This window comes from Streptomyces sp. NPDC050145, from assembly GCF_044460245.1.
GTDB lineage: Bacteria > Actinomycetota > Actinomycetes > Streptomycetales > Streptomycetaceae > Streptomyces.
In genome coordinates this window covers 221,291-278,961 of the sequence record NZ_JBITJS010000005.1, presented here as the reverse complement: position 1 = coordinate 278,961, position 57,671 = coordinate 221,291, and the positions used below count along the sequence as shown (strand labels likewise).

The window sequence follows — 57,671 nt, the reverse complement described above, 5'->3', positions numbered from 1 at the left end:
CGGCCTGCGCGAGACCGGTGCGGGGGCGCACCCCGCAGGCCAGCACGGTGACGTCGGTGTCGAGCATGAAGCCGTCGTGCAGTTCGACGCGGCGGACGTGGCCGTCCTCGACGCGGACGCCGCGGACCCGGCACTCGGTGTGGATCTCGACGCCCAGCTCGGCGAGGTGCCGGCGCACCAGCGCGCTCGAACGCGGGTCGAGCTGGCGCTCCATCAGCCGCTCCGCCTGCTGCGTCAGCACCACCTGGGCGCCGCGCCGGGCCAGCGCGCGGGCCGCCGACACGCCCAGCAGACCGCCGCCGATGACGACCGCGCGGGTGCCCTCGGTGACGGCCCGCGACAGGGCGAGGCAGTCGTCCATCGTGCGGAACGCGTGCACGTCCAGGGGGAGTTCGGCGGCGCCGGGGGCGAACAGGCCGCGCAGCGGGGGCAGCACCGGGTTCGAGCCGGTGGCCAGGACCAGGGTCTCGTACGGGACTTCGGTGCCGTCCTCGCACTGGACCACGCGGCGCTCCCGGTCGATCCGGACCGCGCGGGTGCGCAGGTGCGGGGCGGGGGTGCGGGGGAGGGCGATGACGTCCGGGGCGTACGTGCCGGCCAGGACCTCGGCGAGGAGCACGCGGTTGTACGGGGCGTGCGGTTCCTCGCCGATGAGCACGGCGTCCTCGCCCAGGCGCTGGGCCAGGCGGGTGCCGGCGAGGCCGGTGCCGATGATCACTGGGCGGGGGGTCGGTGCGGGCATGCTGTTCAGCGTGCGGGGTGGGTGTTTCTCGGGGGCGTCCCGTCGGTTTCTCCCGCGGTACGGGGTGCTCCGCGGGTCCTTCCGGCTCTTGTGAGGCGGCGCCGGGGCGCCGCCTTCGCGTCTGCCGGGTTCCTCGTCGTCGGCGGGTGCGGCCCGGTGGGGCTTCTCGCGCAGTTCCCACCGGCGGTCGGCCGACGAGCTACTGGTGGCTGGAGGTCAGGTGGGCGAAGACCACTACGTTGCCCTCGTACCCGGTACCCCGGGAATACGCGCCGCCACACGTGATGACCCGCAGCTCGGGGCGCCGGCTCGCCCCGTACACGGTCCGGTCCGGGAAGGACTTCGCGTCGTAGACCTCGACGGAGTCCACCGTGAAGACGGCCACGGAACCGTCCCGCCGGTCGATCTCGATCGTGCGGCCCCGCGTGAGGGCGCCCAGGTCGTAGAAGACGGCGGGCCCGTCGGCGTTGTCGACGTGCCCGGCGACCACCGCCGTACCCGTCTCACCCGGCTTCGTCCCGGCCTCGTACCAGCCGGCCAGGTTCTTCTTCTGCGGCGGCGGCACGTCGAGGCTGCCGCTCCGGGTCAGCCGCAGCCCCATGAGCGGCGCGTCGACCCGGATGGACGGGATGCGGATGCGGTCGGGCGGGGACGGGGACAGCGGGGCCACGCCGGGCGGGGCGTACCGGTCGGTGCCCGGACGGGCCTGCGCCGCGGACGGCTGCGGGGGCGGATGCCCGCCGGAGTTGGTGGACAGCAGCCAGGCCCCCGTGCCGAGGGAGATCGCGGTGACGGTCGCTATCGCGGAGTTGACGGCCTTGCCCGATCGCACGGGACCTCCTGGGGCGTACGTCTCCCGCCCCTCCGGTCCGCGAGGGGGTGCGGCCGGAGGGGTGGGGACTGGCGGTACCGGTGGGCGGACGGGTCACGGACGGCGGAGGATGTCCGCGACCCGTTCCGTCCGGGTGACTCCTGCGGATCCCTTCAGATCCCCTCGCCTCTCGCCCGGCGATGCAGGAGCCAGGTACCGCCCGCGGCGGCGACGGCCAGAGCCGCCACGCCCGCCGCGGTCTGTACGGGGTCGGGTCCGAGCGCGCCGCCGACCCCCGTCTTCACATGCCCCTTCGGCATCTGCGCGCCCGACGCGTCGGCCTGGGCGAGCGACACGATGAGGTCGCCGGTGACGCGCGTCCCGCCGGCGCACTTCGCGACGATCTCGTAGGTGCCGGGCTGCGCCGACGCGGGCACCGTGAAGCGTCCCGCCGCGTTGTCGCCGTCCGAGGCCGGGGCGAGCGTGAACGCGCCCGCGCCGACCGTGCGGGCGTCACCGGCCGCCGAGCCGCGGGTGCCGCACGCGGTGGTGTCCACGGTGACCGTGGTGCCCGGGGCGGCCGTCGCGGGATAGACCTCGAGCCCGCCCTGCGCGGCGGCGGCCGGGGCGGCGCCGAGCCCGGCGAGGGCGACGGCGAACGCGGCGGCGGTCAGCGGTCGGCCTGTGCGCATGGTGGAGCTCCTTCGCGGGCGTCGGACGCGCCCTGCAAGACCGAGGTAAGTACCAGTCGCCGCCGCACGCCTGCTGATGCCACGTCAGATTTTCGGGTCGGGCAGGGGTTCTGACGGGGTGACGGATGCGTCATCGCAGGTCATCGGCGTGGCGGAAGATACGGGGCGCGGGGTGCGGGGCGGGCGTACGACCGGGTGACCGGACGCTCCGTCAGGCGGCGGTGCGGGGCGCGGAGGTCACAATGGGGGCGTGGAGATCACCGACGAGACCGTGCTGACCGTACTGACGACGACGGACGCCCCGGACCGGGCGGACACCCTGGCCCGCGGCGCCGTCGAGGCCCGGCTCGCCGCGTGCGCGCAGGTGTCCGCGGCGGTGACGTCCGTGTACCGGTGGGAGGGTGCGGTCGAGACGGCCCGGGAGTACCAGGTGCTTCTGAAGACGACCGCGGCGCGGTACCCGGAGCTGGAACGCTGGCTGACGGACCACCACGACTACGACACGCCCGAGATCGTGGCCGTCCCGGTCGTTCGGGGTGCGCCTGGCTACCTCGGCTGGGTGCGGGGCGAGACGGCTTGAACCGTAGCTCCGCCGGTCTCGTCGCCGAGTGCCGCCCGGTGGGGGCTGGTCGCGCAGTTCCCCGCGCCCCTGAAATGCATGCCCTTCGGGCGCATTTCCCCGACGGGCATGCCCGCCTACACCCGTTCGACGCGGACCGCGCACACCTTGAACTCGGGCATGCGTGAGGTCGGGTCCAGCGCGGGATTGGTCAGGGTGTTGGCGCGGCCCGGGCCCGGCCAGTGGAAGGGCATGAAGACCGTGTCGGGGCGGATGCCTGGGGTCAGACGGGCCGGAGCGACCGCGCGGCCGCGCCGTGAGACGACGGCCACGTCCTCGCCCTCGGCCACACCGAGCCGCGCCGCGAGCCGGGGGTGCAGTTCGACGAAGGGGCCCGGGGCCGCCCGGTTCAGCTCGTCGACGCGGCGGGTCTGGGCACCCGACTGGTACTGGGCGACGACCCGGCCCGTCGTCAGATGCACCGGGTACTCCGCGTCGGGCTCCTCGGCGGCCGGACGGTGCGTCACCGGCACGAACCGGGCCCGGCCGTCCTCGTGCGCGAACCGGTCGAGGAAGAGGCGGGGCGTGCCCGGACCGTCCGGGTCGGGGCAGGGCCAGAAGACGCCGTCGCCCTCGGCGAGACGCTCGTAGGAGATGCCCGCGTAGTCGGCGGGTCCGCCGGCCGAGGCGCGGCGCAGCTCGCCGAAGACCTCCTCGGGGTCGGCCGGGAAGCCCTTCTCCAGGTCGGGGGCGAGGCGGGCGGCGAGTTCGCGGAGGACTTCGAGGTCGGAGCGGACGCCGTCCGGCGGGGTGAGGGCGCGGCGGCGCAGCAGCACGCGGCCCTCCAGGTTCGTGACCGTGCCGGTCTCCTCCGCCCACTGCGTCACCGGCAGCACCACGTCCGCGAGTTCGGCGGTCTCGGACAGGACGACGTCGGCCACGGCGAGGAAGTCGAGGGAGCGCAGCCGCTGCTCGACGTGGGCCGCGCGGGGCGCCGAGACGACCGGGTTCGAGCCCATGAGGAGCAGCGCGCGGATGTCACCGCCGAGCGCGTCGAGCAGCTCGTACGCGGAGCGGCCGGGGCCGGGCAGCGACTCCGGGGCCACGCCCCAGACCCCGGCGACATGGGCGCGGGCGGCCGGGTCGGCGAGCTTGCGGTAGCCGGGCAACTGGTCGGCCTTCTGGCCGTGTTCGCGGCCGCCCTGCCCGTTGCCCTGGCCGGTGAGACAGCCGTAGCCGGAGTGCGGGCGGCCCGGGCGGCCCGTGGCGAGGGCCAGATTGATCCATGCGGAGACCGTGTCCGTGCCCTTGGCCTGCTGCTCGGGCCCGCGCGCGGTCAGCACCATGGCCTCACCGGCCCCGGCGAACAGGTCGACCGCCTCGCGCAGCCGCGGCACCGGCACACCGGTGACCCGCTCCACGTACTCCGGCCAGTGCGCCATCGCGGCGGCCCGCGCCCCCTCCCAGCCCGAGGTCCGCTCCCGGATGTACGCCTCGTCGGTGCGGCCCTGCGCCACCACGAGGTGCAGCATGCCGAGGGCGAGCGCGAGATCCGTGCCGGGGCGCGGGGCCAGGTGCAGGTCGGCGAGTTCGGCGGTACGGGTGCGGCGCGGGTCCACGACGATCAACGTGCCGCCGTTGGCCTTCAGTTCGGTCAGATAGCGCAGGGCGGGCGGCATCGTCTCGGCCGGGTTCGAGCCGACGAGCAGGACGCAGCCGGTGCGCGGGATGTCCTCCAGCGGGAACGGCAGCCCCCGGTCGAGCCCGAACGCGAGCTGGCCGGCCGCCGCCGCCGACGACATGCAGAACCGGCCGTTGTAGTCGATCTGCGAGGTCCGCAGCACCGTGCGGGCGAACTTGCCGAGCGCGTACGCCTTCTCGTTCGTGAGGCCGCCGCCGCCGAACACGGCGTTCGCGTCCGGGCCGTGCGCGGTGCGGGCCCGGTCGAGGGCCGCGGCGATCGTGTCCAGGGCCTCGTCCCAGCCGGCCGGTTCGAGGCGGCCTGTCGTGGCGCTGCGCACGAGCGGGCCGGTCAGCCGCACCCGGGACGACAGGACCTCGGCGGCGCTCTGGCCCTTGCCGCACAGGGCGCCCCGGTTCACCGGGAAGTCCTCCCGCCCGCTCACCGTGGCGTCCGGGGCGACCCGCATCCCGCACTGCAGCGCGCAGTACGGGCAGTGCGTGGGGGTGGCGGCGGGCGGCTCGGAGGCGGTGACCGTGTGCATACGGGTCAGCGTGCGGGCCCGTTGTTACGCGGTGAGGGGTGGGGCGGTTACGCACGGGGTACGCGGTCCTCCCCGCGCCCGGGGGTCGGCCGTGAGGTCAGCGGCGCAGGGCGTCCTCGATGCCGCTCTCGCGCGGGCCGAGGAAATGCGGGTCGGGGCGGACGATCGCGTCGAGGGCCGCCTTGCCTGCCGCGAGGACCTCCCGGGCGCCGCCCGCGTACCAGGTCACGTCGTGCGGTTCGTCCACGCCGACGCCGTACGAGGACACGCCGGCGGCCTCGCACAGGGCCACCGCCCGCCGGATGTGGAAGCCCTGGCTGACCAGGACCGCGCGGTGCACCCCGAAGATCCTGCGGGCCCGTGCGCAGGAGTCCCAGGTGTCGAACCCGGCGTAGTCGCTCACGACGGCGCGTCCCGGTACGCCGTGCCGGGTCAGGTAGTCCCGCATGGCGTCGGGCTCGTCGTAGTCCTCGGTGCTGTTGTCGCCGGTGACCAGGACGGCCCGGACGCGGCCCGTACGGTACAGCTCCGCCACGGCGTCGAGCCGGTGGGCCAGATAGGGAGAGGGCTCCCCGTCCCACAGCCCCGCGCCGAACACGACGGCCACGTCGGTACGGGGCACGTCCCCGAGCGCCTTGACCCGGTCACCGGTCGACGCGAACAGCCACGTCGCCGGCAGCAGCGCGAGCACGCACAGCCCCATGAGGGCCTGCACGACGACGCGCCGCCCCCGCGTGGTCCGGGGCAGCCGCAACCTGATTCCGGGCAGCTTCAAAGGTGACTCTCTCCTCGCACGAGCCGGCGGAACTTCCCTGTCACCGACCCAGACGCCACGACCCCGCAGAAGGTTCGCGCCCCGGGGCCATTCCTTTCGGGCCGGCGCTGTATCGACCTGCGGCTCCGCCGCGCAGGCGCGCGGCCGTCGGTGGGCGGCGGACTGCCCAGGACCAGGGATACGGGAGGGCATACCCGTGCCCGGGGTGCTGCCCGAGGCGGGGCGCCGGGCCGACGCCTCCGGAGGTGGCGGATGGGTGGGGGAAGGGCCGCGGCAAGTTGAGGTCGAGGGGCAGGTGCGCCCCGCCAGGGGCGCGGGGAACTGCGCGAGAAGCCCCACCGGGCGGCGGCCCGAGAGGAGAGCGATCACACCACGGCGGCGCCGGGACCACCCGCACACCGGCCCCGCTCACCGAAGATCCCGCCCCGCCGGGGGCACCCGCACAGAGGCGCCGCTCACCCACGAACCCCCCGCCCAGTGATCCCGCGGCAACCACTCGTCACCGGCCCGCAACAACACGGCAACCCCCACCCGGCACGATCACTCCATGACGGACGAGTTCGAAAGCACGGGCACCACCAGCACGGCAGGACTCCTCACCATGATCAGTGACCAGCTCGGCGACCAGCTCAGCCACGTCTCCCTGCGCGGCCGCAGGAAACCACCGGCCCTCGTCCTCGTGGCCCACGGAAGCCGGGACCCCCGCGCCCTCACCACCGTCACCGCCCTCGCCCATCGCATCCAGGAGCTCCGCCCCGCCCTCCCCGTCCACCTGGGGCACATAGAACTCGACGAGCCCCTGCTCACCGACACCCTCACCCGACTCCGCCCCGGCCGAGCCGTCCTCGTCCCCCTCCTCCTCTCGCGCGGCCACCACGTCAAGCACGACATCCCCGGCGCGGCCGACGCAGCCGACCACCTCCGCACCCGCGTCGCCGCCCCCCTCGGCCCCCACCCCCTCCTCGCGGACGCCCTCCACGACCGCCTGACCGAGGCCGGCTGGCCGGCGCAGCAGTCCGAACGGGCCCGCCGCCGCAGCGGCGTGGTGCTCGCCGCCGCCGGCTCCCGCGACCCCGACGCCGCCGTCGACATCCGCCGTACCGCCGACCTGCTGGCCCACCGCCTCGGCGTCCCCGTGATCCCGGCCCACCCGGGCTCGGCCGAGGCCTCCGACGTGCCGGCGGCCGTCCGCGCCCTCGCCGCCCAGGGCAGGCCCCGTACCGCAGTCGCCGCCTACTTCACGGCCCCGGGCCGCTTCGCCACCCAGGCCGCGGCCGCCGCCCCCGGCATCGCGGCGGCCCCCCTCGGCACCCACCCGGCCCTCGCCCGCCTCGTCCTGCACCGCTACGACACCGCGCTGACCGGCGCCCCGCAGACCGCCCCGCACACCGCTCTGCCGGATCTGGCGACCGCCTGACAGTGGTGCCGTCTACTGTCGCCCCATGGAACGCAGCAACACGAACGGCCCGCACGACACAGGCATCGACACCGACACGGGTTACGACACCGACACCGGTTACGACACCGCCGCGGCCGAGCGCTGGGCCCCCGAGCCCGACAAGCGCCCCGGCCGCACCGCGTTCCAGCGCGACCGCGCCCGCGTCCTGCACTCCGCCGCGCTGCGCCGCCTCGCCGGCAAGACCCAGGTCGTCACGCCCGGCACCCGCAGCCGGCACTGGGACGCCAGCCCCCGCACCCGCCTCACCCACTCCCTGGAGTGCGCCCAGGTCGGCCGGGAGCTCGGCGCGGCGCTCGGCTGCGACCCCGACCTCGTCGAGACGGCCTGCCTCTCGCACGACCTCGGCCACCCGCCCTTCGGGCACAACGGCGAACAGGCGCTCAACGAGATCGCCGAGGACTGCGGCGGCTTCGAGGGCAACGCCCAGTCCCTGCGCCTGCTCACCCGCATCGAGCCGAAGCGCTTCGTCCACGCCCCCGGCACCGGCGAACTCGTCAGCGTAGGACTCAACCTGACCCGCGCCGCCCTCGACGCCGCCACCAAGTACCCGTGGCCGCGCGGCGCCCACCCCACCGACCCCGACTCGCCCAAGTTCGGTGTGTACGAGGACGACCGGCCGGTCTTCGACTGGGTGCGGGAGGCCGCGCCCGGCCGGCGCACCTGCTTCGAGGCCCAGGTCATGGACTGGGCCGACGACGTCGCGTACTCGGTGCACGACCTGGAGGACGGCCTGCACGCGGGCCACCTCGACCCGAACGTGCTGCACGCCGAGCCCGAGCGCGCCGACGTCTTCGCGGTCGCCGTCGGGCGCTACGTGCCGGCGGACACCGACCCCGCCGAGCTGGCCGCCGCCCTCGACCGGCTCCTCGACCAGGAGTGGTGGCCGCACGGCTACGACGGCACCGCCGTCGCGCAGGCCCGCCTGAAGGACGCCACCAGCCAGCTCATCGGCCGTTTCTGCCTCGCCGCCGAGGGCGCCACCCGAGCCAGGTACGGCTCGGGCCGCCTCACCCGGTACGGGGCCGAACTGGTTGTCCCGCGCGACGCCCGCCTGGAGTGCGCCGTCCTCAAGGCCGTCGCCGACCGCTACGTGATGCAGCGCCCCCAGCAGGAGGTGCTCCGCGCCGACCAGCGCGTCGTCGTGGCCGAACTGGCCGAGGCCCTCACCGCCCGCGCCCCCGACGGCCTGGACCCCCAGTTCCGCGCCCTGTTCGACGAGGCCCCGGACGACCGGGCCCGCAAGCGCGTGGTGATCGACCAGATCGCCTCCCTGACGGACGCCACGGCCCGCTCCCTGCACGCCTCCCTCACGGCCCCCCGCGCCTGACCCCCGCCGCGCCCCCTCCGAGACGCCCCCCGTCCATGACCGCGTCCCCGAGGGGCGTTCTGCGGTGCAGCACCGTGTTCCCGCGCCGCTCCGACGTGACGAGCCCCGCCTCGCGCAGGACCGTCGCGTGTCGGCTCGCCGTCGAGGCCGTCAGCCGGAGCAGCTCCGCCAACTGGCCGGTCGTGCGCGGATGTTCCAGCGCGTCGAGGACCAGGGCCCGGGTCGGGCCGATCAGTTGGGTGACCGGTGGCGGAGCCGCGCCGTGCGCGCGGGTGCGGGCCAGCCAGCCCGGGGCCGGGCCCAGCGGGTGGACGAGGACCGGGTCGAGCGTGTCGTCGGCCAGCACGACCGGCGCCACCACGCAGAAGAACCCCGGCACGATCGTCAGCGGCCGCCCGCCCAGCGGCAGTCGGCGCGCCACCGGGTACGCGGCGACCAGCGCCCCCGCGTCCAGCGCCACCGAGGGCCCGTAACTCTCCAGGAGCCCGGCCCCGCCCCCGCGCAGCGCCGCCTCCGCCCGCACCGACCGGTCGTCGGCGACCGCGCCCCGCATCGCCGGCAGATACGGCGCGACCGCGATGGAGTGGTACGCCCGCAGCGCCCGCCCGAGCCGCTCCAGCGCCCCCACGTCCCCCTCCGCGAGCCGCCGTACCCCCGGCGGCACCGGCCCGTGCGCGTACACCTCGGACAGCTCCGCCGACAGCCTGCGCAGCGGCGTGCTCAGCACCGCCTCGACCCCCTCCTCCAGGCCGCCGCCGCCCTGGCCGGGCGTGAGGAAGTCCGGGAAGTACGCGGCCCACGGCGACAGCCGGGTCAGCGCCGCCGTCACCTCCGTGAGCCCGCTCCGCGCGAGCGCCGCCCGCACCTCGCGCCGCCACGGGTCGAACACCACGGCCGCCTGACGGTTCTGCAGCAGATGCAGACTCAGCACGATCTCCCACAGCGGATCGGTGTCCGGCGCGACACGGAGCCGCGCCAGATCCTCCCCCGTGACCTCGATACGCAGCATCGCCAGGATCCCCCCGCTCCCTTTGCGTTGTGGACGAATTACCCCACAACTCCCCGCCATTACCGCACGGTTGGGCGCGGGGAAGCACGGGGGACACGGGGATATCGGGGGATGGCCGTGGACGGGGTGGACTGGTGCGCGCTGCTCGCGGTGGCGCTCGCGGCGGGATGGCTGGACGCGGTGGTCGGCGGCGGGGGACTGGTGCAGGTACCGGCCCTGATGGTGCTGCTGCCCACCGCCCCCATGGCGACGCTGCTCGGCACGAACAAGCTGGTGGCGATCACCGGCACCTCGTCCGCGGCCCTGACGTACGCGAGACGCGTGGGCCTGGACGGCGCGGGCACCGTCCGAGCGGCCCTGATCGGCATCCCGACCTCCCTGCTGGGCGCGATGACCGCCTCGTACCTGCCCGAGGGAGTGTTCCTGCCGGCGGTCCTGGTGACCCTGCTGGCCGTCGGCGTCTGGGGCCTGTTCGGCGCGGGCGTCGCGCAGGGGCGCACCCCGGACGGGCCGGGGGAGCGGCCCCGCAGACCCGGCCGCCGGGCCCTGGCTGCCGTCGCCGTCATCGGCTACTACAGCGGCGCCATCGGCTCCGGCACCGGCGTCCTCCTCGTCGCCCTGTTCACCGCCACGCTCGGCACCGGCTTCCTGAAGGGCTCGGCCACCGCCAAGGCGGTCTCCGTCGGCACGGACCTGGGAGCCCTCGTCCTGTTCGCCTCCCTCGGCCACGTCCTGTGGGCGACCGGCGCCGCGATGGCCCTCGCCAACATCACCGGCGGAGCCATCGGCGCCCGTACGGCCATCCGAAGGGGCGCCGGATTCGTGCGCGCCGCCCTGCTCTGCACGGTCGTCGCCCTCGTCACGAAGCTGGCTCTCGACCACTGGGCGTGACGGCCCGTCGGGCTGCGCCGAAATCGCCCCAAAGGAAAAATCGGAGAAAACCGCTGAAAAACGGAGAGAAAGGTGCTGTGATCGGGCCGCGCCCTCTTCCCGCATCACGCTGCGTGCGGGACGCTCGCATATGACGGCACGGCTTGACGGGCTTGACGGCTTGGCAACGAGGAGGAATCACGTGGTCGACGCGGACCAGACGTTCGTCATCGTCGGGGGAGGGCTCGCCGGCGCGAAGGCCGCCGAGACGCTCCGCTCGGAGGGCTTCACCGGCCGGGTCATCCTGATCGGGGACGAACGGGACCACCCGTACGAACGCCCACCCCTGTCCAAGGGCTACCTCCAGGGCAAGGAGGACCGCGACAGCGTCTTCGTCCACGAACCGGCCTGGTACGCGAGCAACGACATCGAGCTCCACCTGGGCCAGACGGTCACCGCCATCGACCGCACCGCCAAGACCGTGCAGCTCGGCGAGGGCACCGCCGTGCGCTACGACAAGCTGCTGCTCGCCACCGGCGCCGAGCCGCGCCGCCTCGACATCCCCGGCACCCACCTCGCCGGCGTCCACCACCTGCGCCGGCTCTCCCACGCCGAGCGCCTCAAGCACGTCCTCGCCTCCCTCGGCCGGGACAACGGGCACCTGGTGATCGCCGGAGCGGGATGGATCGGCCTGGAGGTCGCCGCCGCCGCGCGCCAGTACGGCGCCGAGGTCACCGTCGTCGAGCCGGAGGCCACCCCGCTGCACGCGGTCCTCGGCCCCGAGCTCGGCCAGATCTTCACCGAGCTGCACAGCGACCACGGCGTCCGCTTCCATTTCGGCGCCCGGCTCACCGAGATCAGCGGCCAGGACGGCATGGTCCTCGCCGCCCTCACCGACGACGGCGAGGAGCACCCCGCGCACGACGTGCTCGCCGCCATCGGCGCCGCCCCGCGCACCGCCCTCGCCGAGGCCGCGGGCCTGGAGATGGCACCCCGCGAGCACGGCGGCGGCATCGCCGTCGACATCGCCCTGCGCACCTCCGACCCCGACATCCACGCCGCGGGCGACGTCGCCGCCGTCCAGCACCCCCTGTTCGACACCCGCCTGCGCGTCGAGCACTGGGCCAACGCGCTCAACGGCGGCCCCGCCGCCGCCCGCGCCATGATGGGCAAGGACGTCGTCTACGACCGGGTGCCGTACTTCTTCTCCGACCAGTACGACCTCGGCCTGGAGTACTCGGGCTGGGCGCCCCCGGGCTCGTACGACCAGGTCGTGCTGCGCGGCGACGCGGGCAAGCGCGAGTTCATCGCCTTCTGGCTCAAGGACGGCCGGGTCCTCGCGGGGATGAACGTGAATGTGTGGGACGTCACGGAGCAGATCCAGAAGCTGATCCGCTCCGGCGTCCGGCCCGGCGCCGAGCGCCTGGGCGATCCGTCCGTGCCGCTGGGCACCCTGCTCGAGGAGTGAAGGGAGTTCCCGCCGGTGCCCGTAGAATTCACGCGTGGCAGGCAGGATCAATGACGACGACGTGAAAGCGGTTCGGGACGCGGTCCCGATCGACGCTGTCGTGTCCGAGTACCTGCAACTGCGCAACGCGGGCGGCGGCAACCTGAAGGGCCTGTGCCCCTTCCACGACGAGAAGTCACCGTCCTTCCAGGTCAGTCCGAGCAAGGGGTTCTTCCACTGCTTCGGCTGCCAGGAGGGCGGCGACACCATCACGTTCGTGATGAAGATCGACCACCTCACCTTCTCGGAGGCGGTCGAGCGCCTCGCCGGTCAGGCGGGCATCACGCTGCGCTACGAGGAGGGCGGCTACAACCCCTCCCACCAGCGCGGGGAGCGCATCCGTCTGGTCGAGGCGCACAAGATCGCCGCACAGTTCTACGTGGACCAGCTGGAGTCCCCGGAAGCCGAGATCGGGCGGAAGTTCCTCGCCGAGCGCGGCTTCGACCAGGCCGCGGCCGCCCACTTCGGCGTCGGCTACAGCCCGGCCGGCTGGGACCACCTCACCCGCTTCCTGCGCGGCAAGGGCTTCTCCGACAAGGAGCTCACCCTCTCCGGCCTCTCCCAGGAAGGCCGCCGCGGCCCCATCGACCGCTTCCGCGGGCGCCTCATGTGGCCCATCCGCGACATCGGCGGCGAGGTCGTCGGCTTCGGCGCCCGCCGCCTGCGCGAGGACGACAACGGGCCGAAGTACCTGAACACGCCCGAGACCCCCATCTACAAGAAGTCCCAGGTCCTCTACGGCATCGACCTCGCCAAGAAGGAGATCGCCAAGTCCTCCCGCGCGGTCGTCGTCGAGGGCTACACGGACGTCATGGCCTGCCACCTCGCCGGGGTGCCCATCGCCATCGCCACCTGCGGCACCGCCTTCGGCACCGACCACATCAAGATCCTCCGCCGCCTCCTCATGGACAACGGGTCGGCGCGGGTCATCTTCACCTTCGACGGCGACGCCGCCGGCCAGAAGGCCGCCCTGCGCGCCTTCGAGGACGACCAGAAGTTCGCCGCCGAGACCTACATCGCCATCGCGCCGGACAACATGGACCCGTGCGACCTGCGCCTCGCCAAGGGCGACGAGGCGGTCGCCGACCTGGTGGAACCCCGCACCCCGCTCTTCGAGTTCGCGCTGCGCCAGATCGTGAGCCGCTACGACCTGGAGACCCCGGCCGGGCGTGCCGCCGCGCTCGACGAGGCCGCGCCCGTCGTCGCCCGGATCAAGAACAGCGCCTCCCAGCACGAGGTCGCCGTCCAGCTCGCCGGCATGCTCGGCATCCTCGACACCCAGTTCGTCGTCAAGCGCGTCGCCCAGATCGCCCGCTGGGCCCGCGACCGCGGCGGCAAGGGCCCCGCCCCGGCCCGCGGGGGCAACGCGTCGATGGCCGCGGCCGCGCCCGCCGCCCCCGGCTTCGGAGGCCCCGCCCTCACCCTGCGCAACCCCGTCTACGCCACCGAGCGCGAGCTCCTCAAGCTCGCCCTCCAGCACCCGCACCTCGTCTCCCCGGCCTTCGACGCGTACGGCATCGACGAGTTCACCGCAGCCCCCTACGCGGCCGTACGCCAGGCCGTCCTGGAGGCGGGCGGCGCCGAGTGGGGCGTCCAGGACCCGCAGGCCTATCTCGTCGCCGTCCGGGAGGCCGCGCCCGACGACGCCGTGCGCGCCATGGTCACCGAGCTCGCCGTCGAGGCCATCCACCGCAAGACCGTCGACGAGGCCTACGCGGGCGAGCAGCTCGTCTGGGTCCGCCGCCGCGCCGTCGACCGCCGCATCCGCGACGTCCAGGGCACCCTCACCCGCCTCGGCAACGGCGGCGACCCGGCACAACTGGCCGCGGTGCAGAACGAGTTGTGGGTGCTCCAGCAGTACGGCCAGGCCCTGCGGGAGCGCGGCGCCGAGGCTCTGTAGTCCGGCCGCGCACCGATCCGCCGTTTGGCGGTGGGCCCCTCGGGGAAGGCCGGCCGAACCTACAGCTCGGTAACCGTCCGGTCACGCACCGGACTCAGAAAGTCATCGCAGACCCCTCGTGGCGGGAGTGTGTCGTACCCCACACTGAGTCCGGTGCCTGAGTCCCCGGAGCGCGGCCGGAGCACGGACGCCCCCTCGGCCGCACGCCTCAGCAGCGATCACCTGGAGGTCGCCCCCGTGCAGACCCAGACCCTCACCCCGAGCGACAGCACGGCGCAGGCCGAACCGCCCGCAGCCCCGGCGGACGACGTGCTCCCCGCAGTGCCCTCGCAGAGCCGCTCCGCGCACCACCCCGAAGCGGCCGGGGCCCCGCAGGACGAGCCGGACGAGACCGTGCCGGCCGATCCGCCCGAGCCGCGGCGCGCCGCCCGCGCCGACACCGGTGGACCCTCCTCCGACCTGTTCCGCCAGTACCTGCGCGAGATCGGCCGCATCCCGCTGCTGAGCGCCGCCGAGGAGGTCGATCTCGCCCGCCGCGTCGAGGCCGGCCTGTTCGCCGAGGAACGCCTCACCTCGGGCGCCCCCCTCGACTCCGGGCTCGCCCTGGACCTCGACCGGCTGGTCGTCATGGGCCGCATGGCCAAGCGCCGCCTCATCGAGTCCAACCTGCGCCTGGTCGTCTCCGTCGCCAAGCGCTACGTGGGCCGCGGACTGACCATGCTCGACCTCGTCCAGGAGGGCAACCTGGGCCTCATCCGCGCCGTCGAGAAGTTCGACTACGCGCGGGGCTACAAGTTCTCGACGTACGCCACCTGGTGGATCCGCCAGGCCATGAGCCGCGCCCTCGCCGACCAGGCCCGCACCATCCGCGTCCCGGTCCACGTCGTCGAGCTCATCAACCGCGTGGTCCGCGTCCAGCGCCGGATGCTCCAGGAGCGCGGCTACGAGCCCACGCCCGAAGAGGTCGCCGCCCACCTCGAGCTGCCGCACGAGCGGGTCAGCGAGGTGCTGCGGCTGGCCCAGGAACCCGTCTCCCTGCACGCCCCCGTGGGCGAGGAGGACGACGTGGCGTTCGGTGACCTCATCGAGGACGGCGACGCGGCGAGCCCCGTCGAGTCCGCGGCGTTCCTCCTGCTCCGCGAGCACCTGGAGGCGGTCCTCTCCACCCTCGGCGAACGCGAACGCAAGGTGGTCCAGCTCCGCTACGGCCTGGTCGACGGCCGCCCCCGCACGCTGGAGGAGATAGGCCGCATCTTCGGCGTCACCCGCGAACGCATCCGCCAGATCGAGTCCAAGACCCTCAACAAGCTGAGGGACCACGCCTTCGCGGATCAACTGCGGGGATACCTGGACTGAGCAGAGGCGTGGGGCCGCAGCGAATGCGGCCCCACGCCCCGTCACGGCGCCTAGTCGACCTCGGCGACAGCCTGCGCGAACTGGGCCTCGTACAGCCGCTGATACGCCCCGCCCGCGGAGACGAGGGCCTCGTGGGAGCCCTGCTCCACGATCGCCCCGTTCTCCATGACCAGAATCGTGTCGGCGTCGCGGATCGTCGAGAGACGGTGCGCGATGACGAACGAGGTCCGCCCGGAGGCGAGCCGCGCCATGGCCTTCTGGATGAGGACCTCGGTGCGGGTGTCGACGGAGGAGGTCGCCTCGTCGAGCACGAGGATCACGGGGTCGGACAGGAAGGCCCGGGCGATCGTGATGAGCTGCTTCTCACCCGCGCTGACCCCCGTCCCCTCGTCGTCGATCACCGTGTCGTACCCGTCGGGCAGCGTCCGGATGAACCGGTCCGCGTGCGCCGCCCGCGCCGCCCGCTCCACGTCCTCCCGGGACACATCCTTCGCCGCGCCGTACGCGATGTTGTCCGCGATCGTCCCGCCGAACAGCCACGTGTCCTGGAGCACCATCCCGATCCCGGCCCGCAGCTCGTCCCGCGACATCCTCGCGATGTCGACCCCGTCGAGCGTGATCCGCCCGCCGGTGACGTCGTAGAACCGCAGCAGCAGGTTGACCAGCGTCGTCTTGCCCGCACCCGTCGGCCCCACGATGGCGACCGTGTGCCCGGGCTCCGCCGTCAGCGACAGGTCCTCGATGAGCGGCCGGTCCGGGTCGTAGCGGAAGGCGACGTGCTCGAACTCGACGTGCCCGCGCAGCCGTTCCGGCTTCTCGGGGGTCTCCGGGTCCGCCGACTGCTCCTCGGCGTCGAGCAGTTCGAAGATCCGCTCGGCGGAGGCGACGCCCGACTGCACCAGGTTCGCCATCGACGCGACCTGCGTCAGCGGCATCGAGAACTGGCGCGAGTACTGGATGAACGCCTGCACGTCGCCGATGGACAGCGACCCGGACGCCACCCGCAGACCGCCGACGACGGCCACGAGCACATAGTTCAGGTTCGAGATGAAGAACATCAGCGGCTGCATGATCCCGCTGTTGAACTGCGCCTTGAACGAGGCCTCGTACAGCGCCTCGTTCTGCTCGGCGAACTGCTCCGCCGACTCCTTCTGCCGGCCGAACACCTTCACCAGCGTGTGGCCCGTGTACATCTCCTCGATGTGCGCGTTCAGCACACCCGTGGTCTTCCACTGCTGCACGAACTGCGGCTGCGACCGCTTGCCGACCTTCGCCGCGACGACCACCGAGAGCGGCACCGTCACGAGCGCCACCAGCGCGAGCAGCCACGAGATCCAGAACATCATCACCAGCACGCCGACGATGGTCAGCAGCGAGTTGAGCATCTGCCCCATCGTCTGCTGGAGCGTCTGCCCGATGTTGTCGATGTCGTTGGTCGCCCGGCTCAGCACCTCGCCGCGCTTCTGCTTGTCGTAGTACGACAGCGGCAGCCGCTGCAGCTTCGCCTGCATGTCGCCGCGCAGCTTGGCCACCGCCAGGTTGATCGCGCGGTTGGCGAGCCGGGTGCCGATCATCATCGAGAAGCCGGCCACCGCGAACACGGCGAGCGCGAGCAGCAGCACCTCCCCGATCGCGTCGAAGTCGACGCCCTGACCGGGGGTGAAGTCGACGCCGCCGAGCATGTCGGCCATGCCGCTGTCACCCTTGGCCCGCAGGCCCTCGATGACCTGCTCCTTGGTCGCCCCGGGCTTCATCTGACCGCCGACGATCCCGCCGAACAGCAGGTCGGTGGCGTGCCCGAGGATCTTCGGCCCGACCACCGAGAGCCCCACGCTGATCACCACGACGACCAGCACACCGGCCACCGCCGCCCGGTGCTCGGCGAGCCGCTTGAGGAGCCGCTTCCCGGACCCCTTGAAGTCCATCGACCGCGAACCGGGCCCACCGGCCGCCATCCGCGCCGCCATCGGCCCACTCATCAGGCCGCCTCCGCTTCCGTCAGCTGGGAGAGCACGATCTCCCGGTACGTCTCGTTGTCGGCCATCAGCTCGTGGTGGCGCCCGGCGCCGACGACACGGCCCTCGTCGAGGACGACGATCCGGTCGGCGTCGCGGATCGTGGAGACCCGCTGCGCGACGATCACCACCGTCGACTCGGCCGTCTCGTCGCCCAGCGCACGGCGCAGCGCCGCGTCCGTCGCGTAGTCGAGCGCGGAGAACGAGTCGTCGAACAGGTAGATCTCCGGCCGCTGGACGAGCGTGCGCGCGATCGCGAGCCGCTGCCGCTGGCCACCGGACACGTTCGTGCCGCCCTGGGTGATCGGCGCGTCGAGGCCGCCCTCCAGCGCCGCCACGAACTCCCGGGCCTGCGCCACGCCGAGCGCGTGCCACAGCTCCTCGTCGGTCGCGTCCGGCCGCCCGTAGCGGAGGTTGGACGCCACCGTCCCGGAGAACAGGTACGGCTTCTGCGGTACGAGGCCCACGGTGCGGGCCATCAGCTCGGGGTCGATCCCGCGCACGTCCTCGCCGTCCACGAGCACGGCACCGGAGGTGGTGTCGTACAGGCGGGGCACGAGGCCGAGCAGGGTCGACTTGCCGCTGCCGGTCGAGCCGATGATCGCGGTGGTCTCGCCGGGCCGGGCGACCAGGTCCACGGCGCGCAGCACGGGCTCCTCGGCGCCCGGGTAGCCGAAGTCGGCGCCCCGGATCTCCAGGTGACCGCGCTGCAGCAGCTCCCGCACCGAGGTCTCGGGCGCCGGCGGCACCACGCTGGACTCGGTCCCGAGGACCTCCTCGATGCGCTCGGCGCACACCTCGGCACGCGGCACCTGCATGAACATGAAGGTGGCCATCATGACGCTCATCACGATCTGCATGAGGTACGCGAGGAACGCGGTCAGGTCACCGATCTGCATGCCGCCGCTGTCGATCCGGTGGGCACCGAACCAGACGACGGCGATCGAGGCGACGTTCACGATCGTCATGACGAACGGGAACATCAGCGCCATGATCCGGCCGGTGGCCAGCGAGGTCTGCGTCAGATCCCAGTTGGCCTCGCCGAACCGGGCCTTCTCGAAGTCGTCGCGCACGAAGGCGCGGATGACCCGGTTGCCGGTGATCTGCTCGCGCAGCACCCGGTTCACCGTGTCCAGCTTGACCTGCATGGACCGGAACAGCGGCCGCATCTTCCGGATGATCAGCGTGAGGACGATCGCCATCACGGGCAGCACGGCGAGCAGCACACCGGACAGCGGCACGTCGAGGCCGAGCGCCATGACGACGCCGCCGACGCACATGATCGGCGCCGACACCATCAGCGTGAACGCGAGCAGCGCCAGCATCTGGACCTGCTGCACGTCGTTCGTCGTACGGGTGATCAGCGACGGCGCGCCGAACTGGCCGACCTCGCGGGCGGAGAAGGACTGCACCCGGTCGAAGACGGCGGCCCGCACGTCACGGCCGAGCGCCGCGGCGGTCCGGGCGCCGTAGAACACGGCCCCCGTGTTGCACACGACCTGTACGACGGTGACGCCGAGCATCAGGGCGCCGAAGGTCAGGATGTAGCCGGTGTCGCCCTCGACGACACCGTTGTCGATGATGTCCGCGTTGAGGGTGGGCAGGTACAGCGAGGCGCAGGTCTGCAGGAACTGCAGCAGCACCAGCAGCCCGATGGGTTTCCGGTACGGGCGGAGGTGGGTCCGCAGAAGTCTTATGAGCACGCTCGGTCTCTCGGTGTCGGCGGTCTGGAGGTTCGGCGTTGTGGAGTCGGAAGACGCATGGACCCCTATCGTCGAACACTCCACCCGCGTTACCTCAACCGATTAACCCAAGAGCGCTCAAATTCCGGCCGTTCGCGAGGGCTCGGGCGAAGGCGCTCAGGCGAAGGCGCCCGGGTGGATCTGCTCGCGCACCGCCCGGTACTGCTGCCGCACCGCCTGTCCCACGGCCAGCTCCTCGCCCGGCTCGAAGACCTGCGCGGCCGCGCCCTGCCACAGCGGCAGCTGCCCGGTCATCGCCCACGCGGCCTGCCGCGCCGCGCCGAGCGCCGCGTAGTCCGCGGGCTGCGGCACCACGACCTGCGTGCCGAACAGCATCGGGGCGACGGCCTGCACGGCGTGCAGCTCGGCGGCCGCGCCGAGCAGGAACACCCGGCGGATGTCGACGCCGCGCCCGCGCAGCACGTCCATCGCGTCGGCGAGCCCGCACAGCATGCCCTCGAACGCAGCCCGCGCCAGGTGCTCCGGCTTCATCGACTCGCGCCGCAGCCCGCTCAGGGTGCCCGCCGTGTGCGGCAGGTTCGGCGTCTTCTCGCCCTCCAGATAGGGCAGCAGGACGAGCCCGTGGGCGCCCGGCGTGGACTTCACGGCCAGCTCGGACAGCTCCTCCAGGCCGCCGTCGAGCCCGAGCATCTCGACGGTGCCGCGCAGCGCCCGTACCGCGTTGAGCGTGTGGACGACCGGCAGGTGCATGCCGGTCGCGTCGGCGAGCGAGGTGATGGCGCCGCTCGGGTCGACGAGCGCCTCGTGGTGCACGGCCATCACGGACCCGGACGCGCCGAGCGACACGACGGCGTCACCGGTCTGCACGCCGAGACCGAACGCGGCGGCCATGGTCTCCCCGGTGCCGGCCGAGATGATCAGGCCCTCCGGGGTGGTGCCCGCGGCGTCGCCCGGGCCGAGCACCTCGGGGAGCATCGCCTGCTGCCCGAGGGCGAGTTCCACGAGGTCGGGCCGCCAGGAACCGGAGGCCGCCGACCAGTAGCCGGTGCCGGACGCGCCGCCGCGGTCGGTCGTACGGCGCGCCGGACGGCCGAGCAGCTGCCAGACGAGCCAGTCGTGGGCCTGCATGAGCGCGGCCACGCGCTGCGCGTTCTCCGGCTCGGTGCGGGCCAGCCAGCGCAGCTTCGTCACCGGCTGCGCAGACTGGGGGACGCTGCCGACGGCCTGCGCCCACGCCTCGCGCGAGCCGAGCCGGTCGACGAGGTCGGCGGCCGCGACCTGGGCCCGCTTGTCGTTGCCGACCAGGGCCGGGCGAACCGTGTTGCCCTGGTGGTCCAGCGCGACCAGCGCGTTGGCCTGCGCGGACACGCCGATCGCCTGCACGCCTTCGAGGAGCCCCCCGCCGGCCGCCTCGCCGAGCGAGAGCAGCCAGGCCTGGGGGTCCACGTCGGTGGGGCGTCCGCCGCCCTCCTCCGGTTCCAGCGGATGGGGGGCGTACCCCTGCCGCAGTACGGCCCCGGTGTCGGAGTCACAGACCACAATGCGCGTGAAATCGGGCGAACTGTCCAGCCCGGCGACTATCCCCATGACGGAAAGTCTGCCGTACCGCGGGGCCGTCCGGGACCGCGCCCGTCAGGTGTTGCTGGTGCCCCAGTCGTCGTCCTCGGCGCCCGCGCCGCGCTCCCGCAGCGACCGCACCCGGCCGGCCACGGAGTCGGGCACCTTGCCGCCGACCTTCTCGGTGACGGAGTGCAGGGCCTTGCCCGCGTACTGGCGCGTCTGCTGGGCGCCGGCCTCCGCCGTGTTCCGCACGGCCGGGTTCTGGGCGACCGCACGGGCCGCCTTCTTCAACTTCTCGTACTGGTCGCGTCCGGCCCGCGTCCCCAGTACGTAACCCAGGGCCAGACCGGCGAAGAATGTGAGCCGGTAGCGCATGACGGGCCACCCTTTCCGTAGCTCGGTGATCACCGGGGGGAACCGATTGGCGGAGCACCCCCCTGCTTGCGCTAATGTATGTGTCGCAGCGAGCGCACGCCGCCTGGCACTAGCCCAGGGGGACGCGTTCGAGGCGACGAGACATTCCCCTGTAGCTCAATTGGCAGAGCAGCCGGCTGTTAACCGGCAGGTTACTGGTTCGAGTCCAGTCGGGGGAGCTCGATCTCCTGTAGCTCAATTGGCAGAGCAGCCGGCTGTTAACCGGCAGGTTACTGGTTCGAGTCCAGTCGGGAGAGCTGTCGGACAAGCCCTTCGGAGTTCACTTCGGAGGGCTTTTTCGTGCCTGGTGGAACCGCGTGCGCCGCACCGGAGTCCTCATGGTCGTGCAGAGCCGAACCATCCGAGGCAGGAGATCGTATGAGCGGCTATGCTGCGGCAGACGGCGCGTACACATGTACGCGCCACGCCGTGTAGGGGCGGTAGCTCAGCCGGTTAGAGCAGCGGACTCATAATCCGTCGGCCGTGGGTTCGAGTCCCACCCGCCCCACCATGCCGCCCAAACGTTTCTACCTGGGCGGACCGCAGGGACGGGGGGTGCCGCACTGGTGCGGCGACCCCGTTCATCCGTACAGATCAAGATCCCGACGCCGCGCGGCGTAGAGTGGAAATCTGTAGCGGTGGCGGAGGTGTTCGCGTGAAGCCGCTGGGTGTCGAAGGTGCCTGGGTGCACGAGCCGGAGGTCTTCGCGGACAGTCGGGGCTCGTTTCGCGAGTGGTTCGCCGACGGCCCGTTCCGCGCCGCCACCGGGCAGGGTTTCCCTCTCGCGCAGGCCAACTGCTCTGTCTCCGCGCGCGGCACTCTTCGCGGAATCCACTTCGCCGCGGTCCCCCCGGGGCAGGCCAAGTATGTGACGTGTGTCACCGGTGCTGTTCTCGATGTCGTCGTCGACATCCGCAGCGGCTCTCCCACCTTCGGGCAGTGGGAGGCGGTGCGGCTCGATGAGGCGACCCCCCGGTGCGTGTACCTGTCCGAGGGCCTCGGGCACGCCTTCATGGCTCTGGATGATCATTCGACGGTGGTGTACCTGTGCTCCGAGGGCTACGCGCCGCAGCGTGAGCACGGCATCCACCCGCTCGATCCCGCACTCGCCGTGGCGTGGCCCGCCGGTCCGGCTCCGCTGCTCTCCGACAAGGACGCGGCGGCGCCCACGCTGGAGGAAGCGGGAACGCGAGGGCTGCTCCCCTCGTACGAGGAGTGCCGTGCCTATCGACGGAGCCTGACCGGCGCGTGGTGATCCCCGGCCGCGCGCAGTGCGGGGAACGCCGCGGTCAGGGCGGAGCGCCAGTCGCGGATCGGGGGGACTCCCGCCGTCCGCCAACGGCCGTGAGCCAGCACGCTGTACGCCGGGCGGGGCGCCGGTCGCGGGAAGGCCAGGGTGGTGGTGGGGCGGACCCGGTCGGGGTCCGCGCCGAGGTGGCGGAAGACCTCGCGGGCCAGGTCGTACCAGGTGCCCTCGCCGGCGCTGGTGCCGTGGTAGACGCCGGGCGGGGCGGTGCCGGCCAGTGCCGAGGTGCCCAACCGGACGAGGCGGTCGGCGAGGTCGGCGGTCCAGGTGGCCTGGCCGCGCTGGTCGTCGACGATGTCGAGGGTCTCCTCGCGGGCCTCCAGCGCGATCACGGTACGGACGAAATTGCCCCCGCCGGCGCCGTAGAGCCAGGCCGTACGGACCACGTAGCCCGTGTCGGGGAGGGTGGCGAGGACGGCCCGCTCGCCGGCGAGTTTGGTCCGCCCGTAGGCGGTGCGCGGGGCGGGGCGGTCGGTTTCGGTGTACGGCCTCTCGCCGTCGCCGGAGAAGACGTAGTCGGAGGAGATGTGCAGCAGGAGCGCACCGGATTCCCGGCAGGCGACGGCCAGATGGTGCGGCGCGGCGCCGTTGACGGCGTGCGCCTCGGCTTCGTGGGACTCGGCGCCGTCCACGTCCGTCCAGGCCGCGCAGTTGACGACGACGGCGGGGCGGAGCCGCGCGATCGCGGTGCGGACCGCCGCGCGCCGGGTGATGTCCAGGTCGTCGCGGCCCGCGCCCACCGCCTCGTCGCCGGCCGCCGCCAGCCGGCGCAGCAGATCCTGGCCGAGCATGCCGTGGGCTCCCGTGACGAGCCAGGTGGGGCTCACCATGCGGCGCGCTCCTTCAACGGCTCCCACCAGGGGCGGTGATCGCGGTACCAGGTGACGGTCGCGGCCAGTCCCTCGGCGAAGTCCGTGCGGGGCTCGTAGCCGAGCTCGGTGCTGATCTTCGCGCAGTCCACCGAGTAGCGCCGGTCGTGCCCCTTGCGGTCCTCGACGTGGTCGACCCTGTCCCAGCCGGCGTCACAGGCTTCCAGGAGCAGCCCGGTCAGCTCCTTGTTCGACAGCTCGGTACCGCCCCCGATGTTGTAGACCTCGCCCGGCCGCCCGGCGGTGCGGACCAGTTCGATGCCCTGCACGTGGTCGTCGATGTGCAGCCAGTCGCGGACGTTCAGGCCGTCGCCGTAGAGCGGGACCCGCCGGCCGTCGAGGAGGTTGGTGACGAAGAGCGGTATGACCTTCTCGGGGAACTGGTGGTGCCCGAAGTTGTTGGACGCCCGGGTCACCCGCACGTCCAGGCCGTGGGTGCGGTGGCAGGCCAGCGCCAGCAGATCGCTGGACGCCTTGGCCGCGGCGTACGGCGAGTTGGGGCTCAGCGGGTCGGTCTCGGGCCACGAGCCCTCGCTGATCGAGCCGTAGACCTCGTCGGTGGACACGTGGACGAAGGTCGTCGGCTCATGGCGCAAGGCGGCGTCGAGCAGGACGTGGGTGCCGAGGACGTTCGTGCGCACGAACGTGTCGGCGCCCGCGATGGAGCGGTCGACGTGGGACTCGGCGGCGAAGTGCACGACCTGGTCGTGCTCGGCGAGCAGCGTGTCGGCCAGTGCGGCGTCGCAGATGTCTCCTCGGACGAAGGAGAAGCGGTCGGAGTCGCGGACCGGGTCGAGGTTCGCCGGATTGCCCGCGTAGGTGAGCTTGTCGAGCACGGTGACGGTCACGTCCCGCGGGCCGTCCGGGCCGAGCAGGGTCCGTACGTAGTGGGAGCCGATGAAGCCGGCGCCGCCCGTCACCAGAATCCTGGTCGTGGTCATGAGGCGATCTGCACTTTGCTGTGGTCGCCGAGGACGAGGCGATGGGCCGCGGGGTGCCGGGGCGCCGGGGTCACCTCGACGTCGTGGCCGATCAGGGACGCTTCTATGCGCCGGACGCCGACGAGGGAGGCGCCGCGCAGCACGATGGAGTACTCGATCTCGCTGTCCTCGACGCGGCAGTCCTCCGCGATCGAGGTGAACGGGCCGATGTAGGAGTTCGAGATCACGGTCCCGGAGCCGATCACGGCGGGGCCGACGATGCGGCTGGCGGTCACCCTGGTGCCCGCGTCGATGCGGACCCGGCCGATGACCTCGCTGGCCTCGTCGACGCTGCCCTCGATCCCGGGGGTCAGTGTCTCCAGGACCGTACGGTTGACCTCGAGCATGTCGGTGACGTTCCCGGTGTCCTTCCAGTAGCCCGAGATGGTCGTGGACCGCACGTCGCGGCCCTGGTCGATCAGCCATTGGATGGCGTCGGTGATCTCCAGCTCGCCGCGGCGGGAGGGGCTGATGGAGCGGACGGCCTCGTGGATCAGCGGGGAGAAGAGGTAGACACCGACCAGCGCGAGATCGCTCTTGGGCCGGGCCGGCTTCTCCTCCAGGCCCACCACGCGGCCCGCCCCGTCCAGTTCGGCCACGCCGAACGCGGTGGGGTCGGGAACCCGGGTCAGCAGGATCCGGGCGTCGGGCCGGTCGGCGCGGAAGGCGTCGACGAGACCGGAGATGCCGCCGACGATGAAGTTGTCGCCCAGGAACATCACGAAGGGGTCGTCCCCGAGGAAGTCCCTGGCGATCAGTACGGCGTGGGCCAGGCCGAGCGGGGCTTCCTGGGGGATGTAGGTGACGTCGACGCCCTGCTTGGACCCGTCGCCGACCGCCTCCCGGATCTCCTGCGCGGTGTCTCCCACGATGATGCCGACGTCGGTGACCCCGGCCTCCGCGATGGCCTCGAGGCCGTAGAACAGCACCGGCTTGTTGGCGACCGGCACCAGTTGCTTCGCGGAGGTGTAGGTGATGGGGCGCAGGCGGGTGCCCGCGCCGCCGGAGAGTACAAGAGCTTTCACGGTCCCCGTCCCTCCTCGTCCTCGAGGTCGTCGCGCGTCGCCGACGTACGTTGCCTACGTACATTGCTGGCGTACGTTTACGACGTATATGTACATTTTTGACCCATTACTCACTCGGGTCAAGGGGGTCAGTTGGCAGCCCGAGCAGTTGGCGGTAGCACCCGTCGATGGCGGCGCACATGGCCTCCGGGGTGAAGGCCGCGCGTACCCGCGCGCTCGCCTGGCGGCCCATGGCGGCGGCCTCGTCGGGATGGTCGAGCAGCCAGCCGACCGCACGCGCCGTTCCTTCCGGATCGGCGGGCGCCCCGAGCAGACCGGTTGCGCCCGGTTCCACGAGATCGGGTACGCCGTTCACCGCCGACGCGACCACCGGCCGGGCGGCGGCGAGGGCCTCGGTGAGCGCGCGTCCGAGGCCCTCGTACAGCGAGGTGCTCACGAAGATGTCCAGGCCGGCCACCAGCCGGTCCGCGTCCGGCCGGTAGCCCGTCAGCCGGACCTCGACGCCGAGCTCGGCCGCCAGTCGGCGGACGTCGTCGGCGAGCGGGCCGTCACCCACGATCACGAAGGCGGTCCGCGGGTGCGCGGCGTGGACCGCGGCGGCCGTCCGGACGAAGTTCAGCGGGGCCTTCTGGTGGTCGACGCGGCCTACCGTGCCGATGAGGGCGACATCGGCGGGGACGCCCAGCTCGCGCCGTGCGGCCGGGTCGAAACCGTGGGGGATGTGGTCCAGGTCCACCGCCGAGGGCACGACCCGGACCCGGCCCGGCGGGGCCAGGCGCTGCGCGACGGCCTCCGCCGCCAGGAGCGGGGCCACCGCGAGGAAGGCGTGGGTGAAGCGCCGGGTCGCCCGCTCCAGGACCCGGTACGAGTAGCGCCGCCATCGGGACATGTAGGGGTGGAAGCTGAGGCCGTGGAAGGTGTGGACGACCACCGGCGTGCGGCACAGCCGTGCGGCGAGGCGTCCGAGGAAGCCACCCTTGGCCGAGTGGGTGTGCACGATCGTGAAGCGTTCGCGCCGGATCAGCCGCACCAGTCGCCACAGCACGAGGACGTCCGCGGGGGTGAGCACCTCGGTGAAGCGCGGGACCTCCACGGTGCGCACGCCGGCCGCCCGGGCTCGTTCCCACAGGTCGCCCCCGGGTACGCCCGCCACCCACACCTCGTACACGGCCGGATCCATCCCCGTCGCCGACAGCAGTGTGTTGCCGCCGGCGCCCGCCCAGAACCGGGTGATCACATGCAGGACCTTGATCCGCGGAAGGGCCGGCTGTGGAGGCAGCGCGCCCCGCGGGGTCAGTCGGGCGGGCGCGGGCGGCCAGCCCCTCATGAATGCGTCACCGCCCATGCGGCGCGCTCGGCCGCCACCATCGCCGCGAGGCCTTCGCGGACGCCGGTCGCGGGCCGGTAGCCGAACGCCTCGCGGGCCGTCGTGATGTCGGCCGCGGTGTGGCGGGCGTCGCCGGGCTGTGCCGGGTGGCGGTCCACACGGACGGGCCCGATCAGTTCGGCGACGACGGCCAGGATCTGATGCATCGTCACCGGACGTCCGCCGCCGATGTTGGCGACTCCGTGCCAGGGCGAGAGCGCTGCCTTTCGCATGGCGTTCACCACGTCCGCGACGTAGGTGAAGTCACGCGTCTGCCCGCCGTCTCCGTGGAGCGGGAACGTGCCGTCGGTGAGGGCGGCCGTGATGAGGCGCGAGAACGCCATGTCCGGTCGCTGGCGCGGTCCGTAGACCGTGAAGAGCCGCAGGGAGGTCACCGGTACGGCGAAGCTGTCGCGGTAGATCTCGCACAGGTGCTCGGCGGCGAGCTTGCTCACGCCGTACGGGGAGACCGGCCGCGGGCGCTCCGTCTCGGCCGTGGGGCAGGTCTCGGCGTCGCCGTACACCGAGGAGCTCGACGCGAAGATCATCCTGGGCAGCCGGGTCTCGTGCGCCGCCTCCAGGACCCGCTGCGTGGCGCGTACGTTCCGCTCCAGGTACACCGCGAACTCCGGGCCCCAGGACGCGCGGACGCCGGGCTGGCCGGCGAGGTGGTACAGGGCCTCGGCATCGGCGAACTCCCGCTCCAGGGGAAGGGCCAGCAGGTCTCCTCGCCGGAAGGCGAAGTCGTCCCTGCCCAGCAGGCGCGCGAGGTTGGCCTTCTTGCGTGCCACCGGGTAGTAGTCGGTCATGGCGTCGATCCCGAGGACGTCGTCCCCGGCGGCCAGCAGGTGTTCGCACAGGTGCGACCCGATGAATCCGGCCGCGCCCGTCACAATGGCTCGCATCGGGTCAGCCTCCTTTCCTGGTGCCGCCCGGTCGTTCCCCCACCGCCGACAGCATGTAGCGCGCCGTGCGCACGAGCAGGCGCACGGAGTGGGCGAGGGTGGGGTCCGCCAGGAACTCGGCGTCGAGCGCCACCCGCCGCGGGACCATGACCTCGAGGTAGTACGCCTCCGGGTCCGCCTGTCCCTGGAGCTGCGCGGCGTACGCGCGGGACCTGAGCTGGACCGGCCCGGTGAGCCCCGGCCTGTGGTCGAGCACCCACCGGCAGGCGGGCGGGTAGCGCCGGGCCAGACCCGGGGTCTCCGGACGCGGGCCCACCAGCGTCATGTCGCCGCGCGCCACGTTGAACAGCTGCGGCAGTTCGTCGAGGGAGAGGCGCCGCAGCTGCCGTCCGACCCGGGTGACCCGCGCGTCGTCGCTGCCCGTCACCTCCGGCCCCGGCAGATCCGGGCGCAGCGTGCGGAACTTGTAGAGCGTGAACTCCCTCCCGCCCTCGCCGACGCGCCGCTGGCGGAACAGCACCGATCCACGACTCGTCGCCCGCACCAGCACCGCGATGACGGCCAGCAGGGGAGAGAGCGCGACGAGCGCGGTGAGGCTGACGGCAATGTCCAGGGCCCGACGGGGAGTTGAGAGCCTGGTGGGCGTCACGGGCGTCGTCGTGGCCGCTGATTCCTCGCGGCTCGGCGGCGTGTCCTGCCCGGGGCGCGCCGCGTGGACTCCCGGCCGCGCAAGCCAGCGCAGGAAGTACGCGTAGCCGGCGGCGGTGTCGCGGAGTTCGGGTCCGCCGTGCAGCATCGCCCGCAGGAATCTCGCGGCCGGTTCGACGGTCAGGGAGAGCGCGACGAGCAGGCCCGCCCGCCACCGGGGCCAGTGCCGGAAGGCGAACAGCGTTCTGCTGCACAGCGAGTAGCCCAGCCGTTTGCCGCGGATCTGATCGGTGCTCACGTTCTCGGCGTGGAACACCCGCGCGTCGTTCAGGAAGTACGAAGGCCGGCCTCGCCGACGCGCGCGCAGGGCGAGATCCACCTCCTCGTAGTAGAGGAAGTACCGCTCGTCGAAGCCCTCCAACGCGTCGAGCAGCGACCGGCGCACCAGGAAGAAGGCGCCGATGACCTGGTCGACGGGCCCGGAGCGGACGGTTTCCGAAGGCCGCAGGTGACGGGGAGGAAAGAGCGCGGGCAGGACGAGGTCGAGGCCCGTCATCATGCCGACGAAGCCGCGGAGGCTGGGAAAACGGGAACACGAGACCCCGGGCCGCCCCTGCTCGTCGACGTTCCGGACGCCCACGATGCCGAACCGCTCGGCGGTCGGCGTGTGCAGGAACTCGCCCACGATCCGCAAGGTGTCGGGGAAGAGCCTGGTGTCCGGGTTCAGGAAGAGGACGTGGTCGGAGCCGCACAGGGCCGCTCCCTGGTTGCACGCGGCGGCGAATCCGCGATTGCGGGTGTTGGCGATCACCTTGAGCGGGAGCCCCGGCACGTCGAGGCCGGACGCGGACCCGTCGGTGGAGGCGTTGTCCACCACGACCACGGTGCGGACGGCGAGGACGGACCGGTCGGCGCGAGCGATGGAGCGCAGGCATTCCTCGAGGTAGGGCCCGGTGTTCCAGTTGACGATCACGATGTCGGCCGTCAGGGGGTCCAGGTGTCCGGCCGTCATGGGAGCACCGCCTCGCACGCGGCACACTCCGTACGCGCGAGCGTGTGGCGACGGTTGTACGGGAGGGTAATACTGGCCCGAAACGTACGAAATCGCACATAGGGGTGTGTATGCCTCTGGCGGATCTGGACGCGCTCAGACCCCTGCTGGTGTGTCCGCGGTGCCGCTCGTCGGTGACGGGCGGCACGGGTGGCGGTGGCACGGGTGGCACGGGTGGCACGGGTGGCGCAGGCGGCACGGGCGGCATGCACTGCACGCTGGGTTCCTGCCGCTACCACCGCCCTGGATCCTTCCCCGTCGTGGGCCGGTGGCCGGTCCTCGTCGACTTCGAGCGCAGCGTGCTGCGCCGCGAGGAGCTGGTGATGGCGGCGGACCGCACCGGTGGGACCCAGCTCCGCGGTGACGTCCCCAAGGCCGCCGTCGACCGGCTCCCTTCCCGCGTGCGCGGACTGTGGAAACCCCTGAACCGGGTGGCGGTCCGCAATGTGCGGCGCCTGCTGGGGCTCCTCCCCGGCCCGGCACCCACACTGCTCGTGGTCGGTGGCGGCACGGTGGGCAACGGAGTGGCCGCGGTCTACGACGATCCGCGGGTGACGGTCATCGGGTTCGACATCACCGGCAGCCCGGTCACCCAGTTCGTGGCGGACGCCCACCGGATCCCGCTGGCCGACGCAAGCGTCGACGCCGTGCTGGTGCAGGCGGTCCTGGAGCATGTGCTCGACCCGTGGCAGGTCGTCGGCGAGATTCACCGGGTGCTGAAAGACCGCGGACTCGTGTACGCGGAGACGCCGTTCCTCCAGCAGGTGCACGCCGGCGCCTACGACTTCGTACGCTTCACGGGCAGCGGTCACCGCTACCTCTTCCGGCGCTTCGACGAACTTGCCGCGGGACCGGTCACCGGCCCGGGCACCCAGCTGCTCTGGAGCGTCGATCACCTCGTCCGCGGCGTCACCCGCTCCGCCCTGGCCGGGCGCCTCGTGCGGGGTGTCCTGTTCGGGCTCCGGTACCTGGACGCCCTCGTGCCCGGCCGCTTCGCGATGGACAGCGCGGGTGCCTACTACTTCCTGGGGCGCAAGCGGGAGGGTGGGATGTCGCCGCAGGAGATCATCCGGTACTACCGCGGGGCGCAGCACGCCGACGGGGCTTGAGTCCGGTGCCCGGGGGCGCCGGCCGGTGACGGTCGCGGTGGTCGTCACCGCGTCGCTCCCAGTTCGAGTGCGGCTTCCCAGCGGGGAAGCCACGCGGCGTAGGAGTACCGCCGGCAGGTGACGTCGTGGGCCCGCTGTCCGAGCTGCTCGCGGGCGGACGCCGGGGAGGCCAGCAGGCCGAGGAGGGCGTCGGTCCAGTCCCGGGTGTGGGCGGCCATGGGGGCGCCGAACAGAGAGAGGATCTCCGCGTTGACCCCGACCGGACTGGCGACCGCGGGCAACGCGGCGGCTCCGTACTGGAGCAGCTTGTAGCCGCACTTTCCCCGGCTGTAGAGGGTGTCCGGCACCGGCATGAGGCCGACATCGAGCTCCGCCAGCGCCGTCCGCTGGGTCGTGGCGCTCCAGGCGACACGGTGGGTGAAGCTCTCCAGCGGGCCGAGCGAGGGCCGTGTCGTACCGATGATCGTCAGCCGGGCCCCGGTCCTGCGATGGACCTCGGTCAGCGCTTCCTCGATGAGCAGCAGATGGGCCTCGTTGTCCGGCGAGCCGATCCAGCCGAGGCGGGGCGGGTCGTGGAGGTCGTGCGTGGACTTGCGGGTGTACGTCTCCGGCGCCACGCAGCTCGGGATGACCACGACGTCAGGGTGGTGCTGGGACGCCCAGTCCGCGAGGACCGTGTTGCCCGCGACGACCCGGTCGGCGTAGCGCACGGCGACGTGCGCCTTGAGGGACTTGGGGGCGATACGTCGCGCCAGGCCGCCGTCGCCGTAGTCCCATTGCAGGGCGTCGTCGAAGTCGTAGACGGCGAATTCCGAGCTCGTGAGCAGGCGCCGCTCGCTCTCGCCGCGGCTGAGCGGGGAGGCCTCCCGGTGCAGAAGGAGCCGGCGCGGCCGGGCCGTGGCGATGTCCCGCAGCCGCCGCTCCGCCCGGAGGAGCGCTACGGGGTGCCGGGCCAGCCGTGAGGGTGTCGCGTTACGGCGCGAGAGGTAGCTGCTGACAGCGAAGTCCAGGGCCGTCCGGTCCAGCCACTCGAAGACGCGGACGCGCGAACTGCCTGCGTTGCGGCCGTAAGGCGTTACTGCCCAACGATCCGGTTGGTCGTCCATAAGACACCGTTCCGACGTGTCGGCGGTGTGGCTTCGGAGCCCTCTGCGCCGATCCGGATCCGTGACCGTGAGGATGCGCACGCGGAGCAAAGAACCCATGCTCCTACTAAACGGATAATACCGGCGGTTCCGGAGGAATGCTGAATGGATCTTCGCGACTATGCACAGGTGTTGCATCGGCGTTGGCGGTTCATCGCGGCGTGCGCATTCCTCGGGCTGTGTGTCGCGGGCCTCGTGACGTGGCTGATGCCACGCACCTATACCGCGAGGGCGCAGCTCTTCGTGGCCACCAGCGACAAGGACAGCTCCAACGCCTATCAGGGCGCCCTCTTCACACAGCAGCGGGTCAAGTCGTACACGCAGATCGTCAACAGCCCGGCACTGCTCGGGCAGGTCGTGTCCGAGCTGGGCCTGCGCATGACGCCCGACCAGCTCGCGGTGCATGTCAGCGCGACCGTCCCACTCGACTCCGTGCTGGTCGACATCCGGGTGAACGACAAGTCGCCGAAGCAGGCGCAGCGGATCGCCGACGCGACCGCCGTGCAGTTCACCAAGTTCGTGGCCGGAATCGAGCAGCCGTCCGCCGGGGGCGCGCCGCTCGTCAAGGTCAGCGTCGTCGGGCCGTCCCAGCTCCCCAAGTCGCCGACGAGCCCCCACGTGGCGCTCAATCTCGCGATCGGCCTGCTGGCCGGGCTCGTTGTCGGCGTCACGGGCGCCGGAGTGCGCGAATCGCTCGATACGACGATGCGGACCGCACATGACGTCAGCCGCCATACCGGCCTCACCACGCTGGGGGTCCTCCCCGTCGAACGAGGCCGGGGCCGCCCGCCCGTCCTGCCCGATGCCGGCCCTGCGGGCAGTACGGAGGCGGTCGCCCAGCTCCGCACCAACCTGCGGTTCGGCAGCGGTGGGCAGATGCCCCGCTCCCTCGTCATCACCAGCGCGGAGTGGGACGAGGGGAAGACCGCCACGGCACTCGACCTCATGGTGAGCCTGGGCCGGGCCGGTCAGCGGGTCGTCCTCGTCGAGGCAGACCTCCGCAAGCCCTGGCTCGCCGCGCATCTCGGCCTCGACTCGGCGACCGGCCTCAGCAGCGTGCTCGAGGGCGAAGCCACTCTGGCCGACGCGCTTCAGGACTACGAAGGCCCCCTGACGCGGATCCTGCCCGGCGGGCCGCCGGCGCCCAACCCGAGCGAACTCCTCGGGTCCTCCGCGATGGCGCGCGTGCTGCGCGCGCTCGAAGAGGACGCGGACGTCGTGCTCCTGAACGGCCCGCCCCTGCTCGCGTTCACCGACAGCGCCGTACTCGCCGCCGAGGCGGGCGGGGCGCTCCTCGTCGTCCGTGCGGGGCAGACCCCGCGCGACAAGGTGAGAAGCGCGCTCGACAAGCTGGCGGCCGTCCGGGCGACCGTGCTCGGGATCGTCCTCACCACACCGCCCACGATGTCGCCCGCCGGCCGTCGCCGCCACGACGCGACGGCTTCCCCCACACCATGACGACGCCGCATGTGGCGTCGCTCGTCATGGGGATCGCCGCCCTTCTCTCCGTGATCCCCGCCCTGGTGGCATTCGCCCGTGCCCGCAGGCACGGCGACTGGGATCTCACCTCGTCCCTGGTCTTCCTCATCGGGGTACTGGGCGTCCTGCCCGCGGTGATGTACGTGATCGTCGCCGGCCGGCCGGAGCGGCTGGACGCCTTCGGCAACCTCGTGGTGGATCTCCCGGGGTGGGTCAACCGGCTCGGGCAGGCGGCCAACGGCGTTCTCCTCGGTGCAGGCGTGCTCTTCTTCTGCCTTCGCCTCGCCGGTGGCCGCGCAAAACTCAACGTCGCGCCCCTGGTCGCCATCCTGCTGTCACTGCTGCTGGCGTTCTCCGACGGCCTCGACGGGCGTCAGCTCTTCGCCCCGCGTCAACTCGCGCTGCTCGCCGTCCTCTTGGCGGCCGTCGTCGCCCGTCCGGGGCGCCCGGCGTTCCTGGGGGCGGCGGCCGTCGCCCTTCTGCTGACGGTCGTGGGCGGGATCGAGGCGCTCGTGGCACCGGACCATGTGTTCCGCCCGTGCCGGAATGACAAGTGCACCCCGTTCGGCGCCCTGTACACGGGGGTCCTGACGAACGAGAACATCTTCAGTCTGCTGCTGGTGGTGTGCATCCCCTTCGTCTGGACGGCCGTGCGTGGGCCGGTACGCGTCCTTCTGGCGTGCTACGTCGCCTTCGTCGTGGTCGCCACCGGCAGCCGGCTGGGCACCGTGACAGCGATCGCCACCCTGCTCTACCTCATCCTGTTGCGACCGATGTTCGCCGAGCGGGGCCAGGGCCCCAGGCGCACGTCGGTGGCGGGAAACGCCGCGGCCGTGATCGGTCTCTGCGTGGTCGCGTTCGTCGGGCTGCTGGTGCCTCTTCTGGTCGGAAGCAGCGGGCTGGGGGGAAGGGAGTACCTCTGGAACGTCGCCAGGGAGCGGCTGTCCACATCGATGCTCCTCGGATTCGGCGCCAAGGCGTGGACCGATTTCTCCATCGGTGGAGGCACCCCTGGGGTCCTCTTTCCCTCGCTGCACAACGAGTGGATCGATGTCATGTATGCGGGCGGGATCATCGGGCTGGGCCTCCTGGTCGTTCTCCTCGCATTCATTCTGCTGAGAGGCGGTCGAGCGAACGTGCCTCTCGCCTGCTGCGTACTACTGCCGGTCCTCCTCACCTCGGTTCTGGAACGCCCTTGGTCCTTCGGCATCAGCGATTCGCTGAGCTTCGCCCTCGTCGCCGCGACACTGGTCCCCGGCTCCCGGACGTCTCGGCCAGCAGAGTCTCCAGCGGCCGCAGGTTCTTCTCCCACGTCAGTTGCTGAGCTTGGGAATACGCCTCGTCGCTGACCGACTGCCATTCCGTCTCATCGCTCAGTCGGCTGATCACCGCAGGGAAGGTCTGCTCCGTGTAGGGGACAGATCCGCGCAGCAGATCCAGATGATTTCGCCATGCGGGAACCAGAACAGGGAGCCCTTGGGCGAGGTAGTGCAGGTGTTTCGCCGAGAAACCGTCCCGCCGCAGGTCGTCATCGCTGGAGGTGATCAGCCCGAACTGGTACTGCCGCAGGATGTCGGGCGAGGCATAGCCGAGGTAGTTCAGCCCGAGCCGCGGATCGGGTGGCGGCCCGCCGTAGACGTCGATGTGCGGGTAGAGCTCGGACAGCCGCGCGAGTTGGGGGACATTGATGGACCGCCGCGTGCCCAGGGAACCGAGGTAGACCACGCGCGGAGGGTCGGCGAACCGGGCTCGGCCGGCCGCGGGAGTGCAGCCCCAGTTGAGGCGCATCAGATTGTGCCCGCTGATTCCGTAGTGCTCGAGGGCGTAGTACCCGTAGGACTCCCAGTGAAAGGCGAGGTGGTCGACCCGCTCGAAGAGCTCTGCCTCCCTGCGGCGGAGCCTTTCGTGCTGCTTCGCGGTCAACTGCCCCTCGTCGAACAGCTCGTCCGCCCAGGGTGTGGGGCAGTCGTAGAGCGTGCGGGCGGAACCGGCGACGGTCAATGCCCCCGCGTCGTAAGGGGTCTGGCAGATGACGAGGTCGAAGTCGTCGAGCGGAAGGACCGAGCCCAGAACGGAGCGCCGCAGCCGGTAGTCCGCCATCAGTACGTGGTACGTGAGGTGGCGGCGCCCGAATCTCCATCGCCGGCAGCACAGTTTCGATGCCGCCTCGTTCGCGTACAGAGCGAGTTTCGAGGGCCGCAGACTGCCGGGAAGCTTCTGGCGGACAGATCCTCGGGCGGCGGACGCGCGGCTGAGGCTGTAGGTGTCGGCAAGGGAGACCTCGTGTCCGAGGCTTTGCAGGAACCGCTGGAACTCCAGGGGGCGGACACTGTTGGCGAATCCGTCCAGCTGGCAGATGATCAGAACGCGTTTGGGGTGCTCAACCCGCCTTTGTGGTGTCATCGGCCTCCTCCTCTTCCTCCTTCAACCCGTCCTCGGCCAGGGCCGTGAGATGTCCGGCAGGGGCCGCGACACCGAGTGCGGCAGCTGTCGCGAGTCCGGCGAGCACCGGGACCCCGGCCAGCAGCGCGGGCAGCACGCCGTGCCACCCCAGACGCGTGACCAGCAGCTCGCCGACCGCCGTCACCACCACCGCGGCCCCGGTCGCGGCGGCCCAGCCTCCCGGGAGCCGCTGCTCGCGCAGGCCGGCCTCCCGCCGGCACAGGACGACGAAGTAGGCGGTGCCGGCCAGCAGTCCGATCGTCGTGGCGAGGACCACGCCGGTGACCCCGAGCAGCAGCGCCAGCGGCACCGTCAGCGCGAGGTTCACCACCGTCGAGAACCATCCGTACCGGGTCTCGAGACCGGGGCGTCCGATCGCCCGGACGAAGCAGGTCCTGATCCCGGTGAACGCGACCTGCAGGCTGTAGCCGACGAGCAGAACGGCCGCCACCACGCCGCTGAGCGCCAGCCCCGCACCGAGCCACGTCCGGACCGCGAACCACACCGCGGTGACCATCACCGCGCCGTACGCGAGCGTGAGGGGCAGCCAGCGCCGTTGCAGGACATGGAACTCCCGCACCGCTCCCGCCAGTCCGTGCCGGGCGAAAACGCCGGTCACCCGGGTGAGGAGCGGCGGGAAGGCGTAGAGCGGCAGGCTGCGCAGGGCGCTCGCCACCTGGTAACCGGCCGCGTAGATCCCGACGTAGCGCACGGGGAGCATCGCCGCGATCACGAAGGCGTCGATCTCGCCGTTGAGGAAGACCGTGAAACCCGACAGCTGCATGCGGAGGGCGTAGCCGCCGAACTCCCTGCGCACCGGCTTTCCCGGCAGCAGCGGGCGTCGGAGGGACAGGTGCCGCGCTCCCAGGCAGAGACCGGCGGTCAGCAGGAGCGCGTACCGGCCGGCGGTGACTGCGGCCAGCGCGGGAAGACTTCCCCCCTGGCCGATGACGAGTACGACGGCGACGGCGTAGACCAGGCACGAGCCCACGGTGACCGCGGCCAGGCGCCGGAACTGGGCGTTCGCCTGGAGCAGGGCGGTGGCCGAGTTCGAGGCCAGCGCGAGGGTGAGCAGGGGGCCCAGCCAGAGCAGCAGCCCCTGTGCCTCGCTCCGCAGGTGCGGCGGAATGTTCAGCAAGGTCACCAGGTGGGGTGCCGTCGCGAAGCACACTCCGGTGACGACCGTGCCCAGCCCCAGGAAGACCGCCAGCGATCCGACGACGAGCCGCCCGGCTCCGTCCGTATCGCCTCGCGCGCCGTAGACGGCGTGGAAACGCGCCAGTGAGGCGCCGACCCCGCCGTCCAGCACCGTGAGGGTCGCCAGGAAGACCAGCAGCAGTGACCAGACGCCGAACCGCTCGAGACCGAGTCGGTGGACGAAGAACGGGGTCAGCGCGAAGTTGACCAGCACCGGGGCGGCTTGGGCGACAGCGCTGTAGCTCACGCCGGAAGCGAGACCGGACGGGGAGCCGCGGTTCCGGAGGAGCGGCATCACGGCACCCGATCCGCCCTGATCGCCTGCCACATCGCCTTCGCCTTGGTCTGGTCGAGGTACAGCACGCTCTGCTTTCCCTCCCAGCCGGAGCTCGCGATGGGTGCCGTGACGAAGGTCGTGCGGTCGGAGCTCAGGTGGCGCAGGCCCAGGGCCAGGTCGCGGAGTTCGCCGTTGGACATGGTGTCGTCCACGCTCACCGCGTCGGTCACCGCGTTGAGCACGCGGTGGGTCCGCAGCGGGTCGGTCAGGCTGATCTCGTCGCCGACCTTGCCCAGCAGGCTGTGCAGGAACTGCTGCTGGTGCTCGATACGCCCCCGGTCGCCACCGGGCAGACCGTGCCGCTGCCGTACGTAGGCCAGCGCCTCGGTGCCGTTCATCGTGTACGTGCCCGCCTTGAAGTGCCGGTGCTGCTCGGAGTCGTAGGAGGAGGTCGGGACGGTGATGGTGACGCCGCCGACCTTGTCCGTCAGGGACTTGAACCCGTGCCAGTCGATGACCGCGAAGTGGTCGATGCGGACGTCGGTGAGTTTCTCGACGGTGTCGACGAGCAGCGGAGGGCCGCCCCAGGAGAACGCGGCGTTGATCTTCGCCTTGCCGTGGCCGGGGATCGTCACCCAGGTGTCGCGCGGGATCGAGACCGCGTACAGGGATTTCCGGTCGGCGCTCAGATGCACCAGCAGGATCGTGTCGCTGCGCTGGGCGCCCGGCTTCCACAGCGGCGCCTTGCTGTCGCTGCCGGTGGTCGGCCGGACCGAGCGGCTGTCGACTCCGACGAGGAGGAAGTTCTCCGCGCCTGCGGTTCCCTTCACCTTTTCCGGACGCTGGTCGGAGGGGAGGTCGGGGAGGGCGTGCGGGATGCGCTGCACATGGCCGGCGTAGTGATTCGTGCCCCACCACACGCCACCCGCCCCCAGCGCGAGTACGCCGAGCAGCGCCGCCAGCGCCCAGAGCAGGATCCACCGGGCCCTTCGGCGACGGCGGTGCGGGCCGGTGCCCGGAGGGGGCGGCCAGGTGGGCCAGGTGTGCCGCGCGGACATCAGAAGTCGTCCGGGTACGGCTCGGTCAGCGCCCGTGGGGCGGTGGCCGGCGACGACGGGAAGCTGGGGAGCAGGCCGGCGAGGACCTGGCGGGTGCCGGCCGGGTCGTTGCGCTCGGCGGCGGCGTAGAGCTCGGAGAGGCGCTGCGGCAGTTGTTCGAGGGTGGGGCAGGACGCCTGGCTGGTGGCGAAGATCCGGGGGTGGGAGGTGCGGATGCAGTCCTCCTGCTCCGAGAACAGCGTCTCCTTCAGCTTCTCGCCCTGACGCAGGCTGGTGAAGCGGATCTGCGGATCCGGCACGTTGAGCGACCGGGCGAAGCGGTGGACGAGGTCGACGATCCTGACCGGATCGCCCATGTCGAGGACGAACACCTCGCCGGAGGCGGTCATCCGGCCCGCCTCCAGAACGAGCCCCACGGCCTCCTCGACCGTCATGAAGAACCGTTCCACGTCGCGATGGGTGACCGTGACCGGTCCGCCGGACGCCAACTGCTCGGCGAGCACGGACAGCAGCGAACCGCGGCTGCCCAGGACGTTGCCGAAGCGGACGGCGGCAAGCCTCGTCGCACTGCCGGCGTGGGCCTGCACGGTCAGTTCGGCCAGTCGCTTCGTCGCCCCGAGCACCGAGACGGGGTCGGCCGCCTTGTCGGTGGAGATCAGGATGAATCGCTCGGCGTCCGTCGCCAGAGCCGCCCGGACCAGGTTCTCGGTGCCGAGCACATTGGACTTCACGCCCTCGCAGGGGTGGCGCTCGAGGAGCGGGAGGTGCTTGTGGGCTGCCGCGTGGAAGATCACCTCGGGCCGCAGCTCTCCGAACACCTGGTCGATACGGGCGCGGTCGCGGATGTCGGAGATCACGATGTCGTCGTCGCGGAGCGCGTCGCCGTACAGGTCCAGCTGGAGCCGGTGCAGGTTCGACTCGTCGTGGTCGAGCAGGAACAGCCTGCTCGGCTCGAAGCCGCGCACCTGGCGGCACAGTTCGCTGCCGATGGACCCTCCGGCGCCGGTGACCAGCACCCGCTTCCCGGCGATGACCGAGCGCGCCCGGGGGCTGACCACATGGATCTCCGAACGGCCGATCAGGCGGTGGACGTCCAGCGACCGCATGTCGCTGCCCACCACGTCACGGCGGAGGGCCGCGATGAAGGAGGGCAGGTAGCGCACTCCGGCGCCCGACAGTTCGGCGGCCCGGGTGACCTGACGGAAGCGCTCCGGGCTCAGTCCGGGGATGGCCACCACGACTTCCTCGATGCCGTGCGCGAGCGTGACCTGCGCGGTGTCGTCGAGGGTGCCCAGTACGGGAAGGTCCGCCGTGCCGCGCTTGGCCGGGTCGTCGTCCACGAAGCCCATCGGCACGAGTCCGAAGCCCGGTGCGCCGAGCAGATCCCGGGCGAGCGCCTGTCCGGCTTCGCCGGCTCCCGCCACGAGGGTGCGCAGTCCGGCGGGGCGCTCGGGCCGAGGACCGGGCAGTCCCGGCTTCGCCGGGTGGGGGGCCGGGGCGCGCCGGGCGGGAGCCAGCCGGGCGAGCTCGGCGCAGACCCGGTCGACCGCGTCGTCCGCGAGCCCGGGGTGCAGGGGCAGGGACAGCAGTTGCGGGAAGAGTTCGTCGGCCCCCGGCAGGCCGCCGGGCGGAGTGATCGCGGTGTGCCGGAAGTACTCCATGTGGTGCAGGGGGATGAAGTGCACGGAGGTGCCGATCCGGGCCTCGGCCAGCCGCTTGACCAGCTCGTCACGGCTCATCTCGAACGCGTCCTGGACCCGGACCACGTACAGGTGCCAGGCGTGGCGGCCGTGCGCGGGGCGGTCGGGGAGCAGCAGCCCGGGCACCTGCCGCAGGGCGTCGTCGTACCGGTCGGCCATCGCCTCGCGCCGGCGTTGCCAGCCGGAGAGGTGGTGCAGTTGTGCGCGCCCGATCGCGGCCTGGACATCGGTCATGTTGGCCTTGAGTCCCGCCTCCTCGACGGTGTACTCCCAGTTCCCGCCCAGGGCGTTGCGCCGCCAGGCATCGGCGGACATCCCGTGCAGCCGCGCCCGATGGATCCACGCGGCGGTCCTCTCGTCGTCGGTGGTCACCATGCCGCCCTCGCCGATCGGCAGGTTCTTGGTGGCGTAGAAGCTGAAACAGGTGGCCCCCGAGAGGGCGCCGACACGGCGGTCGCCCACGAAGGTTCCCAGGGCGTGGGCAGCGTCCTCGACGACACGGGAGAGGGGCAGTCCGGCCGCCTCGGCCAGCTCGGCCAGGGGTGCCGGGGCGCCGGCGAAGTGCAGGACGATCATCGCGGCCGGCCGGCCGCAGGTGCGGGCCGCGAGGGCGACGGTGGCGGGTGACGGCATGCCGGTCCGGGGGTCGACATCGACCAGCGCCGGACGGAGCCCCGCGTGGATGATCGCCTCGGCGGCGCCGCAGAAGGTCAGCGTCGGCACCAGGACCCTGCTCTGCGGCGGCAGCCCCAGCGCGCGCAGTGCCAGCTCGATCGCCGCGGTGCAGGAACTCACCGCGACCGCGTGCCGGGCCTGCACGTAGGTGGCGAACTCCTGCTCGAAGCGCGCCGTCTCCCGGCCGGTGGTCACCCAGCCCGAGGCGAGGACGCGCTGAGCCGCCTGCTGGGCCTCCTGGCTGATCAGGGTGGACGCGAAGGACACGCGCGGCTGCGCGGCGCCGGGCATGCCGTCCGTACGGGGGCCGCGGGCTGGATTCTGGCGACGATGGATCGTCATCACGTTGTCCTTAGTCCTCCGAGCCGTGGAGGCGGCGCGCGGCGACGCGCGGGCTGGACTCCGTCGACGTGGAGGTGGGCGGATCCCGCGGATGCGGTGCGCTCGAGGGACCCGAGGGAGCGGGCTCGTCGAACCGGCCCTTCTCGCCGTACGTGCGCGAGCGAATGAGCGGCAATCCACTTAAGTCGTATACTTACGCCGTATATCCATATAACGCGCAGCTGTCGACGAGGTCAAGCGATGAGAAGCCTTCCTCGCCGGGAGGGCTCACTCGCCCCATTGGTCGAGCAGCGCGTCGGCCAGATCGGGGTCGGGTTCGGTGGCGACGAGGGCCTGTTCGGTCCAGATGATCTTTCCGCGGGTCGTGTAGCGGGTGCCCCAGCGCCGGGCGAACTGGGCGACCAGGAACAGTCCGCGCCCGCCCTCGTCGGTGGTCTTGGCCCGCCGCAGGTGCGGCGAGGTGCTGGAGCCGTCCGCGACCTCGCAGATCAGATGGTTCCGGTCGTGCAGCAGCCGCAGCCGGATGGGCTGGCTGCCGTACCGGATGGCGTTGGTGACCAGCTCGCTGATGATCAGCTCGGTGGTGAAGCCGATCTCGTCCAGGCCCCACGCCTCCAGCTGACGGGCCGCCTCGCCCCGCACGCCGGCGACCGCCGCCGGGTCCGAGGGCACGTCCCACTCGGCGACCAGCATCGGGTCGAGGAGCCGGGTGCGGGCGACGAGCAGTGCCACGTCGTCCCGCGGGCGCTCGGACAGCAGCGCGTCGACCACGGCCCGGCAGGTCTCCTCCGGCCTGCGGTCCGGGTGCCCCTCCAGGGTCCTGCGCAGCAGCGCCAGACCGGTGTCGAGATCGCGGCCGCGGTCCTCGACGAGCCCGTCGGTGTACAGCACGAGCCGGGAGTCCGCGGGCAGTTGCAGCTCGGCGGTCTCGAACGGCGTCGTGGCGCCCAGCCCCAGCGGCGGCGAGACCGGCAGCTCCGGGAAGGTGACGGTGCCGTCCGGGTCCACCAGGGCCGGGCCCAGATGCCCGGCCGTCGCGACGGCGGCCCGCCCGGTGCTCGGGTCGTAGATGGCGTACAGGCAGGTGGCGCCGGTGACCGCCGGTCCGTCCTGGTCGGCGACGGCCCGGTCGCTGTCGATGTGGGCGACCAGCTCGTCCAGATGACCGAGCAGCTCGTCGGGGGACAGGTCCAGGGCGGAGAAGTTGTGCACCGCCGTGCGCAGCCGGCCCATCGTGGCCGCGGCGTGCAGGCCGTGCCCGACCACGTCGCCGACGACCAGGGCCACCCGCGCGCCGGGCAGCGGAATGATGTCGAACCAGTCGCCGCCCACCCCGGCACGGGCCGGCAGATAGCGGTGGGCCACCTCCAGGGCCGACTGCTCGGGCAGGGCGCGGGGCAGCAGGCTGCGCTGGAGGGTGACGGCCATGCCGTGCTCGCGGGTGAAGCGGCGGGCGTTGTCGATCGCCAGCGCCGCCCGCGCGGCCAGCTCCTCGGCGGCCGACAGGTCGTCGTGCTCGAACGGCTCGTGCGACGAGCGCCAGAAGTCGGCCATGCCGAGGACCACGCCACGGGCCCGCAGCGGCACCGAGATCAGGGACCGGATGCCGTGGTCGAGGACCTTCTGCGCACGCTCCGGATCCTGGGCGCGCCAGCGCTCGGAGGCCGCCAGATCCGCCTCCAGGACCGCCCCGTCGTCCGCGATGGGATGGTCGGGGGACAGGAACCGGATCAGCTCCCCGACGGGATAGAGCGGCGCGTCGTCGCTGATGCCGCGGAAGGCGGCGCGGCGCATCTCCATGTGGGTACCGGTCGGCTCCTCGCCCCGCAGGACGGGGTCGAGCAGCTCGACGGTGACGTAGTCCGCGAACCGGGGGACCGCCACCTCCGCCAGCTCCTCGGCGGTACGGGTCACGTCCAGCGTCGTGCCGATCCGCACCCCGGCGTCGTAGAGCAGCCGCAGCCGCTCCCTGGCCACCTCGGCCCGGCCCGCCAGCGCCCGCAGCTCGGTCGTGTCGCGCAGCGTCGCCACGGTGCCGGGGCCGCCGCCGTGCGGCTCGGTGGGCCGGATGTTGACCGCGAGCAGCCGGTCCCCGGCCGGGTGGACCTCGTCGGTGGCCGTACGCCCCGAGCCCAGCAGCTCGGCCGTCTCCGGCTCCAGGCCCAGTTCGTCGATCCGGCGCCCCTCCGCGTCCGCCGGCAGGTCGAGCAGGCGCCGCGCCTCGTCGTTGGCCAGCACCAGCAGCCCGTCGCCGCCGACGATCAGCACGCCCTCCCGCACGGCGTGCAGCACCGCGGCGTGATGCTCGTACATCCGGGTCATCTCCGCCGGGCCCAGGCCGTGGGTCTGGCGGCGCAGCCTGCGGCCCACCAGGCCCGCCCCTACCGTGGCGATGACCAGCGCGGCGGCGGCGGAGCCGAACAGGACCGGCAGATGCCGGCCCAGAGCGTCGTTCAGCGTCTCGATCTTGACCCCGCCGGACACGATGCCGACGACGGTCCCGTCCGGCCGGGTGATGGGGACGGCGGAGACCACGGAAGGGCCCTGGCTCCCGGAGAAGGTCTCCGTGACGGTCCGCCCGGCCCGCACGTCCTCTATGACGTTCTCGGGGCCGATGATGTGCTTGCCGATCAGGCTCGGGTCGGGGTGGGTGAGGCGGGTGCCCGACGCGTCGGAGACGACGATGGCGTCGACCCCGGCGCCCTTGCGGGCCGCCTCCGTGAGCGGCTGCAGCACCGCCGTCGGGTGCGGGCTGTCGAGCGCCTGGAGGATGCCCGGGGCGTGCGCGAAGGACTCGGCGGCGGCCAGCGACCGGTGGCGGGCGTCCTGCGCGGTGTCGTGCCGCACCTGCACCACCATCGCCACCACCGCGGCCGCCACCAGCAGCAGCACGGTCGCGACCTGCAACAGGAACACCTGGCCGGCGACGGTGCGCGCGCTCAGCAGGGAGCCCAGGCGTCGCCCCGGCGACCGGTGCGGCGCCTTCCGCCGGTCTCCGGCCCGAGTCACGGCCCGGTTCCCGGATGCGGAACCTCACGCCGATGCATATCCATATGTTCCTCCATGTTCCCCGGCCCCGCCTCGGCGCCCGCCCGCCAGTGGGACGGCAGAGGGACAATTGTTCCCAAGGGGAGAGGGATCACTCCGCGGGGGGTTCACTCCGCAGAGGATCGCCCCGAAGTTCTCGGGAGGCCTCGATGGCACAGACCCGGTTCGCGCCCGACCGCGGGCTCACCTCACGCATGGTGGCGACGATGTTCTTCATCGGCCTGCTGTACGTGGTCGTGGTCGGCGTGCTCGTCGTGCTCCTCAAGGGGGCGTGGGCGTTCGTGCTGCTCTTCTCGGGCGCGCTGTTCATCGGCCAGTTCTGGTTCAGCGACCGCATCGCCGCCTTCAGCATGGGCGCGCGCGAGGTCACCCCGGAGCAGGCCCCCGAACTGCACGCCGCGGTCGACCGGCTCTGCGCGCTCGCCGACATGCCCAAGCCGCGCGTCGCCGTCGCCGACTCGGACGTGCCGAACGCGTTCGCGACCGGGCGCAACCGGAAGAACGCGATGGTGTGCGCCACCACCGGCCTGCTGCGCCGCCTCGAACCCGAGGAGCTGGAAGGCGTGCTCGCGCACGAGATGTCGCATGTCGCGCACCGCGACGTGGCCGTGATGACCATCGCCTCCTTCCTCGGTGTGCTGGCCGGCCTCATCACCCGCTCGGCGATCTGGAGCGGCTTCGGCCGCAGCAACCGCGACAGCAACGCGGCGGTGGCCGTGCTGATCGTCACCGCGGTCAGCGCCGTCGTCTACGCCGTCAGCTTCCTGCTCACCCGGCTGCTGTCCCGCTACCGCGAGCTGTCCGCCGACCGGGCCGCGGCCCTGCTCACCGGCCGCCCCTCCGCCCTCGCCTCCGCGCTGACCAAGGTCACCGGGCAGATCGCCCGCATCCCGACCCGGGACCTGCGCAAGGCCGAGCCGTTCAACGCGTTCTTCTTCGCGCCCGCCTTCAGCAAGGAGAGCGCCGGCCGGCTCCTCGCCTCGCACCCCACCCTCGAACAGCGCCTCGACCAGCTGAGCCGGATCTCGGCCCAGCTCGGCCGCCCGTGACAGGACGCCGCATGGGATTCCTCGACGCCCTCCTCGGCCGGAGCAAGCCCGTCCGGCCCGACCTCGACCAGCTCTTCGCGCTGCCCTCGGCCGCCGTCACCCTCCAGGCCGCGGCCGGGCTCGTCCCCACCGGGGAGGGCTCCGTCTGCTTCGCGAGCGTGGAGGGCGGCGCCTTCGACCGGATCCAGGACGAGCTCGCCGAACTGCTCGACGGGCCCGTCGAGTTCACCGAGGACGGGCTCGGATACACCTGGCTCCACGTGCGCCACGCCCCGGACGACGTGGCCGGACTGGTCAACGACCTCCACGCGGTGAACACCTCCCTGGAGGAAGGCGGATTCGGGCCACACCTCCTGTGCTCCCTGATCGGCTTCGGGGACCCGCGCGAGGCGCGCTCCGTGGCGCTCGTCTACCTCTACAAGCGCGGCACCTTCTACCCCTTCGCGCCCCGGCCCGGCCAGGAGCGCAAGCGGGACAACACGCTGGAGCTCGAGGTGCGGGCCGTGCTCGGCGACGACCTGCGCGTGGAGCCCGATCTGGGCCGCTGGTTCCCGGTCTGGGACGCCCCCGGGTTGGCGTGAAAACGCGCACGAACAAAAAGTCCTGACGCGCACAACCGTTTGGGTCTTCCGTGGGTCTACACCGCGAGTCAACCGAAGGCTCACTCGAATCACACGGTTTCTTCACTCTCGCGGGTCACACGGGCCCACGGGATCACAAGAGCCGTACTTCTCAACTGGAGAAGCATCCATGCGCATTCGTGCCAGTCTGGTCGCCGCGATGTCCGGCGCCGCGGCTCTGACCGCCTTCGTCGCCCCGGCCGTACAGGCGGACGACGCTCCCTCCGCCCCGTCCGCCGCGGACGCGGTGGCGCCGCTGGTGGTCGGCGAGCAGAAGAGCACCTTCTCGACGGCGGGCGTCGACGACATCCAGATCACCAAGGTGACCGTCAACGGCAACAAGGACGTCGTCGTCGGCGGCACCCAGGCCAAGACGTTCAACGTCTACGTGACGGCCACCAACCCCGAGGGCATCGAAGGCGTCCAGGCCTTCCTGTGGCACGGCACCGACCTCTCGAGCGAGGACGGTATCGACGGCGCCATCATCCCGAACTCCGACGACATCTCGCGCGACTGCGAGTACTGGAGCGAGACGACCGCCACCTGCAAGATCGTCCTGACCGCCGACCCGATGACGAACATCTACAAGAGTTCGCTCAACGGCAAGTGGAACGTGTACGCCGCCGCCGTGGGCAAGGACGGCGACGTCGCCGAGAACGACGTCTACAAGAACCACTGGGTCAAGCGCGCCGCCCAGATCAAGTCGTTCAACGCCTCGCCCGAGCCGGTCGCCAAGGGCAAGCCGATCACGGTCTCCGGCAGCCTGAGCCGGATCAGCTGGACCTACCTCAAGTACTACGGCTACGGCAGCCAGCCGGTCCAGCTGCAGTTCAAGAAGGCCGGCAGCAGCACCTACACCACGGTCAAGACCGTGAACAGCTCCTCCACCGGCGCGGTGAAGACCACCGTCACGGCCTCGGCCGACGGTACGTGGCGCTTCTACTACCCGGGCAACAGCGCGACGTCCACGGCGACGTCGTCCGCCGACTACGTCGACGTCCGCTGATCGCCTGAGCCGATGTGCGCCAACGGCCCGGAACCTCCTGGAGGTTCCGGGCCGTTGACGTGTGCCGGGGCAGGTCAGCCCTGGAGCTCCTCGGCCACGTACGCGGTCAGCCAGGTCCGGAAGTCGGGGCCCAGGTCCTCACGTTCGCACGCGAGTCTGACAATGGCCCGCAGATAGTCTCCACGGTCGCCGGTGTCATAGCGGCGGCCCTTGAAGACGACTCCGTGGACCGGGCCGCCGACCTTCTCGTCCGCGGCGAGTTGCTGGAGGGCGTCGGTGAGCTGGATCTCGCCGCCGCGGCCGGGCTCGGTCTTGCGCAGTATGTCGAAGACGTGGGGGTCCAGGACGTAGCGGCCGATGATCGCGTAGTTGGACGGGGCGTCGGCCGCGTCGGGCTTCTCGACGAGGTCGGTGACCTTGACGACGTCGCCCTCGCCGGTCGCCTCGACGGCGGCGCAGCCGTAGAGGTGGATCTGGGCGGGGTCGACCTCCATGAGGGCGATGACGCTGCCGCCGTGCTGTTCCTGGACCTCGACCATGCGGGCGAGGAGGGGGTCGCGGGGGTCGATGAGGTCGTCGCCGAGGAGGACCGCGAAGGGTTCGTCGCCGACGTGGGGGGCCGCGCACAGGACGGCGTGGCCCAGGCCCTTGGGGTCGCCCTGGCGGACGTAGTGCATGGTGGCGAGGTCGCTGGACTCCTGGACCTTGGCCAGGCGGCTCGCGTCGCCCTTCTTCTGGAGGGCGGACTCCAGTTCGTAGTTGCGGTCGAAGTGGTCCTCGAGCGGGCGCTTGTTGCGGCCCGTGATCATGAGTACGTCGTCGAGACCCGCGGAGGCGGCCTCTTCGACCACGTACTGGATCGCCGGCTTGTCGACCACCGGGAGCATCTCCTTGGGAGTCGCCTTGGTGGCGGGCAGGAACCGGGTGCCGAGACCGGCGGCCGGAATGACCGCCTTCGAGATCCGTGACGTCATGGTGGTGCGTTCCCCCGTTGCGTGTGATGCGTGGTGCGTCGTGCGTGTGGTCGGTCAGGCGCCGACGAGGTCGGCGTCGCCCGCCGTCGCGCCGGCCTGGTCGGCGGCCTGCGCGGGGCGGGGCGCCGGGGTCCGCTCGGCGAGCGGCAGGACGGCAGGCGTCGCCTCCTGGTCCAGGAAGATCCGGCGCACGACGCGCTCGGCCGCGTGGCCGTCGTCGTACTGGACGAAGCGCTCACGGAACGCCTGACGCAGGGCCGCGGCCCGCTCGCCGTTCCAGGCGCCGCTGCGGAACACCTCGATCAGCTCGTCCTCGGAGGTCGCGGTCGCGCCGGGGGTCTGGCCGGGCTCCTGCGACAGAAGGTCGAAGTACACGCCGCGCGCCTTGCTGTAGACCTCCCAGTCGTCCACGTACGAGACGATCGGCCGGTCGAGGCAGGCGTAGTCGAACATGATCGACGAGTAGTCCGTGATCAGGACGTCGGAGGCCAGGCACAGGTCCTCGACGACCGGGTAGCGGGAGACGTCCTTGATCAGGCCGCGCTCCTGGAGGGCGGCGAGCTGCGGGTCGGCGCCGTAGAAGTAGTGCGCGCGCACCAGGACGACGTGGTCCGGGCCGAGCTCGCGGCACAGCCGCTCCAGGTCCAGCCGGGGGATGAAGCCCTTCTGGTAGTCGCGGACCGTGGGGCAGTACAGGATCGCGGTCTGCCCGTCCTGGATGCCCAGTTCGGCCCGGACGCGGGCGACGTCGGCCGAAGTGGCCTGGAAGTAGACGTCGTTGCGCGGGTAGCCCGAGTCGATGTTCTCGAAGGCACAGGGGTAGACGCGCTCCCAGATCTCCGTCGAGTGCTGGTTCGAGGAGAGGCTGAAGTCCCACTTGTCGACGCGCTCGAGCATCTGGTGGAAGCTCATGTTCTTCGCGGCGGCCGGGAAGCGCTGCTGGTCGATGCCCATCTGCTTGAGCGGCGTGCCGTGGTGCGTCTGCAGGTGGACCTGGCCGGGGCGCTTGACGATCTCGTTGGGGAAGTTGACGTTGTTGACGAGGTACTTGGCGCGGGCCATGACCTCCCAGTAGCGCGGGGAGCGGCTGACGACGTAGTCGACGCCCGCCGGCACGTTCCCCTCGTCGCCTGCGCGCACCACCCACACGCCGTGGACGTGCGGGGCCAGCTCCTTGGCCTTGTGGTAGATCGCCGCGGGGTTGCAGGCCACGCCGCGGTTCCAGTACGCGCTGTAGACCGCCAGGTTCTCGTCGAGCGGGCGGCGCTGGTACATGCGGTACAGCTGGTCGTACGCCTTGCGGCCCAGCGCGTTCTTGGTCTTCAGCGCGCGCTTGCGCAGCTTCGACTTGGTCGCGCCGGCCAGCTCGAAGGCCTGGTACGCCGGGTAGGAGCCGCGCTCCAGGAGCTCGAACCGGACACCGGTCATGCCCTCGGGGCGGGTGAAGCCGGCCGGCTTGAAGCGGCGGTACTGCTGGGTGGAACGCTTGAAGAAGGAGGCGCGGTCCGACGGCACGATGCGGTCCGGGCGGACCAGGGTGAAGAGGAAGTGGCTCGCCATGCGCTCGAACATCAGGGCGCGGACGGGCTCCAGGTGCGGGCGCTCGTCGAGGAACGCGAACAGCCGGGCGTACTGCTCGAAGATGCCGAAGTGCTTGCGGCCCGGGGTGCGCATCGAGTTGCCCTGGCGGCGCTGGCGGTACTCCACGCACACGTGCTCGAGGCAGGCGATGCGCTCGGCGGTCAGCATGGTCTTGTAGACCATGAGCGCGTCCTCGTAGATGCCGTCGGTGAACGTGAAACCGTTGCCGACGTAGAACTCGCGGCGGTACACCCTGTTCCACACCACGGCGAACATCGTGAGGTACTCGGGGCGCTCCAGCGCGGTGAAGACGTCGCTGCCGGCGGCTTCGAGCATCTCGCCGGCCGCGCTGGCCTGCACCCGGTTCGTCCAGTACGTGCGGACGTGGTTGAGGAGCAGGATGTCCGGGTCGGCGGTGAGGTCGAGACGGTCGGCGACGGCCTGCAGGGCGCCCTCGGCCAGGGTGTCGTCGCTGTCCAGGAAGAAGATGTAGTCGCCTCGCGCGCGCAGGGCGCCGAGGTCGCGGGCCTTGCCGATGCCCTGGTTCTCGGTGAGGTGGACCGGGACCACGCGCTCGTCGCGGGCGGCGTACTCGTCGAGGATCCGGCCGCAGGCGTCGGGGGAGGCGTCGTCGATCGCGACGATCTCGAAGTCCGTGAAGGACTGGTCGAGGATCGAGTCCAGGCAGGCGCGCAGATATCCCTGAACCCGGTAGACCGGCACAACAAGGCTTATTCGAGGGGCGATCGCGTTCTCGGCGTGGCTCATCTGGCTTCCCTGGTCGTGGGGTCCCGGTGTCCGCCCAGCACACGACTCTGTGAAGGATGTGAAGAGCGCGGGTGAATATTACATGAGGGTCCGACATCTACTGTTTCGGGCGTATATCAGCCCAAACACCCTTACGTTTCCCACCCGCTTGTGCTAGACCCGCGAGGAGTCGGCACGGTTGCGGACCGCGCGCGAATTGTGACCCACGGCACATTGACCCAGGGGCTCTAGCGCGGCGCCTGCCAGATCACCGGGGACGCCGCCGCGCCCTCCTCCACCGCCCCGTCGTCCGTCACCGTCAGGCGGACGCCCGGGCGGCCGTCGGGCAGCGTGGCCCGCGCGTCGACCGTGACCTCGATCCGGGAGACACCCGGGCGGCGCGAGGCCGTGGCCAGGGCGCGGCGCAGCGCCGCGAGGAGATGCCCCTGGGCCTGGCCCGGCACCGCCGACTCGACGGCGCCGGTGAAATGGACCGACGGGCTGAACCCGAGGACCGCCGCCGCGCCCGCCGTCTCGCGCAGCACCTTGCCGCGGAACGTCGACGGGGCGTCCGACGGCGGCTGCTGCAACGCGAAGATCGTCGTACGGACCTCCTGGACCGTCGACTCCAGCTCGTCCACGGCCTGCGCCAGCATCGTGCGCACCTCGGCCGCCTGCGCCCGGCGCGCCGCCGTCTCCAGCATCATCCCCGTCGCGAACAGCCGCTGGATCACGAGATCGTGCAGGTCACGGGCGATCCGGTCCCGGTCCTCGAACACGGCGAGCCGCTCCCGGCCGGCCTGGGCGTCGGCGAGGACCAGCGCGAGCGCCGCCTGCGAGGCGAACTGGGTCGCCAGCCGGTGGTCCACCGACGTGTAAGGGCGGGCGCCGGGGGAGCGGGGCAGGGCCAGGGTGCCGATCAGCTTCCCCGCCGCCTGCAACGGCAGCATCATGCTCGGCCCGAACAGACTCCGTACGTGCGTCGTCATCCGCGGATCGCTCGCCGAGTCGTCGATGAACACCGGCTCACCGGCGAGGAGTTGCGCGAGGACCGCGGTGCCCGGCCGGATCGTGGCGCCCAGCAGCAGACCAGGGTCGTCCGTCGTGGCCGCCGCGACGATCTCCATGCCGCCCTCCTCGGTCGGCTGGAGCACGACCCCGGCCGCCGCGTCCGCGAGCAGCCGCGCCTGCTCGGCGACCGTCGTCAGCGCGTCCCCCGAGGCGCCGGTGAGCAGCGCCGTCGTCACCGCCGCCGCGCCCTCGATCCAGCGCTCGCGTTGCCGCGCGCTCTCGTACAGGCGGGCGTTGCCCAGCGCGATGCCCGCCTGGCCGGCCAGGACCCGCAGCACCTCGAGGTCGGCGCCGGTGAAGCCCTCGGGCGTGTGTCGCCCGGTCAGCCGCAGCCGGCCGCACACCGCGCCCTGCACCAGGACCGGCACCGCGAGCAGCCCCGGCTCGTGCAGCACCGTGTCGTACGGCTCGCCGGGCGGCAGCTCGGGCCGGGCGCCCTCGCTGGTCACCACCTCGACCAGCCGGCCGTGCTCGGGGTCGAGGAGGCCGAGGACACCGTGCCGGGCGCCGGTCAGGGCGGTCGCGCTGTCCACCAGCTGCCGCAGCGTGGCCCGCGGTTCGAGATCGGTACCGATGGTCAGGACCGCTTCCAGGAGGACGGACAGGCCGGACGAGGCGTCGGGCCCCGGCCCGCTCGGGCTCATCGTGAGGATCGCTCCGTACACCGGTTCAATCGGCCAGCGGGTCCAGGACCAGCGGCTGGACCTTGCCCTCCATCATCGCGCCGAGCCCCTGCACCGCGCACACGTCGGGCCGCTCGGCGATGTGCACCGGCATGCCCGTGGCGTCCCGCAGCATCTGGTCCAGGCCCGGCAGCAGCGCCGAACCGCCGACCATCATGATCCCGCGGTCCGCGAGGTCGGCCACGAGATCCGGCGGGCAGTCGCGCAGCACCCTGCCGATGCCGTCCAGGACCGCCGTCAGCGGGGTGTGGATGGCGCGCCGCACCGCGGAGGTGTCGACGTGCACCGAGCGGGCCAGGCCCGTCGCCACGTCCCGGCCGTGGATCTCGGTCTGCTCGGGGCCGCTCGGCGTGAGCCCGTTGCCGCTCAGCGCGAGCTGGAGAGGGCGCACGGACTGCGAGGGCAGCATCAGCTCGTGGTGCTGGCGCAGATGCTGCACCACGGCGTGGTCGATGGCGTCGCCGCCGACCGGGATCCGGTCGGCCGTCACGATCGCGCCGAGCGACAGCACGGCGATCTGCGTCGTCGCCGCCCCGCACACCATGATCATGGTGGCCTCGGGCTGCTCGACGGGCAGGCCGCAGCCGACGGCCGCCGCGATCAGCGTGTCGACCAGCTCGACCCGTCTCGCGCCGAGCCCCACGAGGGTCTCCACCGCGGCCCGCTGGGCGAGCGGATCGGCGTCGTGCGGGGTGCAGGCCGCCGCCCGCAGCCGGGGCTTGCGGCGCAGGGCGCGGCGCAGCTTCTCGCCCAGCAGGTGACGCAGCATCCGCTGCGCCATCTCGATGTCGACGACGGTGCCGCCGGAGACGGGACGCACGACCCGGATGTAGTCGGGGGTGCGGCCGGTCATCTTCTCGGCGAACTCCCCGACCGCGATCAGGGCGCCGGTACGGGTGTTGACCGCGGCCGCGCTCGGCTCGTCCACGACGAGACCCGCGCCCTTCACGTACACGCGGGTGCGGGCAGCGCCCAGGTCGACGGCGAAGTGGCAGCGGCGCAGCTGCTCCAGACTGACGGTCATGGCAGTTCCTCCCGAGAGCGCAGACCGTGGACGGGCCGTCGGAATGCGGCCCACTAGAAATCGTGCGTCGGGCGGGGGCATCGCGCGCGCTGGAGTGGGCCGGGTGGGGCGGGGCTCAATGGGGGTTGCGCATGCGCACGATGTCGGTCAGCCGGCTCAGATCCCGGAAGACGTGCCGGGCACCGGCCCGCTCCAGTTCCTGCTGGGCACGAGCCGACTCGGCGTACCCGAGGAACGGCAGGCCGAGCGATGTGGCTGCCTCCAGTTCGGCGGGGTGGGAGCCGATGACCACGCCGCGCCCGGGCTGCATCGTCCGACGCAGGGCGTCGGGGTGCGGCAGCAGGAGCGCGGGGCCGTGGCCCCGGCCCTGTACCGCGCCCTGTACGGGAAGGGAGCGGCGCTCCACGTACGTCCGTACGACGTGTGAGGCGACGTCGGAGACGACAGCGACGGACAGCCCCGCCGCATGCAGGGCGCGGACCAGTTCGTCCGCGCCCGCGACGGCCCGGGCCGAGCCCAGGGCTCGCGCCTCGATGCGGTCGAGCCTCTCGTGCAGGGGGCGGCTCAGGCGCGGGTGCCGGGCGAAGGTCCTGAGCACGTCGAGGGGGTGCGGCTCGGTGTCACCACGGCCGGTACCGGTGTCCAGCGGGGCGCCGCTCAATGTCTCTTCGGGGTCGCGGAGCTCCATGACGAGCTCGGTCATCTCGAGGGCGGCACGGCGGGCGTCCCCGGGGCGCGGGTAGAGGTCGACCAGAAGGCCCTCGAACCCGAGAAGCACGGAATCGGCAGCGTCGATCAGGCGTGACACGTCGTCGAGCGGTTCCCGGGCGGGCGCGGCCTGCACATCGGGGAGCAGCCAGTCCACCGAGCACCCGGGCAGCGTGCGGGCTTCGAGCGCCTCGGTGGTGGCCAGGTCGGACGCGGCCGCCTGCGCGAGGCGTTCGGCCAGCGTGTAGGGCAGGTCCCGGACCGGATAGCCGGCGGCGGTGGCGGGATCGGTGACCCGTACGACGGCGCGTGCCCCGGGCACCACGTCGTCCAGCGGATACGTGTATGTGCGTACGTCGACCTCGTAGCACTCCACGTATGACTCGTTCCGGCCGGGCGGCCCGGTAGTGAGGTGTCCGTTGGCGCGGACGTAGACCAGGGTCGTGCCGGGGGCGGGCGGGACGCCTTCGGCCGGGAGGTCGAGGGGGCCGCGGACGAGGGACTCGGGGGGCGGGCCGGCGGGTTCGTCCGGCGCGTCGGGGGTGGTCGTCGTGGCCGGACGGTCGGTCAGGCGGAGCAGCGCGTCGGTGTCGTAGCGGTTCGACAGGGCGGCGTGGGCCAGGGCGAGGGCGTCGGTGCGCAGGTCGGTGCCGGGGAGGACGACGGCGTCGCTGGTGGCACTGGCGAGGACGCGGCCGATGTTCTGGCGGAAGGCGGGGTCGTTCATGGGCGGGCGCTCGATGAGGGAGTCGGCCACCTGGAAGAGCCGGTCGAGCCGGCCCGGGACGGAGTCCATCAGGGGGCGCCGGTCCGGCGGGACCAGCTCGTTGAGCCGGTCCGCCGCGTCCGGCCCCTCCGTGTAGCGGATCAGCTGGGCCAGGACCCGCAGTCCGTCCTCGTGGCCGAGGGCGGCCCGGGCCACTTCCTCCAGGGCGTGCCGGCTGCTGCCGCCCAGGTGGATCGCGCAGTCGAGCTGGGCGGCCAGGATCGAGGCGCACAGGGCGCGGTGGCCGCGGTGGCGCTGGACGGCGAGTCCTTGCAGGGCGGCGACGACGTCGGACACGGTCAGGCCCTGGTCGTCCACCATGTCGAGCGCCTCACCGGCGGCGCTCACGGCGTCCGGGACGTGGCGGCCCAGCGAGCCGATCAGGGCGCGGCGGCCCCGGGGCATCCCCAGTACGGAGGCGGCGATCTGCCGGGCCGGGGACTGGGAGCTCAGCGTGGGAGCCAGTCCGCTGCGGCGCATTTCCGCGTTGAGGTCCGCGACGAGCGCCGAGCGCGCCTGCTCCCGGTGGCGCAGTGACTCGTCGAGCACCCACGCCAGTTGACGTTCCGCCGACGCCGACAGGTGCTGATGGACCCAGTGGGTGGGCGGATCTCCTACGGGGCGCAGGCCGAGGACGCGGGCCCGGTCCTCCGCGACGAGGCGCGCGGAGACCGCCACTTCCAGCGGGGCGGGGAAGAAGCGGGGAGTGACCTTGGGGATGCGGACGCCTTTCGGCCAGAACGTCACGGAGATGTCACTCGTGAGCTGGAGGTCGGCGGCCGTCCCGGCGAGCTGCGTGACGACGGATTCGAGGAGGCGGTCCAGTGCCTCGGGCGTGGCGATGAGCACCTCGTGCAGATGCGGCGAGGAGGTGGCCACCGTGTGGTCCGTCTCGGTGAGGTCGGCGCTCCTGGCCAACCGGTCGGCCAGCACGGAGAGTTGATTGCTCCGGCCGTCCTGGGCGCTGAACAGGACCGAGGCGTGGTCCGGCAGGATCGTCGCGGGCTCGGGCTCCGGCGTAGCCTCTGCCGAGGGGGCGCGTGGCGTCCGGGACTCCCGGTCCAGGTCCGCCCGCAGCGCGAGCAACGTCAGCCGCAGCTCCGTCAGTTCGGCGCGGGCGGCCTCCGCGCCGGGGCCCGGGACGCCGTCCAGTGGGGTGCCCTCGTACAGGTCGAGGACGAGCTGGACCATGGCGCGGGTCGAGCCGATGGTCAGGGGCGTGCGGTTCGTGTAGGCGGTGTCCGCGGCCCGCGCCGCGTTCAGGAGCTCCGTCACGTCCACCCGGTCGGCGCTGGTGTGCACCGCGTACCCCTCGCCGACCTCCGCGATCAGTCCGGCTCCGGCCCCGCGCAGCCGGGACACACAGGCGGCGAGCCTCGCGTCCGGGTTCTGGGGGCGGTCGTCCGGGCCCCATACGGCGTCGGCGAGTTCGGCGCGGGTCAGCGGATGGCCGGTGCGCAGGAGCAGGGCGGACAGGACGGCGGCGTCGGTGGGGGAGTAGAGGGGGATCTCGGGGGCGTCGTCGTCCAGGTCCGGGGTGATCGTGAGAGGGCCGAGGAGGCGGTAGGTGAGCGGGGGGCGGATGACGCAACCGGTCGAGAGGGCGGTCCGGGCGTGCCCGTCGGCGAGGCCGCGCAGGTTGCTCTCGGTCTGCACGAAGCCCCCTGACCGCAGGGTTTCGGTGAACTCGGGCGAGCAGCCCAACTGCGCGAGCAGATCGGCTAGTTGCTGGGTGTCGCGGTCGAAGGCGCCCGCGTGGTCGACGCTCGCGGGCACGAACTGTACGAGTTTGACGGTGCCGTCCGGCAGCAGCATGATCCGCGATCCGCGCACCCTGCCATGGGTGAATTCGGCGTGATGGACGGCCACCAGGGCGCTGCCCAGGCTCTCGGCCACCCGGGTCAGCAGGGCGCCGGGCAGCCGCTCCGGGATCAGGGCCCCGAGCGCAATGCCCTCCAGGTACTCCATCACCAGGTACGGCGTCGGCGCCTCGGCGTCCGCGTCGGACACGGCGACCACGTTCGGGTGCCGGAGCCGCAGCAGTTGCTCCGCCATGTGCCGGAACGCGGGGCGCCCCCGCGCGGGCAGCGACGGGTACAGCTTCACCGCGACGGTCACTCCGGACGACGTGTCCTCGGCCCGCCACACCGAACCGCCCGGCCGCATCTGTCGTACGAGGCGGTAGCGCCCGCCGAGCAGCACGCCCGGGGCGGGGATCGCGGGCGCCGCGGAACCGCCCATGCGCTCCAGCGTCTGGGCGCTGACCTCCGCCACCGCCCCGCCCCCCTCCGGGGCCGCGCCCGGCGACGTGGTCACGGGCAGCTCCGGCGGCACCGTGTCCACCAGTGAGTCGATCAACGCACCCCGCTCCGCGAGGAGTTGCGTCGTGCGCCCGCGTTCGCTGCGCGGCAGGGAGCGCAGCAGCAGGTCCCGGACGCCGGGGCGGAACGCGTAGGAGCCGGGCGGTCCCGGGACCTCCACGAGCAGGCCGGAGACGATGATCTCGGCGAGGTGCGCCGGGCGCGGATCGGGCTCCAGGACCGAGTGGACGAGCCGCATCACGGGCAGATGCGGCACCCCGAGCGCCAGATGCCCGGCGAGCCGGAACGCCTCCGGCGAGGCGGAGCCCCGGAACCCGAGCACCAGCCGCTCGGCGACGGTCGTCGGCGCCGGTTCGCCGTCCGGGCCCGCCGCCCCATAGAGGTCCGCCTCCGACGGGTCCGGGGCTGTCACGTCGGCGGGCCCGGCGGCGGTCAGCCAGGCGGCCGCGCCCGGGACCCGCGCACCGCCCGGCGCGGCCGTCAGCCGGGCCCAGTGGGACAGCCAGCGGGGGTCCGCCTCCAGGACGGGGAGCGCGAGCGCGTCCGGGGCGTCCTCGGGGCGGGGCCAGGCGTCGGGATCGTAGGGGGTGAAACCCAGCGCGGAAGCGGGAGCCGCCGGGTGCGGGGCGGTGAGGCGGCCCGGGACGGCGGGCAGGGCGGTGCCGGGCCACAGGCGTTCGGGGAGCGGTTGCAGCACCGCGAGCGGGACACGCCGGGCCAGGGCGTGCAGGGTGCGGTACCAGCGGGCGCCCGCCTCGCCGCTGTGCCACTGGGGCCCGGAGCAGTCGCTGAGGACCAGCACGACGGTCCGGCCGTCGGGCGGCACGACCAGGCCGCGGATCCGGCCGTCCGGCGACGCCTCGTGGACGGCGATCGTGCGGAAGACGCCCGACTGGCCGAAGAGGCCGTGCAGTTCCCGCAGGAGGGGCCGCCAGACCGGCATGGTCGGCCCGCTGTCGTGGACCAGCACGAGCCGCAGCCAGCGCTCGGGTGCGGGGCGCAGCACGGGCAGCCAGGCGTCGGGGCCGCCGCCGAGCCGGGCGATGCGGTCGGCGGTGGCGTGCTCGTCGAGTTCCGGCGCGCCCGTCGGGGACGGCACCCGGCGCTTGAGGGGCCGCAGCGCGCGCTGCAGGGGCAGCGGGTGCCGCAGCATCGGCGGGGTCGGGGCCAGTGGTCCGGCCGGTCCCGCGGCCCGCGCCTCGGCCACGTAGAGGGTGACCCGGGGCGGCTCCGGTGCGAGCGGCCGGGGCTCGGAGGGTGCGGGCGCGGGCGGTTCGACGGGGGCCGGCGGTGTGCGCGGGCCGGGCGACGGGCGCGGCGGATCAGCCGGTGCCGTGGGGACGTCGCGGGCCCCCGCGTCACCGGAAGCGGCCGCGTCGCCCGAACCGGTGACGCGCTCCGCCCGGTCCAACTCCCGGGCCAGCCACAGCAGTTCCGCCAGCTCGGTCGGAGTGGGGCGCTCGCCGTCCGCCGCCGCGGCCAGCGCCGCCGCGAGCCGGTCGAGGTCGGCTGCCATCGTCGTCAGCCGCCGTCGTCGGGCCGCGCGCCGAGGCCCGGCATGAGCTGCTGGGCGAG

At 72.4% G+C, this 57,671-nt stretch carries 41 protein-coding genes and 3 tRNA genes (2 of these 44 running past the window's edge); 17 read left to right on the top strand and 27 right to left on the bottom strand.

Annotated elements, in window-relative coordinates:
* The 3 genes from ACIBTU_RS12740 to ACIBTU_RS12730 all read right to left on the bottom strand — a co-directional run.
* On the bottom strand, positions 1 to 742 hold the 5' portion of the coding sequence (locus ACIBTU_RS12740) for an NAD(P)/FAD-dependent oxidoreductase (protein WP_399126056.1). 482 nt of this gene lie to the left of the window's left edge; 742 of the gene's 1,224 nt are visible here — the first part of the coding sequence; its start codon is at positions 740 to 742; the stop codon falls past the left edge of the window.
* A 199-nt stretch (positions 743 to 941) separates the two neighbouring features.
* Positions 942 to 1,574: a class F sortase gene (locus ACIBTU_RS12735; RefSeq protein WP_399126055.1), complete on the bottom strand. Its 633-nt coding sequence runs from the start codon at positions 1,572 to 1,574 to the stop codon at positions 942 to 944.
* Positions 1,575 to 1,726: 152 nt separating this feature from the next.
* Positions 1,727 to 2,245, bottom strand: coding sequence for a hypothetical protein (locus tag ACIBTU_RS12730; RefSeq protein WP_399126054.1), 519 nt, complete (start codon positions 2,243 to 2,245; stop codon positions 1,727 to 1,729).
* Positions 2,246 to 2,501: 256 nt separating this feature from the next.
* Here ACIBTU_RS12730 and cutA point away from each other — a divergent pair, with 256 nt between their 5' ends.
* On the top strand, positions 2,502 to 2,825 hold the full coding sequence (gene cutA, locus ACIBTU_RS12725) for a divalent-cation tolerance protein CutA (protein ID WP_399126224.1): 324 nt from the start codon (positions 2,502 to 2,504) through the stop codon (positions 2,823 to 2,825).
* Between the two features lie 116 nt (positions 2,826 to 2,941).
* Here the strand turns inward: cutA and ACIBTU_RS12720 are convergent, their stop codons facing one another.
* Together ACIBTU_RS12720 and ACIBTU_RS12715 are read right to left on the bottom strand one after the other, a co-directional pair.
* Positions 2,942 to 5,029 carry a molybdopterin oxidoreductase family protein gene (locus tag ACIBTU_RS12720; RefSeq protein WP_399126053.1) on the bottom strand — a complete coding sequence of 696 codons (2,088 nt, stop codon included), beginning with the start codon at positions 5,027 to 5,029 and terminating at the stop codon, positions 2,942 to 2,944.
* A gap of 97 nt (positions 5,030 to 5,126) precedes the next feature.
* Entirely contained in the window at positions 5,127 to 5,804 is a 678-nt protein-coding gene (locus ACIBTU_RS12715) for a vancomycin high temperature exclusion protein (protein WP_399126051.1), read from the bottom strand.
* A 547-nt stretch (positions 5,805 to 6,351) separates the two neighbouring features.
* Between ACIBTU_RS12715 and ACIBTU_RS12710 the strand changes: the two genes are divergently transcribed.
* On the top strand, positions 6,352 to 7,221 hold the full coding sequence (locus ACIBTU_RS12710; RefSeq protein ID WP_399126050.1) for a sirohydrochlorin chelatase: 870 nt from the start codon (positions 6,352 to 6,354) through the stop codon (positions 7,219 to 7,221).
* 25 nt (positions 7,222 to 7,246) lie between these two features.
* A complete protein-coding gene (locus ACIBTU_RS12705) occupies positions 7,247 to 8,590 on the top strand; it encodes a deoxyguanosinetriphosphate triphosphohydrolase (protein ID WP_399126049.1) in 1,344 nt (447 codons plus the stop codon).
* On the opposite strand, the gene ACIBTU_RS12700 is transcribed toward ACIBTU_RS12705, so the two are convergent.
* The gene (locus ACIBTU_RS12700) at positions 8,571 to 9,599 is read right to left on the bottom strand and encodes an ArsR/SmtB family transcription factor (RefSeq protein WP_399126048.1); all 1,029 of its coding nucleotides are present in this window, start codon (positions 9,597 to 9,599) and stop codon (positions 8,571 to 8,573) included. The genes ACIBTU_RS12705 and ACIBTU_RS12700 overlap by 20 nt on opposite strands.
* A gap of 111 nt (positions 9,600 to 9,710) precedes the next feature.
* Here ACIBTU_RS12700 and ACIBTU_RS12695 point away from each other — a divergent pair, with 111 nt between their 5' ends.
* From ACIBTU_RS12695 to ACIBTU_RS12680, 4 genes are all read left to right on the top strand, one after another.
* Positions 9,711 to 10,490: a sulfite exporter TauE/SafE family protein gene (locus ACIBTU_RS12695; RefSeq protein ID WP_399126047.1), complete on the top strand. Its 780-nt coding sequence runs from the start codon at positions 9,711 to 9,713 to the stop codon at positions 10,488 to 10,490.
* A gap of 181 nt (positions 10,491 to 10,671) precedes the next feature.
* On the top strand, positions 10,672 to 11,937 hold the full coding sequence (locus ACIBTU_RS12690) for an NAD(P)/FAD-dependent oxidoreductase (RefSeq protein ID WP_399126046.1): 1,266 nt from the start codon (positions 10,672 to 10,674) through the stop codon (positions 11,935 to 11,937).
* Between the two features lie 34 nt (positions 11,938 to 11,971).
* A complete protein-coding gene (gene dnaG / locus ACIBTU_RS12685) occupies positions 11,972 to 13,876 on the top strand; it encodes a DNA primase (RefSeq protein ID WP_399126045.1) in 1,905 nt (634 codons plus the stop codon).
* Positions 13,877 to 14,005: 129 nt separating this feature from the next.
* Complete coding sequence (locus ACIBTU_RS12680; protein ID WP_399126044.1) at positions 14,006 to 15,232, top strand: RNA polymerase sigma factor; 1,227 nt, start codon at positions 14,006 to 14,008, stop codon at positions 15,230 to 15,232.
* Positions 15,233 to 15,282: 50 nt separating this feature from the next.
* On the opposite strand, the gene ACIBTU_RS12675 is transcribed toward ACIBTU_RS12680, so the two are convergent.
* The 4 genes from ACIBTU_RS12675 to ACIBTU_RS12660 form a co-directional block, all read right to left on the bottom strand.
* Positions 15,283 to 17,187, bottom strand: a complete 1,905-nt coding sequence (locus tag ACIBTU_RS12675) for an ABC transporter ATP-binding protein (protein ID WP_399126223.1) — start codon at positions 17,185 to 17,187, stop codon at positions 15,283 to 15,285.
* A gap of 23 nt (positions 17,188 to 17,210) precedes the next feature.
* Complete coding sequence (locus ACIBTU_RS12670; protein WP_399126043.1) at positions 17,211 to 18,950, bottom strand: ABC transporter ATP-binding protein; 1,740 nt, start codon at positions 18,948 to 18,950, stop codon at positions 17,211 to 17,213.
* A 156-nt stretch (positions 18,951 to 19,106) separates the two neighbouring features.
* Positions 19,107 to 20,537, bottom strand: a complete 1,431-nt coding sequence (locus ACIBTU_RS12665) for an FGGY family carbohydrate kinase (RefSeq protein ID WP_399126042.1) — start codon at positions 20,535 to 20,537, stop codon at positions 19,107 to 19,109.
* Between the two features lie 45 nt (positions 20,538 to 20,582).
* Positions 20,583 to 20,885, bottom strand: a complete 303-nt coding sequence (locus tag ACIBTU_RS12660; protein WP_399126041.1) for a YtxH domain-containing protein — start codon at positions 20,883 to 20,885, stop codon at positions 20,583 to 20,585.
* Between the two features lie 145 nt (positions 20,886 to 21,030).
* On the opposite strand from ACIBTU_RS12660, the gene ACIBTU_RS12655 reads away from it, so the two are divergent.
* From ACIBTU_RS12655 to ACIBTU_RS12640, 4 genes are all read left to right on the top strand, one after another.
* Positions 21,031 to 21,103 (top strand) — tRNA-Asn (locus ACIBTU_RS12655).
* Between the two features lie 5 nt (positions 21,104 to 21,108).
* Positions 21,109 to 21,181 (top strand) — tRNA-Asn (locus ACIBTU_RS12650).
* Between the two features lie 177 nt (positions 21,182 to 21,358).
* Positions 21,359 to 21,435: transfer RNA gene (locus ACIBTU_RS12645), tRNA-Ile, on the top strand.
* Positions 21,436 to 21,579: 144 nt separating this feature from the next.
* Positions 21,580 to 22,179, top strand: a complete 600-nt coding sequence (locus ACIBTU_RS12640; protein WP_399126040.1) for a dTDP-4-dehydrorhamnose 3,5-epimerase family protein — start codon at positions 21,580 to 21,582, stop codon at positions 22,177 to 22,179.
* Here ACIBTU_RS12640 and rfbD read toward each other — a convergent pair.
* The 6 genes from rfbD to ACIBTU_RS12610 all read right to left on the bottom strand — a co-directional run bounded on the left by rfbD (position 22,149) and on the right by ACIBTU_RS12610 (position 29,035).
* Positions 22,149 to 23,060, bottom strand: coding sequence for a dTDP-4-dehydrorhamnose reductase (gene rfbD, locus ACIBTU_RS12635; protein ID WP_399126039.1), 912 nt, complete (start codon positions 23,058 to 23,060; stop codon positions 22,149 to 22,151). The genes ACIBTU_RS12640 and rfbD overlap by 31 nt on opposite strands.
* On the bottom strand, positions 23,054 to 24,040 hold the full coding sequence (rfbB, locus tag ACIBTU_RS12630; protein ID WP_399126038.1) for a dTDP-glucose 4,6-dehydratase: 987 nt from the start codon (positions 24,038 to 24,040) through the stop codon (positions 23,054 to 23,056). Before rfbB ends, rfbD begins: the two co-directional genes overlap by 7 nt.
* Positions 24,037 to 25,104, bottom strand: coding sequence for a glucose-1-phosphate thymidylyltransferase (locus ACIBTU_RS12625; protein ID WP_399126037.1), 1,068 nt, complete (start codon positions 25,102 to 25,104; stop codon positions 24,037 to 24,039). The genes rfbB and ACIBTU_RS12625 overlap by 4 nt, the downstream gene beginning before the upstream one ends.
* A 106-nt stretch (positions 25,105 to 25,210) precedes the next feature.
* Complete coding sequence (locus tag ACIBTU_RS12620; RefSeq protein WP_399126036.1) at positions 25,211 to 26,431, bottom strand: glycosyltransferase family 4 protein; 1,221 nt, start codon at positions 26,429 to 26,431, stop codon at positions 25,211 to 25,213.
* Entirely contained in the window at positions 26,428 to 27,375 is a 948-nt protein-coding gene (locus tag ACIBTU_RS12615; protein WP_399126035.1) for an NAD-dependent epimerase/dehydratase family protein, read from the bottom strand. Before ACIBTU_RS12615 ends, ACIBTU_RS12620 begins: the two co-directional genes overlap by 4 nt.
* A gap of 4 nt (positions 27,376 to 27,379) precedes the next feature.
* Positions 27,380 to 29,035 (bottom strand): sugar transferase, encoded by a 1,656-nt coding sequence (locus ACIBTU_RS12610; RefSeq protein ID WP_399126034.1) that lies wholly within the window; start codon positions 29,033 to 29,035, stop codon positions 27,380 to 27,382.
* A 110-nt stretch (positions 29,036 to 29,145) separates the two neighbouring features.
* On the opposite strand from ACIBTU_RS12610, the gene ACIBTU_RS12605 reads away from it, so the two are divergent.
* Positions 29,146 to 30,183 (top strand): class I SAM-dependent methyltransferase, encoded by a 1,038-nt coding sequence (locus tag ACIBTU_RS12605; RefSeq protein WP_399126033.1) that lies wholly within the window; start codon positions 29,146 to 29,148, stop codon positions 30,181 to 30,183.
* Between the two features lie 44 nt (positions 30,184 to 30,227).
* Here the strand turns inward: ACIBTU_RS12605 and ACIBTU_RS12600 are convergent, their stop codons facing one another.
* A complete protein-coding gene (locus ACIBTU_RS12600) occupies positions 30,228 to 31,289 on the bottom strand; it encodes a glycosyltransferase (protein WP_399126032.1) in 1,062 nt (353 codons plus the stop codon).
* A gap of 144 nt (positions 31,290 to 31,433) precedes the next feature.
* Here ACIBTU_RS12600 and ACIBTU_RS12595 point away from each other — a divergent pair, with 144 nt between their 5' ends.
* Together ACIBTU_RS12595 and ACIBTU_RS12590 are read left to right on the top strand one after the other, a co-directional pair.
* A complete protein-coding gene (locus ACIBTU_RS12595) occupies positions 31,434 to 32,786 on the top strand; it encodes a polysaccharide biosynthesis tyrosine autokinase (RefSeq protein WP_399126031.1) in 1,353 nt (450 codons plus the stop codon).
* Positions 32,783 to 34,156: a hypothetical protein gene (locus ACIBTU_RS12590; protein WP_399126030.1), complete on the top strand. Its 1,374-nt coding sequence runs from the start codon at positions 32,783 to 32,785 to the stop codon at positions 34,154 to 34,156. The genes ACIBTU_RS12595 and ACIBTU_RS12590 overlap by 4 nt, the downstream gene beginning before the upstream one ends.
* Positions 34,157 to 35,187: 1,031 nt before the next feature.
* Here the strand turns inward: ACIBTU_RS12590 and ACIBTU_RS12585 are convergent.
* From ACIBTU_RS12585 to ACIBTU_RS12570, 4 genes are all read right to left on the bottom strand, one after another.
* Positions 35,188 to 36,693: a lipopolysaccharide biosynthesis protein gene (locus tag ACIBTU_RS12585; RefSeq protein WP_399126029.1), complete on the bottom strand. Its 1,506-nt coding sequence runs from the start codon at positions 36,691 to 36,693 to the stop codon at positions 35,188 to 35,190.
* Positions 36,694 to 36,740: 47 nt separating this feature from the next.
* Complete coding sequence (locus ACIBTU_RS12580) at positions 36,741 to 37,781, bottom strand: LCP family protein (RefSeq protein WP_399126028.1); 1,041 nt, start codon at positions 37,779 to 37,781, stop codon at positions 36,741 to 36,743.
* A complete protein-coding gene (locus ACIBTU_RS12575) occupies positions 37,781 to 40,498 on the bottom strand; it encodes a DegT/DnrJ/EryC1/StrS family aminotransferase (protein WP_399126027.1) in 2,718 nt (905 codons plus the stop codon). The genes ACIBTU_RS12580 and ACIBTU_RS12575 overlap by 1 nt, the downstream gene beginning before the upstream one ends.
* Before the next feature lie 267 nt (positions 40,499 to 40,765).
* Positions 40,766 to 43,357, bottom strand: coding sequence for a SpoIIE family protein phosphatase (locus ACIBTU_RS12570; RefSeq protein WP_399126222.1), 2,592 nt, complete (start codon positions 43,355 to 43,357; stop codon positions 40,766 to 40,768).
* Positions 43,358 to 43,695: 338 nt separating this feature from the next.
* Here ACIBTU_RS12570 and htpX point away from each other — a divergent pair, with 338 nt between their 5' ends.
* From htpX to ACIBTU_RS12555, 3 genes are all read left to right on the top strand, one after another.
* On the top strand, positions 43,696 to 44,595 hold the full coding sequence (gene htpX / locus ACIBTU_RS12565; protein WP_399126026.1) for a zinc metalloprotease HtpX: 900 nt from the start codon (positions 43,696 to 43,698) through the stop codon (positions 44,593 to 44,595).
* An 11-nt stretch (positions 44,596 to 44,606) separates the two neighbouring features.
* Positions 44,607 to 45,176 (top strand): hypothetical protein, encoded by a 570-nt coding sequence (locus tag ACIBTU_RS12560; RefSeq protein ID WP_399126024.1) that lies wholly within the window; start codon positions 44,607 to 44,609, stop codon positions 45,174 to 45,176.
* Between the two features lie 169 nt (positions 45,177 to 45,345).
* Entirely contained in the window at positions 45,346 to 46,221 is an 876-nt protein-coding gene (locus ACIBTU_RS12555) for a calcium-binding protein (RefSeq protein ID WP_399126023.1), read from the top strand.
* Positions 46,222 to 46,295: 74 nt separating this feature from the next.
* On the opposite strand, the gene galU is transcribed toward ACIBTU_RS12555, so the two are convergent.
* From galU to ACIBTU_RS12525, 6 genes are all read right to left on the bottom strand, one after another.
* Positions 46,296 to 47,195 carry a UTP--glucose-1-phosphate uridylyltransferase GalU gene (gene galU / locus ACIBTU_RS12550; protein ID WP_399126022.1) on the bottom strand — a complete coding sequence of 300 codons (900 nt, stop codon included), beginning with the start codon at positions 47,193 to 47,195 and terminating at the stop codon, positions 46,296 to 46,298.
* A gap of 54 nt (positions 47,196 to 47,249) precedes the next feature.
* On the bottom strand, positions 47,250 to 49,544 hold the full coding sequence (locus tag ACIBTU_RS12545; protein WP_399126021.1) for a CDP-glycerol glycerophosphotransferase family protein: 2,295 nt from the start codon (positions 49,542 to 49,544) through the stop codon (positions 47,250 to 47,252).
* 227 nt (positions 49,545 to 49,771) lie between these two features.
* Positions 49,772 to 51,238, bottom strand: a complete 1,467-nt coding sequence (locus ACIBTU_RS12540; RefSeq protein ID WP_399126020.1) for a GAF domain-containing protein — start codon at positions 51,236 to 51,238, stop codon at positions 49,772 to 49,774.
* 25 nt (positions 51,239 to 51,263) lie between these two features.
* Positions 51,264 to 52,301: a rod shape-determining protein gene (locus tag ACIBTU_RS12535; protein WP_399126019.1), complete on the bottom strand. Its 1,038-nt coding sequence runs from the start codon at positions 52,299 to 52,301 to the stop codon at positions 51,264 to 51,266.
* A gap of 115 nt (positions 52,302 to 52,416) precedes the next feature.
* A complete protein-coding gene (locus ACIBTU_RS12530) occupies positions 52,417 to 57,612 on the bottom strand; it encodes an SAV_2336 N-terminal domain-related protein (RefSeq protein WP_399126018.1) in 5,196 nt (1,731 codons plus the stop codon).
* Positions 57,613 to 57,617: 5 nt separating this feature from the next.
* Positions 57,618 to 57,671, bottom strand: partial view of an AAA family ATPase gene (locus ACIBTU_RS12525; protein WP_399126017.1) — the 3' end only. It continues 948 nt past the right edge of the window; only the last 54 of its 1,002 coding nucleotides appear in the window; its start codon lies beyond the right edge, outside the window; the stop codon is at positions 57,618 to 57,620.

What these genes read in the sequence shown, in the direction of transcription:
- ACIBTU_RS12595 (WP_399126031.1), top strand. Translation starts at nt 31,434, where the DNA reads ATGGATCTTCGCGACTATGCACAGGTGTTGCATCGGCGTTGGCGGTTC.
- ACIBTU_RS12590 (WP_399126030.1), top strand. Translation starts at nt 32,783, where the DNA reads ATGACGACGCCGCATGTGGCGTCGCTCGTCATGGGGATCGCCGCCCTT.
- ACIBTU_RS12660 (WP_399126041.1), bottom strand. Translation starts at nt 20,885, where the DNA reads ATGCGCTACCGGCTCACATTCTTCGCCGGTCTGGCCCTGGGTTACGTA.
- ACIBTU_RS12730 (WP_399126054.1), bottom strand. Translation starts at nt 2,245, where the DNA reads ATGCGCACAGGCCGACCGCTGACCGCCGCCGCGTTCGCCGTCGCCCTC.
- ACIBTU_RS12570 (WP_399126222.1), bottom strand. Translation starts at nt 43,357, where the DNA reads ATGGTGGTGCAGGTGCGGCACGACACCGCGCAGGACGCCCGCCACCGG.
- galU (WP_399126022.1), bottom strand. Translation starts at nt 47,195, where the DNA reads ATGACGTCACGGATCTCGAAGGCGGTCATTCCGGCCGCCGGTCTCGGC.
- ACIBTU_RS12605 (WP_399126033.1), top strand. Translation starts at nt 29,146, where the DNA reads ATGCCTCTGGCGGATCTGGACGCGCTCAGACCCCTGCTGGTGTGTCCG.
- ACIBTU_RS12560 (WP_399126024.1), top strand. Translation starts at nt 44,607, where the DNA reads ATGGGATTCCTCGACGCCCTCCTCGGCCGGAGCAAGCCCGTCCGGCCC.
- ACIBTU_RS12675 (WP_399126223.1), bottom strand. Translation starts at nt 17,187, where the DNA reads ATGGCGGCCGGTGGGCCCGGTTCGCGGTCGATGGACTTCAAGGGGTCC.
- ACIBTU_RS12620 (WP_399126036.1), bottom strand. Translation starts at nt 26,431, where the DNA reads ATGAGGGGCTGGCCGCCCGCGCCCGCCCGACTGACCCCGCGGGGCGCG.
- ACIBTU_RS12720 (WP_399126053.1), bottom strand. Translation starts at nt 5,029, where the DNA reads ATGCACACGGTCACCGCCTCCGAGCCGCCCGCCGCCACCCCCACGCAC.
- rfbD (WP_399126039.1), bottom strand. Translation starts at nt 23,060, where the DNA reads ATGGTGAGCCCCACCTGGCTCGTCACGGGAGCCCACGGCATGCTCGGC.
- ACIBTU_RS12700 (WP_399126048.1), bottom strand. Translation starts at nt 9,599, where the DNA reads ATGCTGCGTATCGAGGTCACGGGGGAGGATCTGGCGCGGCTCCGTGTC.
- ACIBTU_RS12665 (WP_399126042.1), bottom strand. Translation starts at nt 20,537, where the DNA reads ATGGGGATAGTCGCCGGGCTGGACAGTTCGCCCGATTTCACGCGCATT.
- ACIBTU_RS12615 (WP_399126035.1), bottom strand. Translation starts at nt 27,375, where the DNA reads ATGCGAGCCATTGTGACGGGCGCGGCCGGATTCATCGGGTCGCACCTG.
- ACIBTU_RS12540 (WP_399126020.1), bottom strand. Translation starts at nt 51,238, where the DNA reads ATGAGCCCGAGCGGGCCGGGGCCCGACGCCTCGTCCGGCCTGTCCGTC.
- rfbB (WP_399126038.1), bottom strand. Translation starts at nt 24,040, where the DNA reads ATGACCACGACCAGGATTCTGGTGACGGGCGGCGCCGGCTTCATCGGC.
- ACIBTU_RS12610 (WP_399126034.1), bottom strand. Translation starts at nt 29,035, where the DNA reads ATGACGGCCGGACACCTGGACCCCCTGACGGCCGACATCGTGATCGTC.
- ACIBTU_RS12695 (WP_399126047.1), top strand. Translation starts at nt 9,711, where the DNA reads ATGGCCGTGGACGGGGTGGACTGGTGCGCGCTGCTCGCGGTGGCGCTC.
- ACIBTU_RS12705 (WP_399126049.1), top strand. Translation starts at nt 7,247, where the DNA reads ATGGAACGCAGCAACACGAACGGCCCGCACGACACAGGCATCGACACC.
- ACIBTU_RS12600 (WP_399126032.1), bottom strand. Translation starts at nt 31,289, where the DNA reads ATGGACGACCAACCGGATCGTTGGGCAGTAACGCCTTACGGCCGCAAC.
- ACIBTU_RS12545 (WP_399126021.1), bottom strand. Translation starts at nt 49,544, where the DNA reads ATGAGCCACGCCGAGAACGCGATCGCCCCTCGAATAAGCCTTGTTGTG.
- ACIBTU_RS12555 (WP_399126023.1), top strand. Translation starts at nt 45,346, where the DNA reads ATGCGCATTCGTGCCAGTCTGGTCGCCGCGATGTCCGGCGCCGCGGCT.
- ACIBTU_RS12575 (WP_399126027.1), bottom strand. Translation starts at nt 40,498, where the DNA reads ATGACGATCCATCGTCGCCAGAATCCAGCCCGCGGCCCCCGTACGGAC.
- ACIBTU_RS12580 (WP_399126028.1), bottom strand. Translation starts at nt 37,781, where the DNA reads ATGTCCGCGCGGCACACCTGGCCCACCTGGCCGCCCCCTCCGGGCACC.
- ACIBTU_RS12710 (WP_399126050.1), top strand. Translation starts at nt 6,352, where the DNA reads ATGACGGACGAGTTCGAAAGCACGGGCACCACCAGCACGGCAGGACTC.
- ACIBTU_RS12535 (WP_399126019.1), bottom strand. Translation starts at nt 52,301, where the DNA reads ATGACCGTCAGTCTGGAGCAGCTGCGCCGCTGCCACTTCGCCGTCGAC.
- ACIBTU_RS12530 (WP_399126018.1), bottom strand. Translation starts at nt 57,612, where the DNA reads ATGGCAGCCGACCTCGACCGGCTCGCGGCGGCGCTGGCCGCGGCGGCG.
- htpX (WP_399126026.1), top strand. Translation starts at nt 43,696, where the DNA reads ATGGCACAGACCCGGTTCGCGCCCGACCGCGGGCTCACCTCACGCATG.